The organism is Brevibacillus invocatus, assembly GCF_003710915.1.
Classification (GTDB): Bacteria; Bacillota; Bacilli; order Brevibacillales; family Brevibacillaceae; genus Brevibacillus; species Brevibacillus invocatus.
On record NZ_RHHR01000064.1, the window covers coordinates 1 to 45,801 of the forward strand.

The 45,801-nt window shown below is 44.8% G+C and carries 44 protein-coding genes and 3 pseudogenes; 22 read left to right on the forward strand and 25 right to left on the reverse strand.

From position 1 onward, the window contains the following. Positions 1–169 precede the first annotated feature (169 nt). The 6 genes from EDM52_RS23325 to EDM52_RS23350 all read left to right on the forward strand — a co-directional run bounded on the left by EDM52_RS23325 (position 170) and on the right by EDM52_RS23350 (position 5,861). Positions 170–1,123: an aminoglycoside adenylyltransferase domain-containing protein gene (locus EDM52_RS23325; RefSeq protein ID WP_122911299.1), complete on the forward strand. Its 954-nt coding sequence runs from the start codon at positions 170–172 to the stop codon at positions 1,121–1,123. Positions 1,124–1,255: 132 nt separating this feature from the next. After that, a complete protein-coding gene (locus EDM52_RS23330) occupies positions 1,256–2,446 on the forward strand; it encodes an ABC transporter substrate-binding protein (protein ID WP_122911300.1) in 1,191 nt (396 codons plus the stop codon). A gap of 95 nt (positions 2,447–2,541) precedes the next feature. Continuing rightward, on the forward strand, positions 2,542–3,408 hold the full coding sequence (locus EDM52_RS23335) for a branched-chain amino acid ABC transporter permease (protein ID WP_122911301.1): 867 nt from the start codon (positions 2,542–2,544) through the stop codon (positions 3,406–3,408). Between the two features lie 17 nt (positions 3,409–3,425). After that, on the forward strand, positions 3,426–4,382 hold the full coding sequence (locus EDM52_RS23340) for a branched-chain amino acid ABC transporter permease (protein ID WP_122911302.1): 957 nt from the start codon (positions 3,426–3,428) through the stop codon (positions 4,380–4,382). Next, positions 4,382–5,143 (forward strand): ABC transporter ATP-binding protein, encoded by a 762-nt coding sequence (locus tag EDM52_RS23345; RefSeq protein ID WP_122911303.1) that lies wholly within the window; start codon positions 4,382–4,384, stop codon positions 5,141–5,143. Before EDM52_RS23340 ends, EDM52_RS23345 begins: the two co-directional genes overlap by 1 nt. A 1-nt stretch (position 5,144) precedes the next feature. Beyond that, entirely contained in the window at positions 5,145–5,861 is a 717-nt protein-coding gene (locus EDM52_RS23350; RefSeq protein ID WP_122911304.1) for an ABC transporter ATP-binding protein, read from the forward strand. 332 nt (positions 5,862–6,193) lie between these two features. On the opposite strand, the gene EDM52_RS23355 is transcribed toward EDM52_RS23350, so the two are convergent. Together EDM52_RS23355 and EDM52_RS23360 are read right to left on the reverse strand one after the other, a co-directional pair. Next, entirely contained in the window at positions 6,194–9,220 is a 3,027-nt protein-coding gene (locus EDM52_RS23355; protein ID WP_245997349.1) for a hybrid sensor histidine kinase/response regulator, read from the reverse strand. Positions 9,221–9,502: 282 nt separating this feature from the next. Further along, positions 9,503–9,718: pseudogene (locus EDM52_RS23360) on the reverse strand (SDR family oxidoreductase); the annotation flags it as partial. A 57-nt stretch (positions 9,719–9,775) separates the two neighbouring features. On the opposite strand from EDM52_RS23360, the gene EDM52_RS23365 reads away from it, so the two are divergent. Then, positions 9,776–10,141, forward strand: coding sequence for a TetR/AcrR family transcriptional regulator (locus tag EDM52_RS23365; protein ID WP_183185327.1), 366 nt, complete (start codon positions 9,776–9,778; stop codon positions 10,139–10,141). A gap of 112 nt (positions 10,142–10,253) precedes the next feature. On the opposite strand, the gene EDM52_RS23370 is transcribed toward EDM52_RS23365, so the two are convergent. After that, a complete protein-coding gene (locus EDM52_RS23370) occupies positions 10,254–11,279 on the reverse strand; it encodes a YkvI family membrane protein (protein ID WP_122911306.1) in 1,026 nt (341 codons plus the stop codon). A gap of 118 nt (positions 11,280–11,397) precedes the next feature. Next, positions 11,398–12,882 carry a TRAP transporter large permease subunit gene (locus tag EDM52_RS23375; protein WP_338068344.1) on the reverse strand — a complete coding sequence of 495 codons (1,485 nt, stop codon included), beginning with the start codon at positions 12,880–12,882 and terminating at the stop codon, positions 11,398–11,400. A gap of 161 nt (positions 12,883–13,043) precedes the next feature. Here EDM52_RS23375 and EDM52_RS23380 point away from each other — a divergent pair, with 161 nt between their 5' ends. The 3 genes from EDM52_RS23380 (at position 13,044) to EDM52_RS23390 (ending at position 17,368) form a co-directional block, all read left to right on the forward strand. Further along, entirely contained in the window at positions 13,044–14,363 is a 1,320-nt protein-coding gene (locus tag EDM52_RS23380) for an AAA family ATPase (RefSeq protein ID WP_415783106.1), read from the forward strand. A gap of 12 nt (positions 14,364–14,375) precedes the next feature. After that, positions 14,376–16,088, forward strand: coding sequence for a vWA domain-containing protein (locus EDM52_RS23385; RefSeq protein WP_122911308.1), 1,713 nt, complete (start codon positions 14,376–14,378; stop codon positions 16,086–16,088). Positions 16,089–16,204: 116 nt separating this feature from the next. After that, positions 16,205–17,368: an MFS transporter gene (locus EDM52_RS23390; protein WP_122911309.1), complete on the forward strand. Its 1,164-nt coding sequence runs from the start codon at positions 16,205–16,207 to the stop codon at positions 17,366–17,368. 92 nt (positions 17,369–17,460) lie between these two features. Here the strand turns inward: EDM52_RS23390 and EDM52_RS23395 are convergent, their stop codons facing one another. Further along, complete coding sequence (locus EDM52_RS23395; protein ID WP_122911310.1) at positions 17,461–18,336, reverse strand: 5'-3' exonuclease; 876 nt, start codon at positions 18,334–18,336, stop codon at positions 17,461–17,463. Between the two features lie 243 nt (positions 18,337–18,579). On the opposite strand from EDM52_RS23395, the gene EDM52_RS23400 reads away from it, so the two are divergent. The 8 genes from EDM52_RS23400 to deoD all read left to right on the forward strand — a co-directional run bounded on the left by EDM52_RS23400 (position 18,580) and on the right by deoD (position 25,063). Then, the gene (locus EDM52_RS23400) at positions 18,580–18,777 is read left to right on the forward strand and encodes an alpha/beta-type small acid-soluble spore protein (protein ID WP_122911311.1); all 198 of its coding nucleotides are present in this window, start codon (positions 18,580–18,582) and stop codon (positions 18,775–18,777) included. A gap of 277 nt (positions 18,778–19,054) precedes the next feature. Continuing rightward, on the forward strand, positions 19,055–19,312 hold the full coding sequence (locus EDM52_RS23405; RefSeq protein ID WP_122911312.1) for a hypothetical protein: 258 nt from the start codon (positions 19,055–19,057) through the stop codon (positions 19,310–19,312). A gap of 89 nt (positions 19,313–19,401) precedes the next feature. Further along, positions 19,402–20,280, forward strand: coding sequence for a M23 family metallopeptidase (locus EDM52_RS23410; RefSeq protein ID WP_122911313.1), 879 nt, complete (start codon positions 19,402–19,404; stop codon positions 20,278–20,280). Positions 20,281–20,295: 15 nt separating this feature from the next. Further along, positions 20,296–21,111: a GTP pyrophosphokinase gene (locus EDM52_RS23415; RefSeq protein WP_122911314.1), complete on the forward strand. Its 816-nt coding sequence runs from the start codon at positions 20,296–20,298 to the stop codon at positions 21,109–21,111. A 72-nt stretch (positions 21,112–21,183) separates the two neighbouring features. Further along, complete coding sequence (locus EDM52_RS23420) at positions 21,184–22,431, forward strand: D-alanyl-D-alanine carboxypeptidase family protein (protein ID WP_122911315.1); 1,248 nt, start codon at positions 21,184–21,186, stop codon at positions 22,429–22,431. A gap of 148 nt (positions 22,432–22,579) precedes the next feature. Next, positions 22,580–23,500 (forward strand): glycosyltransferase family 2 protein, encoded by a 921-nt coding sequence (locus EDM52_RS25350; protein ID WP_245997352.1) that lies wholly within the window; start codon positions 22,580–22,582, stop codon positions 23,498–23,500. Positions 23,501–23,516: 16 nt separating this feature from the next. Next, entirely contained in the window at positions 23,517–24,176 is a 660-nt protein-coding gene (locus tag EDM52_RS23430; RefSeq protein ID WP_245997354.1) for a glycosyltransferase family A protein, read from the forward strand. A 179-nt stretch (positions 24,177–24,355) separates the two neighbouring features. Further along, the gene (gene deoD / locus EDM52_RS23435; protein ID WP_122911318.1) at positions 24,356–25,063 is read left to right on the forward strand and encodes a purine-nucleoside phosphorylase; all 708 of its coding nucleotides are present in this window, start codon (positions 24,356–24,358) and stop codon (positions 25,061–25,063) included. Here the strand turns inward: deoD and EDM52_RS25020 are convergent. After that, a pseudogene (locus EDM52_RS25020) lies at positions 25,017–25,280 on the reverse strand (DUF6220 domain-containing protein); the annotation flags it as partial. The gene deoD and the pseudogene EDM52_RS25020 overlap by 47 nt on opposite strands. Positions 25,281–26,017: 737 nt before the next feature. Here EDM52_RS25020 and EDM52_RS23440 point away from each other — a divergent pair. Next, positions 26,018–26,488, forward strand: a complete 471-nt coding sequence (locus EDM52_RS23440) for an NUDIX hydrolase (protein WP_122911319.1) — start codon at positions 26,018–26,020, stop codon at positions 26,486–26,488. A 760-nt stretch (positions 26,489–27,248) separates the two neighbouring features. On the opposite strand, the gene merA is transcribed toward EDM52_RS23440, so the two are convergent. From merA to merR1, 5 genes are read right to left on the reverse strand one after another with little or no spacing between them, the layout of a single operon-like run. Beyond that, positions 27,249–28,889: a mercury(II) reductase gene (gene merA / locus EDM52_RS23450; RefSeq protein WP_122911320.1), complete on the reverse strand. Its 1,641-nt coding sequence runs from the start codon at positions 28,887–28,889 to the stop codon at positions 27,249–27,251. Between the two features lie 15 nt (positions 28,890–28,904). Further along, positions 28,905–29,243 carry a mercury resistance system substrate-binding protein MerP gene (gene merP / locus EDM52_RS23455; RefSeq protein ID WP_122911321.1) on the reverse strand — a complete coding sequence of 113 codons (339 nt, stop codon included), beginning with the start codon at positions 29,241–29,243 and terminating at the stop codon, positions 28,905–28,907. A gap of 23 nt (positions 29,244–29,266) precedes the next feature. Beyond that, entirely contained in the window at positions 29,267–29,563 is a 297-nt protein-coding gene (gene merT / locus EDM52_RS23460) for a mercuric transport protein MerT (protein WP_122911322.1), read from the reverse strand. Continuing rightward, positions 29,560–29,829, reverse strand: coding sequence for a hypothetical protein (locus EDM52_RS23465; protein WP_122911323.1), 270 nt, complete (start codon positions 29,827–29,829; stop codon positions 29,560–29,562). Before EDM52_RS23465 ends, merT begins: the two co-directional genes overlap by 4 nt. A gap of 15 nt (positions 29,830–29,844) precedes the next feature. Continuing rightward, positions 29,845–30,243, reverse strand: a complete 399-nt coding sequence (merR1, locus tag EDM52_RS23470; RefSeq protein ID WP_122911324.1) for a mercury resistance transcriptional regulator MerR1 — start codon at positions 30,241–30,243, stop codon at positions 29,845–29,847. A 258-nt stretch (positions 30,244–30,501) separates the two neighbouring features. Here merR1 and EDM52_RS23475 point away from each other — a divergent pair, with 258 nt between their 5' ends. Together EDM52_RS23475 and EDM52_RS23480 are read left to right on the forward strand one after the other, a co-directional pair. Continuing rightward, a complete protein-coding gene (locus EDM52_RS23475; protein WP_122911325.1) occupies positions 30,502–31,050 on the forward strand; it encodes a recombinase family protein in 549 nt (182 codons plus the stop codon). 28 nt (positions 31,051–31,078) lie between these two features. Beyond that, complete coding sequence (locus EDM52_RS23480) at positions 31,079–34,033, forward strand: Tn3 family transposase (protein WP_122911326.1); 2,955 nt, start codon at positions 31,079–31,081, stop codon at positions 34,031–34,033. Positions 34,034–34,277: 244 nt separating this feature from the next. On the opposite strand, the gene EDM52_RS23485 is transcribed toward EDM52_RS23480, so the two are convergent. The 5 genes from EDM52_RS23485 to EDM52_RS24885 all read right to left on the reverse strand — a co-directional run bounded on the left by EDM52_RS23485 (position 34,278) and on the right by EDM52_RS24885 (position 38,364). Continuing rightward, positions 34,278–35,753 (reverse strand): NAD(P)-binding domain-containing protein, encoded by a 1,476-nt coding sequence (locus tag EDM52_RS23485; RefSeq protein ID WP_122911327.1) that lies wholly within the window; start codon positions 35,751–35,753, stop codon positions 34,278–34,280. A gap of 69 nt (positions 35,754–35,822) precedes the next feature. Beyond that, a complete protein-coding gene (locus tag EDM52_RS23490; RefSeq protein WP_122911328.1) occupies positions 35,823–36,281 on the reverse strand; it encodes a MarR family winged helix-turn-helix transcriptional regulator in 459 nt (152 codons plus the stop codon). Between the two features lie 170 nt (positions 36,282–36,451). Then, on the reverse strand, positions 36,452–37,516 hold the full coding sequence (locus EDM52_RS23495) for an NAD(P)-binding domain-containing protein (RefSeq protein WP_122911329.1): 1,065 nt from the start codon (positions 37,514–37,516) through the stop codon (positions 36,452–36,454). Positions 37,517–37,570: 54 nt separating this feature from the next. Further along, positions 37,571–38,020, reverse strand: coding sequence for a MarR family winged helix-turn-helix transcriptional regulator (locus tag EDM52_RS23500; protein ID WP_122911330.1), 450 nt, complete (start codon positions 38,018–38,020; stop codon positions 37,571–37,573). A 164-nt stretch (positions 38,021–38,184) separates the two neighbouring features. Further along, positions 38,185–38,364, reverse strand: coding sequence for a hypothetical protein (locus tag EDM52_RS24885; RefSeq protein WP_183185329.1), 180 nt, complete (start codon positions 38,362–38,364; stop codon positions 38,185–38,187). Positions 38,365–38,813: 449 nt separating this feature from the next. On the opposite strand from EDM52_RS24885, the gene EDM52_RS23505 reads away from it, so the two are divergent. Next, a complete protein-coding gene (locus tag EDM52_RS23505; RefSeq protein ID WP_122911331.1) occupies positions 38,814–39,518 on the forward strand; it encodes a toll/interleukin-1 receptor domain-containing protein in 705 nt (234 codons plus the stop codon). 104 nt (positions 39,519–39,622) lie between these two features. Here the strand turns inward: EDM52_RS23505 and EDM52_RS25505 are convergent, their stop codons facing one another. The 9 genes and pseudogenes from EDM52_RS25505 to EDM52_RS25025 form a co-directional block, all read right to left on the reverse strand. After that, positions 39,623–39,745 carry a hypothetical protein gene (locus EDM52_RS25505; RefSeq protein ID WP_276330144.1) on the reverse strand — a complete coding sequence of 41 codons (123 nt, stop codon included), beginning with the start codon at positions 39,743–39,745 and terminating at the stop codon, positions 39,623–39,625. Positions 39,746–40,166: 421 nt separating this feature from the next. Further along, positions 40,167–40,571 (reverse strand): protein-tyrosine phosphatase family protein, encoded by a 405-nt coding sequence (locus EDM52_RS25360; RefSeq protein ID WP_276330145.1) that lies wholly within the window; start codon positions 40,569–40,571, stop codon positions 40,167–40,169. Positions 40,572–40,622: 51 nt separating this feature from the next. Continuing rightward, a pseudogene (gene trxB, locus EDM52_RS23510) lies at positions 40,623–41,555 on the reverse strand (thioredoxin-disulfide reductase); the annotation flags it as partial. Between the two features lie 60 nt (positions 41,556–41,615). Continuing rightward, entirely contained in the window at positions 41,616–42,077 is a 462-nt protein-coding gene (locus EDM52_RS23515; RefSeq protein ID WP_415783107.1) for an ArsI/CadI family heavy metal resistance metalloenzyme, read from the reverse strand. Positions 42,078–42,094: 17 nt separating this feature from the next. Continuing rightward, positions 42,095–42,520 carry an arsenate reductase (thioredoxin) gene (gene arsC, locus EDM52_RS23520; protein ID WP_122911334.1) on the reverse strand — a complete coding sequence of 142 codons (426 nt, stop codon included), beginning with the start codon at positions 42,518–42,520 and terminating at the stop codon, positions 42,095–42,097. Between the two features lie 3 nt (positions 42,521–42,523). Beyond that, positions 42,524–43,579, reverse strand: coding sequence for an ACR3 family arsenite efflux transporter (gene arsB, locus EDM52_RS23525; protein ID WP_122911335.1), 1,056 nt, complete (start codon positions 43,577–43,579; stop codon positions 42,524–42,526). A gap of 18 nt (positions 43,580–43,597) precedes the next feature. Continuing rightward, positions 43,598–43,921, reverse strand: a complete 324-nt coding sequence (locus EDM52_RS23530; RefSeq protein WP_122911336.1) for an ArsR/SmtB family transcription factor — start codon at positions 43,919–43,921, stop codon at positions 43,598–43,600. A gap of 193 nt (positions 43,922–44,114) precedes the next feature. Next, positions 44,115–45,512, reverse strand: a complete 1,398-nt coding sequence (locus tag EDM52_RS23535; protein WP_122911337.1) for a hypothetical protein — start codon at positions 45,510–45,512, stop codon at positions 44,115–44,117. Positions 45,513–45,582: 70 nt separating this feature from the next. Further along, a partial coding sequence (locus tag EDM52_RS25025; RefSeq protein ID WP_221175574.1) for a hypothetical protein occupies positions 45,583–45,801 on the reverse strand: 219 nt, incomplete at its 5' end.

Sequence of the window (45,801 nt, forward strand, 5' to 3'; positions counted from 1 at the left end):
TGGGTAGCCTCCTACCCGATTTTTCATGTTTTGTTCTTCCACTGCGTGTGAATTGGATTATAATGGTAGGTGGCATCGTCGATAGGAAGCCTGCTTATCATCCGGATTTGCTTGAGACAGAAAATGTCGAGATCAAGGGCATTCACGCCAGAAAGGCAGCGTAGAAATAATGGAAACAAAAGGCACCATTTCGATCGAAGGATTCAACCTGGGCTTTTCCATGGAGGGAGAGGGAATACTCGAGCGGACACAATCCGATGCTGGAAGAACCAGAGACGTTTTTCAGGCATCTCGTCTATTGGATCAAGGAAGGATCAGAGTCATGAATCAAATACCAGTAGGCGTACAAAAGATTTTGCACGCTTATTTTGAATGGTTTGAAAGGGAACTGCCAAACTTGCTTGAAGCCTTTCACGTATATGGGTCCATTTCGATCGGAGCCTTCCAGGAGGGAGCAAGTGATATCGATTTTATTGCAGTGATAAAAAGAAAATGGACAGAAGAGGAGAGCATTCGGATAAAAAAACTTCATAAAAGCATTCATCGAGCATTTCCAAGTGCGAGTCTGGACGGTTTTTACATAACGAAGGAATCGATGGAAGGTTTAAAACAAAAAGCCCAGCCATGTTTTTCGTTTCGGGACGGAAACTATCAAGGAGAAGAGGTATTTCACCAGCATTCGATTGACGCTTACCAGCTGGTTACCTACGGAATAACAGTAAAAGGAAGCGACCCTCGTACGTATGGCCTGTCCATCGATTGGGAGCTGTTACATCAATTCCTGCGAGGCAATCTGGATTCCTATTGGGTGAATTGGGTACGTCGATGTGAAAGGTTTCCCTCGCTCCACTTTGTGGGAATGTATATGAGTCCAAAAATGATCGAGTGGGGAGTGCTGGGAATATCGAGATTGTTTTATTCTTTTCGCGAAAAGGACATTGCTTCAAAGCTAGGAGCGGGAGAATACGCTTGTAGTCATGCACCAGAAAAGTGGAACACCATCCTGAAAGAAGCGATGCGAGTACGAAGGGGAGAGTCTACATCCTATTACACCTCGCCTATCACAAGAAGAAATGATGCCTTGGGATATATGAAAGAAATGATACAAATATGTAAAAACTAGATGATTCTTGGGTTTGATTGCATTCTTACTTCAATTAAGCTCAATGAAAGATTGCGTTTTATGTAAGTATACCTTAGAATAACTTCATGTTTGAAATATTAAGAAAGATTAAAAGAAGTGGGAGGATTTTTCATGAAGGGGAATAGTATTTCCAAATCATTACTTTCCGTACTGTTGGGGACAAGCTTGCTAGTAGGCTGTTCCAGCGGAGCATCTAATCCGAGCAGTACCGGAGCAGCGCCAGAGACAAACAATGCTGCACCAACTGAGAGTGCTGGTGAATTCACGGCAAAAATTGGTGGCGTATTCATTTTGTCTGGTTCCAGCGCTGCTTATGGAGAGGCCCAGAAAAAGGGCTTGGATTTGGCTTTGGAAGAGCTTAATGAAACGAACAAGGGCAAATTGAAGATCGAAATCCAATATGAAGATACTGGCGGGAAAAAGGAAAGTGCGATCAACTCCGTGAACAAATTAATCAACCAAGATAATGTTGTCGCCATTATCGGACCAACCCTGTCTGGTGAAATGCTTGCAGCGGGTCCTGTTGCCAACGAAGCAGAAACTCCTATATTCGGGATTTCCAACACGGTAGAAGGCATCAATGATATTGGCGAATTCGTTTTCCGCAACTCTTTGCCAGAATCAATCGCGATTCCAACTGCTATGAAACAAGCGATCGAGAAAAAAGGCTCGAAAACAGCAGCGTTTATCTACGCTGAAAATGACGATTTCTCTGTGTCAGGTTTCCAAACCATGAAAAAGACTGCAGAAGAAATGGGTCTGCAAAACCTGGGTGAGACTACTTTCGCGATCGGCGACGTGGATTTCTCCGCCCAATTGACCAAAATCAAACAATTGAACCCTGATGTACTGTTGGTATCTGCTCTGTACAAAGAAGGTTCGATGGTAGTGAAAAAAGCAAGAGAACTGGGCATCAACTCCCTGATCGTAGGCGGAAATGGTTTTAATAATCCGAAAGTATTTGAAATTGCTGGACCTGCCGCTGAAGGACTGATCGTAGCGACTCCATTCAGCCCGGAGAAACAGGATGAGAAAGTTCAGAAGTTTGTAAAAGCGTTTGAAGCAAAATACGGCTCTAAACCAGACCAATTTGCTGCACAAGCTTATGACAGCCTGTACATCATGTCTCAATCCTTGCTCGCTGCAGGAACCGCTGATCGCAATGCTCTGCGCGACGAGCTGGCAAAACTGAAGGACTTTGAAGGTGTATCCGGAAAGCTTTCGTTCGATGAAGGACGTAACCCAATCGGCGACGCAGTTGTCGTTGAAGCGAAAGATGGAAAGTTCGTACCGTTTGAATAAGCAGAAAAATAACTCTTATTTCAAACTAGAGGGATTGCCTGAACGCTATCGGGCAATCCCTTTCCCAGCATTTTTATGAAAGTAGGTGAAGGAACGTGTTTTTGCAACAACTTGTTAACGGTTTGACCGTCGGCAGTACGTATTCGTTGATTGCCCTCGGTTATACGCTGATTTTCGGTGTACTGGGCATTATTAATATGGCACATGGTCAGGTGTTCATCTTTGGTTCTTTCGTCGGCCTGATCCTGATGACGAGCTTTGACATGCCAATCGCAGTGGCGTTTATCGCCTCCATCGTCGTTTCGGGGATTCTTGGACTTATTCTGGAGTTTACGGCGATGCGTCCATTGCGCAAGAAAAATGTTCCTCACTTGGCTTCACTGATCAGTACGATTGGATTTGCCACGCTGCTGGAAGAAGGAATGCACAAACTTTTCGGCGCGGATTCCCGTGCGTTTCCTGATACGGTGGGAAGCACGTCATTTCAGCTAGGGGCTGTTCAAATTCGTGCGGTAGATCTCATTATTCTGGGGATTTCCATTATTCTGATGGTGGTTCTGCACTTCTGGATCAACAAGACCAAGGTTGGTAAAGCAATTCGCGCGACAGCTGAAAATACGGAAACTGCGAGTGTGTTGGGAATTAACACCAACATGGTGATCGTAACGACTGTCGTACTTGCCTCCAGTCTGGGGGGAATTGCGGGCATGCTGATCGGGATGACCTATTCGGCATTGATTCCCACGATGGGGATGACGCTCGGCTTTAAAGGCTTGGCGGTATTGATCTTGGGTGGTGTCGGCAGCATTCCGGGTGCGATGATATGTGGTCTGATCCTGGGGGTCATTGAAGTCTTTACGGTGGCTTATGGTGCGTCTTCCTATCGTGACGCTGTAGCATTTGGTTTAATCATCCTCATTTTGCTGATTAGGCCGCAGGGCTTATTTGGCCGCAAAGCCTAGAAAGGAGTTGATTGAGGATGGATTTTTTGAATCCTTATAATTTACAGGTGATTACCTTTATCGTATTAAACTGCATTTTGGCGATCAGTATTTTCATTACGTTGGCCACTGGACAGCTCTCACTCGGTCATGCCGGGTTCATGAGCATTGGCGCGTATACATCGAGTATCTTGAGTAAAAATGCAGATATGCCGCTGTTTATTGCCATTTTGGCAGGTGCGCTGATGGCTGGGCTGATCGCGCTTTTGATCGGTGCTCCGACATTGAAATTACATGGACTTTACCTGGCAATCGCAACACTTGGATTTGGTGAAGTGGTTCGCGTCATCTTGTTGAACATGAAAATTACGAATGGAGCATTGGGAATTACCGGCTTGAAATCGCTGGGTACGTACTTGTACGACTGGGAAAAGATGCTCGGGATTACCGCACAATCGCTTGGAGTTACGGTTCCGGTCATCAAGTCGCTTTCAACCTTGGTGTTCATGCTCCTCCTCTTTCTCCTTATATTGTTCCTGACTCTACGCTTGAACTCGTCACGTCTGGGACGCGCATTTGAAGCGATCCGCGCGGATGAGACTGCAGCGAGAGCGATGGGAATTCAGGTGAACTATTACAAAATGCTGGCCTTTATCATCGGCTCTGTTTTGGCAGGCTTGTGTGGTGGATTGTTTGCCCACATCACGACAGCGATTACGCCGAATGACTTTAACTACCACAAGGTCGTGGAGATTCTCTCCTTCGCTGTAATCGGCGGAACAGAAGTAGTCTGGGGTGCCCTGTTCGGAGCGATTGCACTCACGACGTTGCCTGAGGTGCTGCGTGGTTTGGCCGAGTACAAAATGATTTTCTACGGTGCTATCATGGTTCTGGTCATGGCTGTTCGACCACGTGGACTGATCGGCTCCGATACCCTGCAGAAGCTGTTTCGTCGAAATAAGAAACACAATGATCAGCCGAAAGGGGTGGAATGATGTTGTTGCAGCTTTCACATGTCGGAAAAACCTTCGGTGGGATTAAGGCATTGAGTGATGTCAGCTTTACTGTATCAGAAGGCGAAATCGTCGGTCTGATCGGGCCAAACGGTGCTGGAAAAACGACGATTTTTAATATGGCAACCGGAATCTTTCCACCGACGAATGGAACGATTACCTTTGCCGGTCAACAGGTCAATGGCATGGCGCCTCACAAAATTACAGAATTGGGCATTGCCCGTACCTTTCAGAATATTCGCTTGTTCGGGCACATGTCCGCGCTGGATAACATCCGGGTCGGGTGTCACACTCGATCGAGTGCTGGATTCTGGTCATCCTTGCTGCATACACCACAGCAGCGCAAGGAAGAACAAGCAGTGATGGAAAAAGCAAGGCAGCTGCTCGACTTTGTAGGACTGACTCACGTTGCGGATGTACGCTCTGACACGCTCGCTTACGGACAGCAACGCCGCCTGGAAATTGCCAGAGCTCTAGCTGCAGAGCCAAAGCTTTTGATGCTGGACGAGCCTGCTGCCGGGATGATCGAGAGCGAAACAAAAGATTTGACCAACCTGATCGAAAACATTCGCTCGATGGGTATTACCATTCTTCTTGTAGAGCACGACATGGGATTGGTCATGAATTTGTGTGACAAGGTCGTGTGTATTAACTTCGGGGTCAAAATTGCGGACGGTAAGCCGCAGGAAGTACAAAACCACCCTGATGTGATCGAGGCGTACCTGGGTAAGGAGGACGAGTAATATGCTTAGCATTCGCGGGTTAAGCACTTCATATGGTCAGATCAAAGCCATCCGCAATCTCTCGCTTGATGTAGAAGAAGGTAAGATTGTAGCGTTGATCGGGGCGAATGGAGCAGGGAAGACGACAACCATGAAAACCATCGCTGGATTGCTCACACCTGACCAGGGTAAGATCACCTTCCAGGGACAAAGCGTCGACGGATGGAAGCCGCACAAGCTGGTACAGGCAGGTCTTTCGCTGGTACCGGAAGGCAGAGCCATCCTTGGACAAATGACCGTATTGGAAAACCTGGAAATGGGCGCCTATCAGCGCAATGATCAGGCAGGTATCAAGGACGATATGGAAAAAATGATGACCTGGTTCCCGATCTTGAGAGAACGGCTGTCCCAATTGGGCGGGACCATGTCAGGTGGCCAGCAGCAAATGCTGGCAATCGCGCGTGCACTGATGTCGAGACCCAAGCTGCTTCTTTTGGATGAGCCTTCGATGGGCTTGGCTCCTATCGTCGTCTCCGACATTTTCCGGGTGATCAAGCAGATCAATCAAGAAGGAACCACTGTCCTGATCGTCGAGCAAAACGTGAAGCAAGCGTTGAAAATCGCAGACTACGGATATGTTTTGGAAGCGGGACAGATCGTGTATGAAGGTTCAGGGGAATCCTTGCTTACAGATGAAAAGGTAAAAGAAGCTTACTTGGGTGGAAGAAAGCACGAGTAAGGGATCGCAAAAAAGCTCAAACACACCGTTTGGGCTTTTTTTGTACTATCGGAAAGTTTAAGTGCGCTAAAGCGCTAAAAAGATTAGCGGAAGATAGTATAAGTGCAACTAAGGCTCCGCCAAAAGCTTGGCGTAGCCAAGTTTTCTAATCGCTATGCAAACGGCGTTTCTGTCGATATAACCACTGATGTCTCTGAACGCATTGTGGGCTGTGGTCAGAAACGACTATTTTGATATACCGATTACAGACTGTAACAAGACTCAACGCGTTTGGTTACCCCATATCAAGCTGCTTTGCATGTAAAAAAGGTGGAGTCTACCTCCACCCTTTTTTAATGATGAGCGCCCAGGTTCTTTTTAGTAATCAAAAAGGATACTGTTGTGCCTTTGCCCAGCTTGCTCTCGATCGTAAGACCCGTTCCATAATGCTGTTTCAGGCGACGATCCGTATTCAACAAGCCTATACCAGAACGCTCCCCTGGCTGTTTGTCTAAAATATGCTTAAGCTGTTCCTCGTCAATCCCAACACCATTATCTGTAATGCACACTTCGACGTCCTGGCCACGATCTGTGATTCGGATACGGATCTGTCCACCCTCCACACGTTTTAAGATTCCGTGAATGACTGCGTTTTCCACCAGGGGCTGTATCGTAAGGGGAGGGATGTCCAGCTGTATGTGGTCATCCACTTCCCAAACGACCTCAAGTCGTTCATCAAAGCGTTCCTTTTGTATGTATAAATAAGCACGAACCAGCGTTAATTCATTTTCTAGCGGGGCTACTTTTGCGAAATTTTGAAAATCAATGCTTAGGCGCATATAATTGGACAGTTCCTCCATCAGGTCATCCATTCGGTCTATGTCCATTTTGCTCAATGCCGCGATGGAGTTAAACGTGTTCAGAAGGAAATGCGGCTTGATTTGAGCTTGCAGCCAGGCAGCTTCCAGGCGCAATCGCTCATTGACCGACTGCTTGAGATTGGTAAGAGATGACACTCTTGCCTTTAACTCCGTCGCATTCATGGGCTTCGTCACGTAGTCGTTGGCGCCTAACCGAAAACCCGCTTCTATATCCTCATCTCGGTTGCTAGCAGTCAACAGCAGTATTGGGAGCTCGGAGATAGAGAAGCGCTCCCGAATGCGAGAAGTCAATTCATAGCCAGACATGTGAGGCATCATCACATCTGTAATGATTAAATCCCACTCCCGCGAGTCGAGGAGAGATAAGGCATCGGTACCGCTGGTAGCAGTGAAGATCTCATAGGGTTCTGTCGCAAAAATACTCACCAACACTTTCAGGTTGACCGGATCGTCATCGACCGCCAAGACACATGTCCCGTCAGAGGAAGCTGTTGACTTTATTGCTGTATGCGAGTCATTGGACGAAGACGTGGCACTGACTTCCTCCAGACTCGTAGCTTCTTTCAACAGGTGATTATCCTCAACCTCCGGCAGGCTGGAAGGAGAGAGCGGTAATGTAAAAGTGAAAGCAGAGCCGTGATGTGGTTTAGAGCTGGCTACCAGAGTTCCTCCGTGCATTTCCACCAATTGCTTGCAGATGCTTAACCCAAGACCCAAGCCTCTTTCTACGGATGTGAATGGCTGATCTGCCTGTTCATACGGCTGGAAAACACGCTCCAGTACCTCATCATTCATGCCGATTCCCGAGTCAATCACGGAAATACTGACCCAATTGTTGTGAATCGATGCACGAATGGCTATTTCGCCAGAGTGTGAGTATTTTACCGCATTGTGTAGTAGGTTGAATAAAATTTGAATGATTCGATTTTCGTCAGCCAAGACCAGAGGAAAGTTTCTGGGAATCTGGTTGACGAACAGGATGGGTTTACCTTCCGTCATGTGTCGAAGCATGTCAATGACAGATGCCGTGACGATGTGAATAGATATCCGCTGAGACTGGAGAACAATCCGATTCGTCTTCAGTCGTGCCGAGTCCAGCAGATCATTAAGTAAATACGACATACGTCTGCCAACTGTAATGAGCATGTCCAAATCTTTGGCGCTTTTGGCTCCAAGAACATTTTTATCACGATCCAAAACTGATTGCGTGAGATTCAACATGCCATGAAGCGGATTGCGCAGTTCGTGTGCGACAGTAGCTAAAAAATCGTCTTTGTCCCTATCTGATTGTTGAAGCTTGGCTGTCAGCTTCTGAGATTCTTCCAGGATGTTAAAATATTGTTTAAACCAGTAAGATGCAAACAAGATCATGGCCAGAATGAGATCAAAAGGATACGAAAAAATATCTACATGCTGCCTTTCTATAATGAATAGCCAAACTAGACTATTCATGGAGGCGATGATGGCCAACAGCAAAAAGATATTGTTTTTGTCAATTTTCGAAGTCGTCCGGAACATGACAATAGGTGCCAGGAAGCAAGGGATAGCCATCATCACCAGGTAGATCGGATAAAGCTGCACACTGTAGCTCAGAGGCAGTGTCAGGATGGACAAGGCAGATATTCCGCTTATGATGGCATACACAAAGAAAACCTTCGTGCGAATAAAGGTGGGCAGCAGATGGCGAAAACATTGAAACAGAAAGTAGCCTCCGCCTACCACCGTCAAATGTACAATCTTGACACTCCACTCATAATTGAATGAGATCCATTCATACAGAAGTCGTTCGCCGTCCGTCAAAGTGGCCAGTATGACACAGATGATCATCATAGAAAAGTGGAAGATGCGAGTATCCCGCTTGACGACGAAAAACAGAATAAAACCGTAAACCGCATGAATGATATAGGCAACAACCGCCAGGCTCACCAGATTATTAGCAAAGCTCACATATTGATTCAAGGGTCCCACCAAACCAAAGTCTATCGAGTTAACGATACCGCCACTCCTGGTGTTGTCAAAGTTCGCTACATGAATGACAAGCTCAATTTCGCGCCCATTTTCCAGAGTATAGTAAACGGTAGCTGGTTTATCTAGTGGGGCATAGCGCTCTTTATCTTCAGCAGGCCGTCCAGTTTGTGATTGCAGCTCTCCATTTATATAGATTTCCGAGGAGGTAAGAATCCTTGGGACCCGAAACCCAAAAGAGTTCCCTTTTTCAGGATCGACCAGAATGCGCAAGCGGTACGAGCCGTACCCGAACACTTGAGGAGTATCTGGTTGAAGGGAGTGGTTCCACTTGCCTGGCACCGTAATCAAGCCTCTTTTGGCTTGAAGCGAAACATGATCCTCATTATTTTGCATCAGCAGCACATTCGGATAAAACTCCCATTCGCCGTCCAAGGATAGGGAATGATCATTGAACGCATCCCAGTCCCGTACATCCAGTACACCTTGGGCAGCAAATGGATGTTGCGGAGATGTATAGAAATGAAGCCACATGAAGCGAAAGGCAGTAAGAAATGCCAAAAATAGGGCAACGATGAGTATTATTTTCCTCTTAGTTATCATAACGAGCCTATTTCGACAAGGTTCCACAATATCCTTTTGAAAAAGGGAATGACTCTTCGCAATAGTGGATTTTTAATGAGGAGAGCTTTAGAAGAAAGCGTATACGAATTATGAGGTTCCCATCAGTAGTGAATGAACAGACATCCCACAAAAAAACCAAACTGCTTCAATCCTCGTCGGATATAAGCAGTTTGGTTTTTTATATAAGTGACCTTATTTTGCTGTTACACCGCCGTCAACCGGCAACTCGATACCTGTAATGTGGCTAGCTTCATCCGAGGCCAGGAACAAGATGGCATTCGCTACTTCTTCTGCCTTTCCAAGGTTTGGCAGCGCGATTTGTGACAGGAAATAATCCTTGTATAGTGCCATCGACGGAGCGCTCATCGGTGTCACGATATACCCCGGATGGACAGAGTTCACACGAACCATGACACCGAATGGAATTCGTGAACAGAAAAAAATAACCGCTATAGTAGTATCGTTTTGACTGCTGAAAAATTATTCCTGGAGAGCGGGCTCGATTGTGTACAAATGCAAGATATCGCGGATGCTGAGGGGATTGGCGTGGCAGCCTTGTTTCGATATTTTCCGAAAAAGGAACGACTGATTGTTGCGGTGGCTGTCAGCAGCTTGGAGAAAAACGTAGAGCATTTTAAACGCATTGCGAATGGGAAAGGCTCTTTTTATGAGCGCTTGGAACAGGTATTGGATTTTCTCATGGGGGATCATACGGAGCAGATCAGCAAGTCCGCCAAATTTCGAGAAGCATTTGAAAGCTATGCCTCCTTTGCCAAAAATCCGTTTGACGGTATCGAGGATTACATAGAGATCCAGAAAGTGATCGCCTAAAATTCAACAGCGCATGTAAAAGAAATGCTGCTTTCGTATTTGCGTCCATAGTATCCATTCCATAAAATAGATGCAGGCTGCTCCCTGGAAGGAGTCCCTGCATCTTTTCGATTTATCGAAGTCGGGAGGGACCTGGCCAGCTGAGTCGGAGGAGGGTAGCCAGACCTAAATAACCAAAGAGCGGATACAAAAACATCAGCAGCTCTGAATACCCAACGAGGCAGAGCAGTAACGCAGCGCCAAAAAGGAACAGGTATAGCCGTGATTCCTGAATCTCAAACAGCTCGCGTAGCTGCTGGCCAATACCGAACACGTTGGAGATCAGCGTGGTGAAAATTTCGGAAAACATCACGAAGACCAAAAACAATTGCAGCCAAGCATCCCATTTGTCCGTCACGAACAGGATAGGGACATCCAGCAAGCGAACCTGATTCCAGTTGGCGAGAAGGGAAGAGTGGACGATCAGCATCATGAAGCCAAGTCCGATACCGCCCAATACGGCGCCACGAATCAAGACAACGGGCTCTCGAACGGAGTAGCCAATGGGAATGAGGACCGATTGTGCCATTGCCAGGTTAAAGGAGACGTAGAGGATGGTTTTCCAAAGAAAATCGTAATCACCGGGTGGTTGAGTGGAAAGTGGAGAGGTGTCGTAGCCGTCGAGCAAAATGAGCAGCGAGAAGACCAGCATGGCGGGTACAACGATCGAGTTGACGACCATGAGCTGCTCCAGACCTTTGCGGAGAACGAAAAGCGCAAGTACGGCTGTCCCCACAATTCCTGCGAGGTAAGGGATCTGGAATTGTTCCTCCAGCACTGATCCTGCACCAGCAAGCATGACCGTGGTAACACCAAACAGGGTTAAAAAAACAAGGACATTCATGGCACGCCCCATGATGTTTCCAAAAAGGCGCTGGTTGAATGATTCATACGAAGGTGTCCGCATCTGATGGGCAAGCCACATCATTTTGTAGCCCAACCAGACAAACAGTACACTTGCCAGCAAGATCCCCAGGGTTCCTGCGTGACCGTACGCCGTAAAAAAGGCAACAATCTCTTGTCCACTTGCAAATCCCGCGCCTACAACTGTCCCGATGTAGGTAGCAGCGATTTGAATACTTTTACCCCATAATTTCATGACCAGGCCCGTTCCTTTCTGAAAGGATTGTACTAGAAAGTGTATGAGGCTTGGTCAAAAACAGAAGAAAAAAGTCGGATGAACTGTTGTACTCATCCGATTTTTCTTTCCAACCGTTCTACAGCAAGAACATGGCAAAGATAGTAGTGACCAGTAAGCCAATGACAACCGGATACAAATTTCTTCTCGCCAACTCAAACGGATCGACTCCGCAGATCGCGGCAGCAGGGATCAACGCCCAAGGAACAAGGGTTCCGCCGCCAACCCAGATTGCAGCGATTTGACCTAATGCTGTCAATGTAGCAACTCCAGAGCCTAGAGCTGTGGCAAACAACTGGGCAAGCGAGCCTGCAAGCGTGATGCCAGAGAAGCCGGAGCCGTCCAGACCAGTAATCACCCCGACCGCTGTCAAAGTCAGAGCGGCGACTTCCTTGCTCAGTGGAATGGTATGCGCCAGAGCTACGCCTAAGTCGTTGACGATTCCATGCGAGCCCTGGGGCAGCACTTCTCCAAGTACGGTGTTAAACCCGCTGTCTCCCATGTAAAAGAATGCGGCGATCGGGATGACGGGTCCAAATACTTTAAAGCCAAACTGAAATCCTTGGATCAAATGAGTGGTTACCTGCTCCAGCCCTTTTTGCTTGTGCGCGAGCATCGTTGCGGCGATCAAAATCAACAGAGCCGTTCCGCCTACAAGTGCAGTTGCTTCACCACCGCGCAAATCAAAGACAAACATCGCGACGACGTCCAGGACAAAGAGAATCGGAACCAACGCTGCCAACGTTCTTTTAATCCCCGGAGCAAGCGGTACTTTTGCGGAGGAAAAGACGGAGCTTGTGACAGGGTTGTGGGAGGCAGGTGCGATCATTCCGTTTTTCATGTCTTTTCGCAAATACCAGAAGGCAACCACAGTGGTTACCACGCCCATCACAATGACGAGCGGAATACTGGCAGCGATGACATCATTGACAGGAATGCCTGCCGCTTTTGCTGTCAGTGATGGAGCCCCTTGGATCACATAATCGCCCGATAATGCAATCCCGTGTCCGAACAGGTTCATGGAGACAGCTACCCCTATCGCCGGCAGACCAGCACGTATGGCAACCGGAAGCATGACAGCACCGATCAGGGCAACGGCAGGAGATGGCCAGAAGAACCAGGAGATGACCATCATGACGATACCGATTACCCAGTACGCGAGAGTCGCATTGCGAATCAGATGGGTCATTGGACGAATCATTGTTTCATTGACTCCCGTATCGGTCAAGACATGACTCATCGCTACGATAATACAGATGACCAGGATGGTAGGTAACAGTTCCGTGATGGCATAAATAAAGCTTCCGAAAATTCCTCCGACTGATGCAATCACAGAGCCGGTTGCTGTCAAGCCGAGGAAGGCGATGCCGATGATGCTGATCAAACTCGTATCGCGACGCAAAACCATCATGAGAATAATCCCGAGTACGAATAACACATAAACCCCATGAGTCCAGGCAAGTTCAATTCCCATCTGGTACCCTCCTTTGTCTGTTTTCCGTTGCGTATCTCTTTTGCCATCAGAATATGCGGAGAAACAGACGTGGGTGAGCGCACAGATCAGATATTCAAGTGGTGTTGAATCGGCAAAACTGGCATTTTCATCCTCAGTATGCGACTATAAAAAAAGCCTCTGCTGACGCTTTATCCTATGGAGCATTTTGTACGTAATCATGAACCAAAAGGGGGAACGGCGCAGTCGTCACATTTTTGCGAAGTGTCGACATGCCTACTGTGATGCATACACCAGCACCTACACCCATTCAACGTAAAATGGATCAGGCGATAGAACTCCTCGAACGCCGTTTTCTGGAGCGCAGTGAATTGATTCGTCTTCTCATGTTGGGCATGATGAGTGGAGAGAATGTATTGCTCGTCGGACCACCAGGCACGGCAAAATCTCAGCTCGCTCGCGGAATCGCCCAGCTGTTCGGCTCTGAGCACTGGTTTGAATATTTGTTGACTCGATTTACCACACCGGATGAAATCTTTGGACCTGTCTCCTTGCAGCAATTGAAGCAAGATCAATATGTACGAAAAACAAACGGTTATTTACCCAGTGCCCAATTTGTATTTCTCGATGAAATATTCAAAGCAAACAGCGCGATTCTCAACGCTTTGCTCTCCATCCTGAATGAACGCATCTACTTCAACGGGAGAGAAAAAGAGACGGTACCCATCCAGTTTTTGATTGCAGCATCCAATGAGCTCCCAGAAGAAGACGAGCAACTGACAGCGCTGTACGACCGCTTCCTAATCCGCTATGAAGTAGAATATCTAAAGCACGCCTCCAGCTATGAAAAAATGTTGACACTGCCAACGGCACCGCTGCCTGTCGTATTTTCACTCTATGATGTCCGCGATATTCAAGAGGCAGCTGCGAAAGTAGAGATCTCTGGTCCGCTGGTCTATTTCCTGTTTCAGTTGAAGCAGAATCTGGAGGAAAAGGAGTACCAATTGTCTGATCGCCGGTGGAAGAAAATCGCCAATGTATGGAAAACCTCCGCTGCCATTCATGGGCGTGAGCAAGTGACCATCTGGGATACGGTTTTCACGCCCCATTTGATGTGGGACGTTCCAGAGGATCTTCCCGTCATGCGCGAGCTTTTCGAGCAGCAATTTACAGAGATGTTGAAAGCCGAACTGGAAAATGAACTTCCTCTCCGCCATTTTTCACAGATAGCGGATAAATGGAAAGGGAGAGAGTCAGAGCTCCATGCGTTTCAGTTCAAAAAGGAAGTTGGGGCCAAGCTCGGCAAGGAAGCGCTGGAGCGGAACAGACATCTCCTTGAAGAAAGTCGCGAGCAGCTGACACATGCTGCTCAGGATTTGCGCAACAAACTCTTGGAATGGTTGAAGCGGGAAAAAGACCTGCAGGCGTATATCCTGGAGAAGAACAGACTCATTCATCACGTGGAGAAGTACACCGTCAAATTCGCTTATTTGCGGATTGAAGGTGAACGGATCTTGCAGCAATTGCAACGAACCTACCGCACGGTCTTTGATCAGGATATTCCCGGCACGGATTACGATTATACGCGCTAAGGAGTGAAGGGAATGATTGTTCGCACCAGTCAAGTTGATCGCTATCTGTTTGATCAATACCTCTCATCCTCCGTGACAGCCCAGGAATGGGTCGAGCAAGCGCATCTGTATGCTTCCTGGTTTGATCTTGAGCTTTTGGGTGATTTCTTCTTCGTTTTTTTCCTGCCCAAACCCGAAATCGATCAAACCGAGGAGGCAACACCGTTCCATAAATGGCTCGTTCAGACACTCATGAAGCAGTATTTTACGAAAATGATTCATCCCAGAACTGTCGGACAGGAGAGTGCAGCCTTTAAAACGGCTATTAAAGCATTGCTGTGGCTGACGGAGTCTTTTGCAGAAGAAGTAAAAAAGAGAGAGCAGGATCAAAAGCTCACTCCGATGATGGCTGGCTTGACCGACAGAAAGGGACAGGAAGGTCAAGAGCAGGCACAGGTGTCTGAGCTGTTGAACGAAAAGCAATTGGCACGCTTGCAGCTGGTTGGCTATACCTTGCAGCAGGGAAAGCGCATGGTCGAAGAAAAGCAGGACGCACGCGATACGAAGCCTCTCGTGGAGGCAGAGATTCGCGCCTTGCAAAATCGGATCGAAGAAATGCGTGAAGAAATGCGGGTACAGTTTACCCGTCGGACGAAGCTTCTGCAAAAAGTAAAAAAGCTGGAGGACGAACTGTCACAGCGCGAAAAGCAGTTCGAGCGCTTAAATCGACAGGAGCGGGAGGCCATCAACGCCTTTGAACAGGAGCTGGGTCAGTGGCTGGAAGCGGGATTGAAATCCTCTTTGTCTCAAGAAGACGTAGACAGCCTGCTCGTCGAGGATTTGATTGAGGCAAGCCAACAATTTGCGAACCGTCGCTGGGGACATGACTTGGGCAAGCTTCGGCGGCAAAGCTTTGAACAGTATTTGAAATGGGTGGAGAAGCTGAAGCGACACCCGGACCTGATCGGGTTTATGCTGGAGGTCGGACGAAACGTTCACCAGTTTCGAGTAAAGAGAAAAGAAATACGCAAGCGGCAGATCCCGGAGGAGTATTACGATCTTAGGCAATCAGCAGACATCGCACGGATGCTTCCCGGCGAGGCGGTGCTATTGGCTGATTCCGATTATGAGACATACTTTTTTCTCAAGTGGATGGATGAAAAGCTCATGACATACGATACCACAGGCTGGGTAGAAGAGCCGCCAAAAGGACCTGTCATCTGCATGCTGGATACTTCACATTCCATGCGAGGCAGCAAGCTTCGGTTGGCACAAATCTTTGTCATGACCTTTGCTGCCCTTACGATGCTGGAAAAACGCGACTTTGTGCTGATCTTGTTCGGCGCGAAGGGAGAGCTGCGTGAACAGCTCCTGTATCATAAAAGACCGGATTGGCCAGCGTTTTATGGACTCGCCCAAATGGCTTTCGGCGGAGGCACTCATTTTGATGCGCCCATCAAAAGAGGGATGGAGCTGCTGGATCAGCATAAAGCGTTTCGCGGCGCTGATTTTGTCATGGTAACAGACGGGATCGGCAGCATCTCTTCGTATGTACAGGAACGTTTGGCAGAAATGGGTAAGCAAAAACAGCTGCGCTTGCACAGCTTGATTATGGGTTCTGCGAGACAGCATCTGGTACAAACCTACGATATATTAGGTGTCTCCCATCAGGTTCGCTTTGCTACGACGTGGGAGACAAAGGACGAGGCAAACACGGGAATGTTGCTCGATGTTTTTCAAGCCTGACCTCAATATGGCTTCGTTTTCGTGCAGATGGGGATAGAGCAGTCCAGTGATCCATGTTACAATAGCCAGGTTGAATCAAAACCATCCTATGGAACACGTGAGGGATCAATACGGCTATGAGTGCACCCAATTTATTGCGAAGCTTTAATTTTTTGTATTTCTCCATGCTGGCGATGTTCGTTGCGTTTCTTCCCGTTTACCTGGATGAACAGGGTTTGAATCCAGCGCAAATCGGCTTTATCATCGGTACGGGTGGATTCGTGACGATCATCACTCAGCCGCTGTGGGGAATGATCAGTGACAAAACGAAAACAATCCGTAAAATGCTACTGATCCTTTTGCTCTTTTCAAGTCTTTTCGGCTATCTGCTGTATGACTCAAGCAGCTATCTTCCGCTTATCGCGTTTGCCATGCTGCTGTATTTTTTTCTGATGCCGATCGACCCTTTGACAGAAAGCTTGAATTTTTCCGTTTCGGAAAGGTACAAAGTCAGCTACGGCTCTATTCGTACTTTTGGTGCGTCTGGCTACGCCGTATTTTCTCTGGTCACCGGCTATGTCATGTCCTACTTCGGTGCCAACAGTCTGGCCATTCTTTTTGCAGCAATCGGACTTATCAGCTTTTTTATCAGCTGGAATATGCCTGATGCACCAGTGACGGGAAAACCGGTTACCTGGAGCAGCCTCAAGCAATTTTTGAGCAACAAAGAGACCTTGCTGTTTCTTTTGCTGGTCTTTATTTGTTCAGTCCCTACGCGTATGAATGATACGTTTCTCGGCGTATACATTCGGGAACTGGGAGGGAGCGCCGAGCTGGTCGGCCAAGCCTGGTTTTTAGCTGCAGGTAGTGAAATTCTTGTTTTTGCTTTAAGCTTTTGGTGGATGCGCAAAGGCAAGGAATTGATCTACATTTCCTTTGCAGCAGCGTTTTACTTTATTCGGTTTTTTGCTTCTGTTTGGATCTCGGATCCCCAGATGCTGGCCTACGTCCAAATCCTGCAGGTGCTGACCTTCCCGATCTTTTATTCGGCTGCTATCCAATATCTGTACCGGATTGTTCCTGCCGAATGGCGAGCTACAGGGCAGACTGTTCTGGCACTGCTGTTTTTTGGAATCTCGGGCATTCTGGCCTCTTACTTAGGCGGTGCGATCTATAACACGTTTGGTGGGCAGACGCTGTTCTTGTTTATATCCGCTATTTCCTTTATAGGAATGCTGTTCGGTCTCGTCCTACTTCGAAAGTACGGGAATAGAATGAGTGATCAAGAAGAAGCTGTGTAAGCAAGCTTTGCGCCGCAAACAAATGAAAGCCCCCTAGGGTATCCAGTCTTTGGATCTCTAGGGGGCTTTGTTTGTTTACAACAATCGGTTTCTTACAAGACACGACTTGCGAGTGTGCGTCCAAATTCCAGCTCATCAAATTTTTCCTTGACGACTGCAGAGTCATATTCCCATTTGGCTGCATCCAATGTGTAATCGATCGGTACATCGCGAATGATCGTAGCTAGCTTTTGGCTCAAATAGACCTGATCGCGGTGGTCTTCCAGCTTGCTGCGCATTTTCGGCGTGCAAGCGGTTAAGTTAATATACAGGTTGTCCAAATTTCCATGCTCCGTGATCAGCTTGGTGGCTGTTTTTTCTCCAATGCCCGGGCAGCCTGGAATACAGTCGGATGTATCCCCCATCAAGGCCTTCACGTCCACGACTTGCTCAGGGACGATACCGCGCAAGGCGAGCAGGCTTTGTGGGGTGTAGTGCTCGTGCTTGCCGCCATTTTTGAGGATTTTGACACTGACTGCATCCGAGACGAGCTGCAGACTGTCATAATCTCCGGAAGCAATGACGACCTGGTGTCCTTCTTGGGACAGCTGGGTACTCAGAGTTCCTAAGATATCATCCCCTTCAAAGCCTGGACATCCCAGATTCGGGACTGCAAATGCGTCTGTTACTTCCTTGACCAGGTCAAATTGGGGAATCAGCTCTTCGGGAGGGGCTTGTCGATTGGACTTGTATCCATCGTACCATTGACTGCGAACCAAGGATTCGCGTGAGGCGACATCCCAGCCCACGACCAGGTGGGTTGGGCGAACCAGGTCGGCGTAGTCCAGCATCATTTTTGTAAATCCGTATACAGCATTGGTATAGACGCCATCAGCGGTCTGGCGATAGCCGCCTGTCCAGGCTGAAGCGTAAAAAGCGCGAAATAAAAAGCTCATACCATCGATGAGCAGGATTTTGGATTGATTCACAAAGCGCGTCTCCTCTCGTGTCCAAGCTTACGCAAACATTATAACACAAAGGGTGAAGAGAGCTTTGTCAGATTTTACATGTCAAGTGAAGCGCATGGATCTTTCGTACTGAGGGATGATAGTACCACAAGAGGTGATCACCTCATCTCTTGTAAAACAAATCTCCTGGTCTCAACAGGTGAGAAGCGAAGCGGGCGGTTCAATTCCGTCACAGGAGAAAAAACGCGTTGGGAGGAATCAATCATGGCGAACAACAACGGAAGCAGCAACAACCTGGTAGTTCCTCAAGCGAACCAAGCTCTTGATCAACTTAAGTACGAGATTGCAGCGGAATTCGGTGTAAATCTCGGACCAGACACCACTTCCCGCCAAAACGGATCTGTTGGTGGAGAAATTACAAAACGTCTGGTAAGCTTTGCAGAACAACAACTGTCCCGCTAACAGGCGGAACAAGAATTACAGCTGCACCAGGTTTTCAGCGTAATGTCCGTATGATTGGCATTGCTTACAACCGAATACTTGGATGCACGAAAGGGGTTCCATATGGAGCCCCTTTTCTTTGATTTCCTCCAGTCATCCCTTTCATTGAGTGTTTCCTAGCACGCGCCCTTTTCAACCAACAGGGTGCAAACGCACAAGCACATTCGCGGACTAGTCATATGGTGTAACGAACAGATATCTATCCTGTTTGTACCTCGGAAAGGAGCGATGTCCGCGGATGAAACGTAAAGAAGTGAAACGCCTTCTACGTGAACACCCTGAATTTGAAGCGTGGCTGGAAGAAGACGCTTCTCGAGTCAGTACCATTAAAAGCAATCCAGGAGCGGCTGAAGATTTGTTTAAGCGCTGGTCGGACCGAAAAAAAGGGCGTGTAGATTTTCACACCATTTCGCAAAAGACGAAAAAGGCTAGCGAGATGCTGACAGGCGTTCAATCCATCATGGATATGATGGCGGATTATACGAAGAAACTGTAAATGGTGGGAGAAGGCTAGCTGTACAGCCTTCTTTTTCTTTTTCAATTCCCTTCCACTTTTGTTATACTGGAAAACGGGAGGGAGCGCACATGTTACAATCTATGGTCAATTTCATGTTGTTTGCTGCCATTGCACTGGGTTCAGGGACAAGCTCTCTGGCTCAAAACGTAGTGGACGAAGTAGGGATGCAGATCCACCAACAGCAGGTCCCAATTGCTGTGACGCCTGCTGAGACATATCCGGGAGACGTTATTTTTGTACGCAGCAAGCAAGCCAAGGAAGTTACGCTCTTTTCTTCGACGTATTCGTTGAAGCCCTCCCAGGGAGAGTACGTCCGGTTTATTCCCATTCCATTCAACGCAAAACCAGGGACGTATCAGGTAGAATCATCGGACAAACGACTTTCAACGCCATTGACAATCAAAGCGAAGACATTTGCTGTCGATTCCATCACCGTCAGCAACCAGATGAATAGCATGCGCCAAGACACAGCAAGAATCAATGCCGACCAGAAGAAGATCGATGCGGCGCGTTCACAATCTTCACCCGTTCCATACTTTAGTGAACCGTTTATACAACCGACTACAGGTCGCTTGACTACCCCCTTTGGCTATCAGAGGGTGGTGAACGGCGTTCCTGCAAACCGGCACTCCGCGATAGACATTGCAAACAAAACTGGGACGCCGATCATGGCCAGCAACGATGGCAAAATTGTGCTGTCTGAACCCATTTACTTAACAGGGAATACGATCATCATTGATCACGGTCTAAACGTTTTTTCCATCTATGCACACATGTCCGAGCTGAAAGCGGAAGTGGGACAGGAAGTAAAGCAGGGACAGGTGATCGGTCTGATGGGAAGCACCGGTTTTTCGACGGGACCCCATTTGCATTACGGTATGCTGATCGGGAATACGTATGTCAATCCGCAGCCGTTTTTTGACGCTTCGCCCTTCCTCTGGAAGTAACCAGGAGGTGCTTTTATGAAAGCAACCCATGTACCAAGCAAGGTACTCAATAATATGGTTCATTTTCTGGCTCCGTACGAGCAAGCCGTTGATGAACTCAAATTAAAACTAAAGGGAATCAAATACGGCTTTCAAAAAAGTGGCCGTTATTCCCCTATTGAATTTGTTGTTGGACGAGTCAAAAAAGTCGACAGCTTGATCAAAAAAGCAAAAGAAAAAGGAATCGATTTTCAAAATGAGCAATGGCCGAATCAAGTGGCGCAAGAAGTGAATGACATCGCCGGCCTGCGTGTCGTATGCCGATATGTAGATGATGTGCGAGAAGTTCTGCAGCTTTTGCAAGAGCGTGAGGATATTGTCATTCACGATATCAAGGACTACATTGCGACACCAAAGCCATCCGGCTATCGTAGCATCCACATGATTGTTTCCTATACGGTCTATCATGGGAGTGACAAAATTACGCTGTTTTGCGAAATACAAATCCGTACCCTGGGTATGAACTTTTGGGCTACCAATGAGCACGAGCTTCGCTATAAGTATGCGGGTAATATTCCGCAGGACGTTTTGAAGCAGCTGAACCAAGCTTCTGTCATCACCCATCAGCTCGACGTACTGATGAACAGTTTGCGTCAGGAGATTTTGACTCCTGCACCTGTGGATATGAGTCTTGAGGAGCGGTTGGAAGAGATTTTTTCGCTGTATGTGAAACAAGACATTGATGCTGCTGCAGCATTATACAAAGAGCATGTTCATGGTTTTGAAGAAGCATTCCGGGATAATCCGAATTTTAAAATGATCCACGATCTATTAGGCAAACGCTTGGGGTAAAGCATGATGAAAAACAAAATAGCAGGTGAGAACCGATAAAAAGTGACTCGTAAGGAAAGGATAAACACTATCATGCGACTTTTACTGGCGAACCTTCTTGTTGTGGTCATTCTTTTGTGCGGCCAAAGTTTACCGGTGGCTTATGCGGAGGGAGAATCCTCCTCTGCATCCCTCGCTCTGAGCGGGGAATCCGCTATTTTAATTGATGCAAAAACGGGACAAGTCCTTTATGAGAAAAACCCTCATGAAAAGCTGTTCCCTGCCAGTATCACCAAGATTGCAACTGGAATCTATGCGATCGAAAAAGGCAACCCGGATGATATCGTGACTGTCTCCAAAAATGCCCGATATGAACAGGGAACACGTGTGTACCTCGCTGAAGGCGAGCAGGTCACGTTGAAAAAATTAGAGTACGGTCTTTTGATGCACTCGGGCAATGATGCAGCGACTGCGATTGCAGAGCATATGAGCGGTAGCTCGGAAAAATTTGCTGAAGAGCTGAATCAGTTTTTACAAGAAACCATTGGAGTCAACGAAACGCATTTTACCAATGCGCATGGGCTGCACAATCCTGAACATTACACGACGGCTTCCGACATGTCCAAAATTGCTGCTTACGCGATGAAAAACCCAATCTTTCGCGAGATTGTGGGAACCAATCGCTTGCCTTGGGACGGTGCAGAATGGAAGTCTGAGCTGATCAATCACAATAAATTGATACGGGATTACGAAGGGGCAACCGGGATTAAAAACGGTTTTACAGATCAAGCCATGCATACGCTGGTGGGGTCTGCCAAACGCGGTGAAACCGAATTCATTGCAGTGACAATGAAAACCGGCTCCAGCAACTACGCCTACAAAGATGTTACCAAGCTTCTTGATTACGGCTTTGAACATTTTGAGACGAAGCAAGTGTCTGAAGCTGGCGCCATCTATACGAACACGGAAAACACGGAAAACGATTCACCTGTTCGTTACAAGACCACAAAAAACTTGTTTGCGACTATACCGATCGGGGAAGAACCCGAAATCCATGTCTCAGCAAATGGAAACTTGGAAGTGACAGCCGGATCACAATTCATTTCCTATCCACTCGAGCGAATAGCTCCACCCGTACAAGCAAAAGCAGCATTGTCTGCATCGAAAGCTGCTGAAGGTGAAGGATCATCAGGTCCCGGACCGTCTTCAACGGTCTATTACGGCCTGTTGTTTGTCTGGCTGGGTCTGAATATGTTTTTGATCAGCTATACGGTGGTTCGGTCACGCAGAAGGAGAAATATTCGACGACGGGATGATTGGCAACGCAGAGCTTACGAATGACGAAAAAAGGTACAAGGCGATGAACGAACCGTCGCTTTGTACCTTTTTTCTTGCCTGAAGAAATAAGAGATAGAAGCCGTGTCCATCAGGCGCGTCTTTGCGTACAGTAGAAAAAAGGATGACATGGTGCCGCGGGGAGGAGTGGAACATGAATCAAATCGATGTGTCCGTTATCATTCCAGCTCGCGATGATAGCAGATGGCTTCACGCAATCATTCAAGAGATTCGCAGCATGGCTCAATCAGCAGAAGTCATTGTCGTTTGTCATCAGCCATCCCCTGCTACCATGGAGCAAATCCAAAAATATGACGCAACACTGATCTATGCAGATAAAGCGATCACGTATGATGAGGGGCGAGGGATTGGAGCCCTGCATGCTTCTGGAAACGTCCTTTTATTTTTGGACGATCAAGTCGTTCGACCATACAAACAATTAGAGAAATTGCTCAAGCATATAGAAAAAGGTTCAGATATTGTACTGTCTCGTGATCTGAATCCAGCGTCTTCTGATCAAGTTCTTTCGCGAAAAATGACATACCATTTACTGAATCATATTGTACGAAGACAGGACCTTGGATCTGCTTCGTTGTATGAAGTCCCTTTTGCCATGACCCGAAAGGCAGTCGATCATGTAGACCCTATGCCCTTCATTCCGGCTGTCATACTTGTCGAGTCAATTTTGCAAAAGCTCACAGTACGTGCCATCCCCGCTATAGTCATGGAGAAGAGAAGAACAAACGCTGGACAGACGATGAACAGTTCATCGCAGAAAGTCCTGGATGAGCATGCACAGGCGATGAGTCTTTGGATGCAGCAGCGGGGGGAGCGAAACGGACTTTGGGATGGAGATCGTTATCGTCCTTTACTGCAGGTTTCAGGAAGTCTCCATCTGCGCTCCGTCTATCGTTCCCATGAGTGGGAGTTCCTGCAAGGGAGGGGTTGGGATGAAAAGAGGCGATCAAAGAAAGCAGCAAGCATCAAGAAAAACAGAAAACACGCACTGGTTAAAGGAAAACAAACAGCGCTTAAGCGTGATCATCGAGGTTCAACAAGACGAAAGAACCGTTAAGCAGGTGCTGGAGCAGGTGGCAAAGTTGTCGCCAAAAGAGATTATTCTTGTCGTGAACGGAAGCAGGGATTCCTCGATTGAAAGAATTCTCATGCATAAATCACCGATCATTACCTCCTATGTCTATGCATTTCCGCTAGGTCAGGATGTTTGGCGGTCGATTGGAGCCAGAGAAGCCAACGGAGATGTGTGGTTGTTTTTAAGTGCAAGCAGTGTCATTGCGGCAAGCGACTTGCAGCCCTTCGTAACGGCCTGCTATCAAGGCTTGGACATCTCCCTTCGCAAGACGGAGACAAGTGCATATTTGTCCACACGTAATGAGGAAGACATGGATACGGTGACATTAGCCAAAGCCTATCTGAATCACATGCTGGATCAAAGGGAAAAATTTACCTCCATGATCGATCTGCCGATTGCCATTACGCGTGAAGCGGCAATTCAAATCGGAATTCATCATTTACTCGTTCCACCATTGGCTCATGCCATCGCAGTAAACAAGAAGCTGAGGGTAGGGCAATCCCATCGGGTCAAAGAAGAAAAACGTCCTCTGAAGGACAATCGTTCTTCAGTGCGAAGAGAAGAGCGCATGAATATGCGTTTAGGGGATCATTTGGAAGCAGTCCACTATGTAAATCAAATGAAATCCGATCCCTCACCTTATAACGATCATTCCTAGCCGGTGTCCCTCTATGGGGCAGCGGTTTTTCTTTTAACAGACCTATGCGAAAGTACATGATCACTTGTAGATTCATTTTGCATTGTTCGGATTTTGTAGTACCATATTCTAGGGAGTATTCATTCGCCAATGGCATGAGGAAGCCAAGCTTTCTAACTAGTAAAGGAGTAGATTAAAAAATGAGTGTACATATCGGCGCCAAACCAGGTGAAATCGCAGAAACGATTCTGTTGCCAGGAGATCCTTTGCGAGCCCAATACATAGCGGAAACATTTTTAGAAGGGGCGACCTGCTACAACCATGTCCGTGGCATGCTTGGCTATACGGGTACGTATAAGGGAAAACGCGTCTCTGTACAAGGGACGGGAATGGGTGTCCCATCTATTTCTATTTACGTAAACGAACTCATGCAATCCTATGATGTGCAAAATTTGATTCGGGTAGGTACCTGCGGGGCCATTCAAGAGGATATCAAAGTACGTGACGTGATCCTGGCCATGAGTGCTTCGTCTGACTCCCAGACCAATCGTTTGCTGTTCAATCAAGTCGACTTTGCTCCAACGGCCAATTTTGACTTGCTGCACAAAGCCTTTCAAGTGGCTACCGAGCACAATCTATCGGTAAAAGTGGGCAATATTTTTACGAGCGACAGCTTTTATCGTGAAAGCATGGACTTGTACAAAAAACTGGCTAGCTATCAAGTGCTGGCTGTTGAGATGGAGTCATCCGCCTTGTATACCTTGGCCGCAAAATACAAACGCAATGCTCTTTCCGTTCTTACGGTAAGCGATCATATTCTGACCGGTGAAGAAACGACATCTGAAGAGCGTCAAACCACGTTTAACGAAATGATCGAGGTGGCATTGGAAGCTGCTTTGATAAAATAATAGCGTTCCAAAAAAAGTCGACCCCTGGATGCACGGCTGCAATAACTGGGATATGTGCTGTAGCATATTGGGCGAAGAGAAGCAGCATGAAAACGACACAGACCCATTTCAATCCATTTGGAAGCTTTCCGAGAAAAGCAAAAATCAGCATCAATAGTGGAACGAATTCAAAAAAATGCACAAAGTGGACATGATAGCGCCAAATAGCTGGGTCAGTAAAAAGAGCTGCACTCTGGCATTAGTAACGGAGATTATTGAGCAACATGGAAGAACGAGCAGCATGAAATCGAAGGGGGATCCATACACCTTTTCGTTTACAGTTGCGTAGTCGCCGGGGGAGCAGGAAGACTTCGAACCAAAAGGGGCTATGGAGTAGCGGACCGGGCAATAGGAAAAATGGCAAAGGTACAAAAACAAAGTCCATACATGACGAAACAGAGTGCCGCCCTTTGGCACTCTTTTCGTTTACTTCTTTTTCTTGCTTTCCAGGTAGTGAGCCAGATTGTTTAGTGTATCTTCGTAGGTTCTTCTTTTTTTAGATTGGTTCGAAGAAGTGGATTTCGAATTGGATTGCACCTTTGCCATTAAGGATGACCCCCGGACGTTTTTGAGTATAGTTATCTTAATTTTAGTATAGATGAAAAAACGTGCGTTGTAAACAGAATTTTTAAAATTATTTAAATAAGTTTATTTGTATTGTATTTTCCGATCTGTACCATGAGGATCAAAAGCTGATTAAAACTGTTACATCTGCAATTATTGATTGTTATTTAGCAGAGGTTCCTAGCTTGTATCATGATATGGCAAAGGTGCGCGAAATATGGCAGATGCGGAAAGAATCTTGAAGAAGCAGAGTTAAAGTGGGATTAAACAAGAAATGCGCAATTTGTAGATGCAAAGGAGTTTAGACTCCAGTATCGAATGTATGGGGAATGACACAGGAGGTTCTTTGGGATGAATGATTATATCAAGACAATGAGAAGTCTCATTGGTCAAGAAACATTAATAACGGTTGGATGTGGCGCGATGATCGAAGACACAGCTGGTCGTATTTTGCTGCAAAGAAAAAGAGATCTCGGCACATGGGGTCTACCTGGTGGGCTGATGGAAATTGGAGAAACCTTTGAGGAAACCGTAAAACGAGAGATTTTGGAGGAGACGAATCTGATCATTCTCCAGCCATTGCGGTTATTTGGTATCTATTCCGGAAAAGATGGTTTTGCCCAGTACGCAAATGGCGATAAGGTGTTCAGTATACAGATCATTTTTCATGTGACTGCCTACAAAGGCAATATTCAAGCCAATGAAGAATCTGCACAGCTTCAATTCGTGCATAAAACCGAGCTGCCGGCTAATATAAACCCGCATCAAGCACCATTTATTATGGATTGGGTAAATGGAATGCAAACGCCTGTCATCCGTTAGTTGAAAATGAGCGGTGGTTAAATTGTATCCATGACGTCAGGAAGAGTTTTTAACTTTGCCGATCATGAAGAAAATCACTTTGCTATCATGGAGAGATAATAAATCTTTTGACGTGCCACCATACAAGATGAGCAGCTGACTGAATAAGTCGGCTGCTGTTTGATTTTAGGGGATACACTCTTCTTGGAAAAGTTGAGTTTCCTTTGAGTCCGATAATATATATTATGTAAACTCAAAAAAAGACCAGGAATACCAATAACTCAAAGGTCTTGGTTCCGTGTCTGACGACACCAAACTACTGACGATAACGACAACAAAATACTTACTATAATCATTAGCGACACAAAAATACTTACTATATATACATTCGTCAGTAATAGTAAGTATTTTTGTGTCGTTTTTTATGACAACAAAGTACTTACCTGATTGAAGGTATATTGGGAGCTTGGGTTTTAAGCGTTCGGCAATATGGTAAGTACTTTTGTGTCGGTTTCAACGACAACAAAATACTTACTCGTTTGAAGTGGGCTCATCAATAAAGTTAAATATTCATTGATACATTCATGCTAAGAATTGTATATTATGTACATTTACTGATTAATAGCATAATGCGTTCCTGCAATTAATAATGAGCTGGAAGAAGATAAGTTTATACAGGGGTACCGCCAACATTTCGGAAATTTTGTACGCTAAGCGATTTTTTACATAGAAAAGCCGATTTCCGTTACGGTAAGGAAATCGGCTTGATTAACTAATTTAATTACCCGGCACAACAGGATAATTTAGAAACATCTTTATCAAACGTTAGGGCAGCCAGTTTCAATCCTTCTGCCATTGTCAAATATGGTGCAAGGGTTTCGCGAAGATCCTCTATAGTTAAACCGAATTTGACAGCTAATGTCGCTGCATAAATCACATCTCCCGCGTTTTCTGCCACTACATGAGCCCCTAACACTTTCAACGTTTTCGCGTCTGCCACCAGTTTAAACACGCCTGTTGTTTCCCGATTAACCAAGGCTCTTGGAACAGCATCTAACGGCAAGACGGATGTTTTCACTTCATAGCCTTTTTCTTTTGCCTGTTGCTCCGTTAAACCCACAGTTGCAATAGCTGGAGCTGTAAACGTAACTCCTGGAACCACTTCTAAATTCAGCTTTTTATTCAGTCCTCCGACGGCATTTCCTGCCGCAACTGCACCTTGATAAGCTGCCACATACACAAATTGAGGACCAAGCGTAACATCTCCTGCTGCGTAGATACGTGAATTCGTTGTTTTTGAATACTCATCGATGACAATTTCACCACGGGAGCCTACTTCAACGCCTGCTGCCTGTAAATTCAAAGTTGCCGTATTCGGTGTTCTTCCTGTGGCCACCAATAATTGATCTACTTCAATGATTCGCTTCTTGCCATTGATCTCGAGATGAACCTTTTTAATTTCTCCTTCTTGTTCAATTCGTTCAAAGGATGCTCCGGTGACTAAATTGACCCCTTGTTCTGTTAAGGTTTGTGCAATCGCTTCTGAGATTTCAGGATCATATTCCTTTAATAGACGCGGGCTTCTTTGCATCAATGTAACTTCAGAGCCTAGATGGTGGAATAGTTGTCCCAATTCCATGCCGATATATCCAGAACCGATGACAGCAAGACGCTTTGGAACCTTTTTTAATTCAAGCATCGTCGTGCTTGTTAAATAGTCTACCTCATCCAGTCCAGGAATGTTTGGCACAGCTGGGGAAGCACCTGTTGCGATTAAGAATCGTTTGGCAGATAACTTCATGCCATTCACTTCAACGGATTTTTCATCCGCGAATTTTGCTTCGCCTTTTATAAATTCAAAGCCATAGTCATCAATTAAATCCACATATTTGCTGTTTCGAAGATGCGTCACTAGCTCGTTTTTCTGCTTGATCAATGGTGCCAAATCCACATCGCCAGCTGACGTGTGCAATCCTACATAAGGATTGTTTTTTGCTAAATGATTGATTTCGCCAGCTCTTAACAGTGTTTTTGAAGGAACGCAGCCGATGTTCACGCATGTTCCACCCACTGTTCCGCGTTCGATAATTGCCACCTTCGCTCCGTATTTAACGGCTTCAATGGCAGATGAAAAGGCTGCCCCACCAGAACCAATAATGATGTAGTCATAATCGCCCTCATCACCAAGCTGCATCGATTCTTGTGGTAGTACTTCTTCTGCTTCTCCTGGCTGGTATTTGGCTTCAGCAATCGCCTTTTTCGCTTTTTCCACCTTCACGTCATTCGGAAGCTCAAATACAGCTTCTCCGCGACGAAAATCCACTTCAATCCCTTTAGCACCCATGTTTTCAAGAGCAATAGCTACATGCTCTTCACAACCCGTACAAGTCATTCCTTGAACATTTATTCGATATTTTTTCATGTTAAATCCCTCCCTTTACTCGACTCCAAGCCCGAAATCCGAAACAGCCGTCTTTATAGCCTGTAAATCCGTTTTCTTATCATCAAAAGAAACCGTTACTTCGCCCGTGCTTCCACTGACTTTAATGGTTGTTTTGCTAACGCCATCGACCTGTTCCAGGATATCTTCTACAACAGACGGAGGACAACAATCCATCCCCAAAACCGTGAATGTCCCTGTTTTAATTGTTTCAATGGTAGCTTTTTCTTCCTGCTTAGCATCCATAGTATTTTGTGCATCTTTTTCGTTACTACACGCACTAACCACCATCAAAAGAGATAATGCCATCATAATCCTCATTATTTGTACTCTCATATAAAGCGCCCCTTTTTCTGTAGTCAACTTTCAACTAGAAATAATAAAAGAAATACGCTGAAAACGAAAAACGTCGTGATCCATAAGCCAATGACAGAACTTTTCCTTTTGCCATTTTTCCGATAAACCATGTAAAAGGAGTAGGCAAGAAGGATGATGGTAACGATGGTAAACAATAACCGATATTTCAAAGAGTAGAAGGCCAATGCTCCTGCAAATCCAGTTAACCCAAGAGGAATGAAAATCAGTGGACCCAGGCAGCATGCAGCCATAACAAAAGCTGAAAAAACAGCGGCTAACTGCGACATTTTTTCCCTCATGATTTAAACCTCTCTATGCTGCAACAATCATGTTTTGTTGTTTCTTTCTTTGTTTCGTTTATTGTTCCTGGGTCTAGTTTTCTCCAGCCCTTGAATAGGGCGAAAACAAACAACAGACCCATCATAATGAAAATAACATTTTGAAATTCCGCGAAGTATGATCCCAGTGCTGTTCCTGCAAACAACGGAAGCAGTAAAAACAGATGGCATGGGCATGTAACTAATGCGACAAGAAACCAAGCTGAACTTTTTATTGTGTTTTTCATGGCTGTTTCACCTCTTTATTTCTTCATCAATGTTTCAATAATGGGGCATTCGTAAATGTCTTTGTTTTCAGGACATCTTTCTTTAAGGTCCATCAGCATTTTCTCAATTCTTTTGAGATCTTCAATTTTACGCTGGATGTCATCGATCTTAAGAACAGTGAAATCATACATATCACGGCACTTTACTTCATCGCGATCGACGACCCCTAGTAACTTGTCAATTTCATGTAAGGTAAAGCCTAGTTCCTGCATCCTTTTTATGAAATTTAATCGATCGACCGTTTGTTGTGAATACATTCGGTAGCCTTTTTCGGTACGATCAGGCTCTGGAATTAAGCCTAAACGTTCATAATATCTAATGGTCTCTTTGTTAACGTTACACTTCTCTGCGATTTCCCCTACTCGATAATGCAATTTACATCACCTCACTCATAATATAAACCCTGTACCATAGTACAGGGTCAAGGATAGTGTTAGCATTGAAAATGTATATAACCCTATTATCCCTAAAACGAACGTTTTTGGGACTTTGTGACGCATGTTTAAAAAGGATTCAAAATCTAATGTTATTCAGTTCCAAAACCCATTCCCTAAAACAAAGTTTATTTATCGTCGGTACCGACCCTTTATGGTACTATTATTGTATTACTTTTTCACTTGGAGGGGATATAAGTGATTTTCGGATATGCTCGTGTTAGTACAGAAGATCAAAATTTAGATATGCAGATAGATGCTCTCAATAAATATGGAGTTGAAAGAATTTTTCAAGAAAAAATGACTGGAACAAAAAAAGATCGTCCCCAACTCGATGAATTACTCAAGCTGTTACGGAAAGGAGACAAGGTTGTCGTTTATAAGTTGGATCGCATCTCACGTTCTACAAAGCATCTCATTGAATTAAGCGAACAGTTTAACGAGATGGCAGTTGATTTCGTCTCTTTAAGCGATAGTATAGATACATCAACGGCAATGGGAAAATTCTTCTTTCGAACGATGGCCAGTATTGCTGAACTAGAACGAGATATTATTAGCGAACGGACTAAATCAGGATTGCAAGCTGCTAGAGCTAGAGGAAAAAAAGGGGGTAGACCATCCAAGCAGACGGATAAAGTTGAAATGGCATTAAAAATGTATGACAGCAAGGATTACAGTATTGCACAGATTATAAGCGCAACTGGCTTAGGGAAAACAACGCTTTATCGATATATTAGCACAAGGTGATTCAAACTGATCAAAGGTGTTGATTATATTGAGCGCTAAAGAGCTACTTACACCAGAACAACGGAACGAGCTGCTTAACATCTCTAATATCACTGAGCATGATTTAGCAATGTACTATACTTTGACAGAGTATGATATCGAAATCATTAACCAGCATCGAAGGGATCATAACAGGCTAGGTTTTGCCATTCAATTATGTACGTTACGGAATCCAGGTTGTTCCCTAGTCGATTTACCAGAAGTTCCGGAGAGTTTATTAGAATATGTCGCTAAACAACTAGACATTGATCCGGGAACTTACTCCTTATACGCTAGACGTGATCCTACACGTCGTGAACACCTTGAGGAGTTGAGACAGGTTTATGGGTATCGAAATTTTGATGTACATGCCTATCGAATGGCAGCTCAGCTCCTCTTAAAACACGCTATGGAGAATGGGAATGCCATGTATCTCATACAAGCAGCTATTGGAATTATGCGTGAAAAGAAAATCATTCTCCCTGCTGTTACAACTATAGAGAGACTTGTATGGGAAACGCGGCAACGTGCAGAGAAACGAGTATTTTCATTTCTTACTCAAACACTTTCTAGTTGGCAAAAAACGAAGCTCGAGAAACTGATCGATCCTTTTGTAGAAAATAAGAAAACTCCTCTCGCATGGCTTAGAGAGGTTCCAGGACAATCATCTCCAGAAGCGTTTCTGAAAGTGATTGAACGAATAAAATATATTAGGGAACTTGAATTATCTGTTGATACTGCGAGTATCCATCCAAACCGTTTACTCCAATTCGCACGAATGGGAGCCAGATATGAACCGCATTCTTTTCGTAGATTTAATGATCAGAAGAGATACGCTATACTAGTTGCCTATCTGCTTACTCTTAGTCAAGATTTAGTTGACCAAGCAATTGAGATCCACGACCGGCAGATGATGATTTTACAATCAAAAGGCCGTAAGGCACAGGAAGAAATTCAAAAACAAAACGGAAAATCAGTAAACGAGAAAGTGATACATTATGCTGACATAGGTTCTGCTCTCATCAAAGCTAGGGAAGAAGGAATTAATCCATTTGAGGTATTAGAGAAAGTCATGCCCTGGGAAAAAATCGTTGAATCGATTGAAGAAGCAAAAAGATTAGTAAGACCTATGGATTATGACTACCTAGACTTGCTAAGTACCAGGTATTCCTACCTCAGAAAGTATACCCCCACATTACTTGATTCACTAGAATTTCGATCTACAAAAGCTGCTGAACCTTTATTGCGTTCCATTGATGTTTTACGTGACATCAACAAAAATGGTAAACGAAAAGTTCCAGAAGATGCTCCTCTCGATTTTGTTCCAAAGCGTTGGCAAAAACATGTGTATGATGATGATGGTACCATTAATCGGCAATATTATGAAATGGCAGCATTAACGGAATTGAAAAATCATATTCGCTCCGGTGATATATGGGTTGTCGGTAGTAGATTACATAAAGATTTTGAGGAGTATCTAATTTCCAAAGATGAATGGCTCCAAGCCAAGGAAGTTGGCACAAGGTTAGCTATCACTCTATCATCAGAAGAATACATAGCGGAACGGACAGAAGCCTTACATCATCGTCTTACATGGATTTCAAATAATCTAAACTCACTGGAGGGAATCAGTGCGGATAAAGAAAAGATCCGTGTGGATCGCCTGGAACGAGACACACCTGAAGAAGCACGATCCTTTAGTTTGTCTCTCTACGACATGTTACCCCGTATAAAATTGACGGATTTATTAATGGAAGTAGCAAGTTGGACAGAATTTGACGAACAATTTATCCATGGTTCAACGAATCGACCGCCAAAAGGAGAAGAAAAAGCTATACTAATGGCAGCTTTGATGGCAATGGGAACAAATATTGGACTTACAAAAATGGCAGATGCCACTCCTGATATTACATACCATCAATTAGCTAACGCTGCTCAATGGCGGTTATATGAAGATGCAATGACTCGAGCCCAAGCTAAGCTTGTAAATTTTCAGCATAGACTAACTCTTGCATCTTACTGGGGTGATGGCACAACATCATCATCGGATGGTATGCGCGTACCGATAGGTGTTTCATCTCTACACGCTGATTCCAACCCTCATTATGGCTCAGGTAAAGGAGCGACCATTTACCGATTTGTTGGCGATCAATATGCCAGTTTTTACACAAAGGTTATTAATACAAATGCCCGGGATGCTGTTCATGTGATTGATGGCCTTCTCCATCACGAATCCGATCTACGAATTGAAGAACACTATACAGATACAGCCGGTTACACCGATCAGGTATTCGGATTAAGTCATATCTTAGGCTTTCGTTTTGCACCAAGATTGCGAGACTTAGCAGATAGTAAACTCTACACGATCGATCAATCAAGTAATTATCCAAAAATAGAGGCTATGCTACGTGGTCGAATCAACACTAAAATTATTATGGATAATTACGATGATGTATTACAATTAGCCCATTCTATTCGTGAAGGGAAAGTCTCTGGGGCGCTTATCATGGGTAAGCTGGGATCGTATGCAAGACAGAATAAAGTAGCGACTGCATTACGAGAGATGGGGCGAATTGAAAAAACGATCTTTGTGTTAGATTATCTTTCCAATGAAGCCTTGCGTCGCCGAATACAAAGAGGTTTAAACAAAGGAGAAGCAATGAATGGATTGGCCAGAGCTTTGTTTTTTGGAAAACGTGGTGAATTACGAGAACGTGGACTACAGGATCAATTGCAACGAGCTAGTGCATTAAACATTTTGATTAATGCGATAAGTGTATGGAACACCGTTTATCTCACAGAGGCAGCAAATATACTGCAATCAAAAGGATTGTTACGAGAAGATCTTCTACAACATATATCACCTTTGGGATGGGAACATATTAATTTTCTAGGCGAGTACACATTCGACCTAAAAAGAATACCTGGTCATAACACATTACGGCCCCTCAATGTCAGTCAATAAATGATTACCCGATTTCCCTCCTGCTCAGGGAAATCGAAATTGTATGTTGCATACTTAAAAGACCGGACTATTCTTAGCGTACAGAATACCGGTCTTTTTCTTGCTAAAAGCTGCTTAGCGTACAAAATTTCCGAAATGTTGGCGGTACCCCTCTATGGTTTTCTACGAAAAGATCCCCCATCTGTAAGACAGGGGATTATTCCGTTATTGTAGTTGTAGCAATTTATACACGAATATGCCTGCATTATCCGCAGCAATTGGACGACTTTTGGGGTGCTGGTGCGCAACAGGTTTGTGCTTCTGTTGTCAAAACTTTAATTGACGCAGAACTCCCGACTACACTCGCCTTAGAAGCTGTAGATTCACAACATGAATCATCATTATGTGAAGTAGATTTCACCGGATCACTACCGCAACAAGAGCTGGATTTAATAGGCGGTGGTGCACAACAAGATGACACCTCTTGGGGATCCGCGGAAAAGCTTACACTGCAAACTCCTGTCTCAGGCAAACGAAGTTCTACTTTTTTGGCTGCTTCCCAATCACCCACAAGGCCAGCGATGACAGATCTCACTTGCTCGTATCCTGTAGCCAGAAGAAAAGTTGGGGCTCGCCCATAACTCTTCATCCCAACGATGTAAAAATCCTTTTCAGCTTGCCGGAGTTCTGCTTCGCCATGCGGTCTAACCGTTCCACAGCTATGAATATTTGGATCAATGAGCTCCGCAAGTCCTGGTACGCTTTCGATCGCGGGATCAACCTGGTAACGCAGTTCACGGATAAATTGGGTATCAGGTCGAGCCCCCGTATTCGTGATCACCTCATCGATGCCTTCGAGTTTGAATGGCTCCCCGTTCAACACCCCTCCGATCGTAAGGGCGTCATTTTTGCAGGAAACTTCCTGTATTTGAAGAGGTGTAAAAACGTGTATGCGCCCGTTCTCAACTAAGGATTTAATTGCAGTTCCTAACGCACCGCGTGCAGGTAATTGGTCTGCCTCGCCTCCACCATACGTTTCATAAATGTTTTTCTTCCGCAACGCCCAAAAAATTTCAGTGGATGGCACCTCCTCTTTCAAGCGATTCAAATCGAGGATGGTATTGATTGCAGAATGCCCACTTCCCACAACTAGAACCTTTTTCCCTGCATACCGATTACGCTGTTTCCCATATACGTCAGGAATTCCGTAGGTGATTCGACTAGAGGCATCTTGTTCACCCTTTGCTAGTATACCGCCTGAACCAACAGGATTGGGATTCTTCCAAGTTCCAGTGGCGTCAATGACAGCTTTCGCTTCGATAACATGTATCTCCCCATTTTGCTCGAACTGAATGACAAAAGGTACTTGGTCCCTTCCTTTTGTTTTCATCTTATCCATATCTCTTCTACCAACTGAGATTACTTTGCTGCTTAGATGAATGTAAGGAGCAATTTCAGGGATGGCTGCAAGTGGCTGCATATAATTTTCAACAAGTTCTCTACCTGTTGGGATGTCTTCTGGTTTTGGAGCTTTCCACTCATATTTTGAAAGGAGCGTGACCGCTGCTTTATCCATGTTATACTCCCAGGGTGAAAACATCCGGACGTGTCCCCACTCCAAAACACTTGCTCCTACCTGACCTCCTGCCTCCAACACAATAAAGGCCTCTCCTCTTTGAACGAGTTGTGCTGCTGCTAACCCGACTGGACCTCCTCCAATAATGGCTACCGGTAAGTTCATTTTTCATTAATCCCCTTTTTAAATAGTTGGTATTTGCAACTATATTCGTTAAGTAAACTCCTCTACTGGTTATAGAGGAGGCATACAACAATCTGCACTTTTTCTTATCGCTTCATTTATCAATTGAAGACTTTCCAATACCTGCTCATGCTTATCATCCGGAATTTGATCAAACACATTAGCGATGTACGTTTCCATGTATGACGCAATCTCCTTGTGTTGCTCTTCTCCTTTCTGCGTTAAGGAAAGAACAACATACCTTCTATCCTTTGGATCTGGCAATCGGTTTATCATTTCTGTTTCAACGAGATGATGAACTTGGCGACTCAAGGTACTAGTATCAATGGATAACAAATCTGCGAGTTCGTTTAAGGAAATGTTTGGCCTTTTCTGGAGCTCGTAGAGAATATGGCTTTGAACCACAGTGATGCCACAGCACTGTGCACCGTCCTTTTGTAAAACACCAAAACGCCTTACTAAAACCTGAAATACTTCTCTTACGTTCACGTATTGAGCGAGTGGTTTCATTATCATCACCTAAAACCATCTTACAATGCACTAATTGACAAATGCAACTATTGTCTTGTGGAAATTTCCATTTATCAAAGCCAATGAGTTACAACAATTATCTATTGCATCTTATGCACGCTTGATTAGAATGGTACTTCACTCCTTTTTCACGCTGTAAAAAAAGCCATCTAGTCACTTCTTTTCAGGTAAGTATAAAGCTTTTTCACAACATATTTCGCGTCTGGCCCCACCCCCCTTAAAGTAGCAGAAGCAAAGGAACGTTGTCCTTCTAAACCTACAAAATAGAGTCCAGGAACTTGGAGACTTACTCCACCTAGTTGCAAAGGTCTTCCTTCGGCGTTCAATGCCCCAATCGGTTCAAGAAACGATAATTCTGGACGATACCCAGTAGCAAAAATAACCGTATCAACAACTTCATGAGTACCGTCTGGCCAAATGATGCCCTCGGGGGAAAATGAGGTAAACATGTCTCGTTGATCTGGCATTCCTGCTTTTAACTTTGTCTTATAATCGCCTAAATCTGCCACAGCACTCGAAACCGGTGCTTGCTTACCAAATCGCCAAAAAGGAAAGGTATCGATTCCAATTGCTCTAATCCAATAATGTAGATCTAGTCCCCATACTTTTTGTTTAACAAATTGAACTGGTTGGAGTACCGCTAATGAGGTCTTGCAGTGATCGGCCAACTCTACCGCGATTTGGATGGCTGAATTTCCACGCCCCACTACAACAACTCTTTTACCCGTATACGGATCCGGATTTCGATACGTAGACGAATGGAGTATTTCCCCGAGAAAGCTTTCCCTCCCTTTGATTTCGGGTGTATAGGGGTTATGGAATGAGCCTGTGGCATTGATGAGTGCTTTTGTTTGATAAACGTGTCCTGTCTCGGTTTGAATGACAAAATAATTGCCGTTTCGTTCTACTCGTGTCACTCGCTGATTGGTACGGATAGGTAAATCGAATTTTTTCGCATAATCCTGCAAATAACGAATGACTTCAACACGAATCGGATAACGTCTCTTTTTTCCAGGCATCTTCATGCCAGGTAGTGAAGAAAGCTGAGCGGGTGAGAACAATTTTAGACTGTCATAATAATGGGGCCAGGATCCTGTAGCGTGATTGCTTCCTTCCAGTATCAAAAAAGATAGACCTTTCTTTTGTAAATAGTAACCGGAAGCAAGACCTGCCTGCCCTCCACCAATAACAATCACATCTAAACACTCTTTCATGGGCACCCTCATCCTTTAATTTATTTGTAAATTGCAAGTTTATAACGAGAGAAATTACTCCACGATGGGAGTACAGCACTGATTCGATTTTGCCATCGCTTCATTCAAAAACTTGATGGAGCGAATGACCGTTTCTCTTTCAAATTCATTCATCTGTGAAAAGATCTCGCTTAAATAAGCATTCATTTGCTCATCAATTGTTGTCGCTACGTACATTCCTTCTGTTGTCAGAGAGAGAATATATACTCTTCTATCCTCTGGGTCAGGAGTTTTTTTCACAAGATTTAACTTGATTAAAGATTGAATTTGACGGCTAAAGGTCGTAATATCTGTACCCAATGCGTCAGCCACCTGCTGAATTGAAGGCTTATGCTGCCGATCAATTTCATATAATATATGGCTTTGAACTAATGAAAGCTCTACCCCGCCTGCCGAACAACAGTTTTTATTTAGAAAACCAAAGCGACGGGTCATGATTTGAAATAAATCTCGAACTGCTTCCAAGTATCTCACCTCATGACATAGTTATACAATTAATATTTGATTTTTGCAACTTTTTTATCCGCATTTATTAATTCGGTGTAAGGCGTAAATTAAGTGTTAGACCGGAGGAGTTGATTCTGCGGGCCTTTAGAGGTTAAAAATCGTCAACATTTGAATAAAAAGTTTTAGACTGGACTCCCGAATAAGGAACGATAATTGAAGGAGCCCGAAAATAAAGAAGTAGACTGGCAGGCAACTGTAACTCCAAAGGTCAGCGTGTCCAGGCTTTGGCCCCAAACCAGCGCTTCCAGAAGAACAACTAGGAACACGAGCTGTAGCTTCGCCGTACAGTTGGCCATGTCCATCCGAAGTAAAGAGCGTATCAGTTGCGCTGCTCCTGCAGGTGTACGCGCCGTCGGTACGGTCGGGAACCAGGAGTTCTGTAGGCGTAGCTGTCCGTCATCAGCTGGTCAAGGCCATCCAAACAGAATACGTATAGCTACGGCGCTCCAGTAGCCGGCCGGTGACGTCGCCGGAATACCGATTCTGCCTATGCCGCCCCTTCCGTAAGTACAACCAGGTGCACGATCTGTAGCTTTTCATAGGAGTCGACCGCAGCCTCACAGTCTATAACTTTATTTTTCAGTCTAATTCTTTATTTTCTTTTGACAGATAATCAACGGGGTGTGTCGAACTTTCCTTGGTTCGACAGGAGAATTGGTAGAATTGGAAGGAAATATGGTGCTTTAGTATGATTTGGTAGAATATAGATGATATAATATGTTAGAAATACACATTCAAGGGAGGTAGAGACATGGCCAGATGCACGGCTCCAGTAAGGGGACATAGCTCAGCGAGTGCCGCAGAAAATTGCCCAGCGTGTCGGGGGCGTGGACGCTATAGTGGTGGTTACAGTGCCTACGGGACGCATTCGTCTCCGTCTTACACCCAGTCAAGTGGGGGCAGTCGAAGCGGCGGCGACGGTTCCGGCAGCCGCAGTGTAAAGGCGAAATGGTCGAGAGCAGGTTCTACAGTGTTTTACACGCCTGCAGAAGTTCGGGCACTTACACCAATCCGCAACAACGTCGAAAACCTGGCAAATGAGAAGCCTGACCTTCGGGACGTCTTCCTTTGCCATGCGTGGGACGACCGGAAGGGGGTCGCCAAGGATCTGCATGATCTGCTTGAGTCACGTGGTGTCTCTGTCTGGTTCAGCGAGAAGGACGCAGGCCTCGGCGTACCATTGCTTCGCTCCATCGACAAGGGCTTGGCGAACTCGCGAGTCGGGATTGTGCTGGTGACCCCTGCTCTGCTAAAACGCCTTAAATCAGAGGGCATCGCAGACAAAGAACTTTCAGCACTCCTCGCTCGTGAACGACTTGTTCCAATTGTGCACGATACCACGTATGAAGAGCTCCGCGATGTCAGTCCCTTGCTCGGTTCGCGAACCGGCCTAGACACTGCAGAAGAGCCAATGGCAGACGTCGCAGACAAGCTCGCAGATCTGGTCTCCCCCTAAGACTTACCATGGCTATTCCGATGTGGCTATATGGACGCTCTGCCGTTTGTCGGTTACATGGCGAACGCGGCTTTCCAAGGTCATTGAGTAGGTGATTTTGCGTTCTAAAAGCGACTCCATGCGACCCAGGAAAGCGACGTGACCAGACTTTGGCCCCAAACCAGCGCTTCCAGAAGAACAACTAGGAACACGAGCTGCAGCTTCGCCGTACAGTTGGCCATGTCCATCCGAAGTAAAGAGCGTATCAGTTACGCTGCTCCTGCAGGTGTTCGCGCTGTCGTTACGGTCGGGAACCAGGAGTTCTGTAGGCGTAGCTGTCCGTCATCAGCTGGTCAAGGCCATCCGAACAGACTACGTATCGCTACGGCGCTCCTGAAGCCGGCCGGTGATGTCGCCGGAATACCGATTCTGCCTATGCCGCCCCTTCCAGGGGCACGATCTGTAGCTTTTCCGCGGAGTCGACCGCAGCCTCACAGTCTATAACTTTATTTTCTCAGTCTACAACTATATTTTCCCGGTCTAATACTTTATTTTTCAGTCTAATTCTTTATTTTCTTTTGACATTCGGTAATAACTTAATGATTCAGACAAAGTAAAACGACCATGTTTTGTCATGGTCGTCTTTGAACGGTATTATTCTCTAATATCTTAGTCCCGATTACCTTCAGGAAATAATGTGAGTAATGCTTCTCTTTGCCCAGGTTTGATAGTGATTTCCGGTCGAATCTCTTTTGCCTTTTCCTCAGCTTCTTTCAACGAGTTGCTTAGTCCGAGGGTAAGAAGTGTGCCTGTAGCTACAACGCCTGTTCTACCACGACCACCATTACAATGTATGGCAACCTTCTTGCCATGCTTATATGCATGGATTACCTCTTCAATGGCGTGTTTAAAAAGGACATCTTGATTAGCGGACGAATTGTCTCCAAGTGGAATTTGGATCCATTGAACATGTGGGTTTGAAAAGGCAGGTTGCTCAGCATCTCCGCGTAGATCAACGACTACCTCTACTCCTTCATGTTCGATCATGCTCTCCACGTCATCAGCTGAACCCATGAAAATACGATCTTCTACCAAGGCGTGGTATTGTTTTGGAGCTTCGATACCCCAAACTTCAAGAGCATTATCCTCTAAAAATCTCTCACAATCCAGTGCTGCCATACACCCCGTACCTGCTGCCGTTATCGCTTGACGATAACGGTGATCCTGAACGTCACCACATGCAAAAACTCCTGGAATGTTTGTTTCTGTTGTACCAGGAGTGACGATGATATACCCTGTTTCATCCGTTTTGACTTGCCCTTGTAGGAAAGCAGTATTTGGACGATGACCAATTGCAACAAAAATGCCATCCGTCTCAATGATTTCTTCCGTAAGGGTGTCATTATGTTTTACCTTTAATCCTGTTACTCCCTTTTCCTCGGCGATTACTTCAATTGGCGTGCTATTCAAACACCACGTGATTTTAGGGTTATTTTGAGCCCGATCTTGCATGATTTTTGATGCGCGCAGCTCATTTCTTCGATGGACAATAATCACCTCTGTAGCGAATTTAGTGAGGAAATTCGCCTCTTCCATCGCAGAATCACCACCGCCTACGATAATGACCTTTTTCCCTCGAAAGAAAAAACCATCGCAGGTAGCGCAGGTGCTTACTCCACGTCCGATATTCTCCTTTTCACCTGGGATGCCTAGCAATTTAGCAGATGCACCCGTCGAGATGATCAGTGTTTCCGTTTGAATTTTATCAGATCCATTGATGGTTAATGTAAACGGTCGTTTTGATAAGTCAGCAGTCGTTACCCAACCAGTTTGGAAGGATGCGCCAAAACGCTCTGCTTGTTTCCGCATGTTCTGCATAAGCTCCTGCCCCATAATTCCTTCTGGGAACCCTGGAAAGTTCTCAACCTCTGTTGTAAGGGTTAATTGACCTCCGGGTTCATTTCCCTCGATAACGAGTGGGTTCATATTTGCACGTGCTAGATAGATTGCAGCTGTAAGGCCCGCAGGTCCTGTTCCAAGGACGACTACTTTTTCCATGAAATTACCTCCTTTACGGTTTCGTAAAAAACCCCTCTATAAGCGAGGGGTCATGTTCATTTACTTTTTCCAGGAACCAAATTGGACTTGAACGGGGGCACTAGGAGGTGCACAACACAAGGAGATATCACGTTGTTCACCTGCTGATTCAAACTCCGAATCTGCACTGGTATAGAATATCTCCCATGCGTTACCGTCTGGGTCATACACCCACACTTTGTCTTGTACAGCGTAGCAGCAAGTAGTACCCATTTCGTCAATAGTAAGCAATCCTGCTTCACGTAATCGATTGCCCATTTGAATGACGTCTTCCGTGTTGTCTACTTGGAATCCCAAGTGGTTAAGAACACCTTTCTTCTCAAACGGGCGTACATTCAAGGAAAAGTGAAGGGCTGGAGTATCTAACTCAAACTTTGCATAGTTTTCTTTCACTTTAGTCGGCTCCACTCCAAAGAAGTTCCGGTAAAATTCAAGTGATGCTTCTAAATCGGTACAATTTACAGCCACATGCATTCGTTTAATCATGATCTTGCCTCCCTTTATTTTCCTTCTGCAAGAAAAACTTCAATGCGTTTCTTTATGGAATCACGAACGGTACGAAAACTGGTCATGATTTCTCCTTCTGTACCGATTGCTTTCGCGGGATCATCAAATCCCCAGTGCCATTTCACGACGTTTTTATTAGAGATAACCGGACAATGTTCATCTGCGTGACCGCAAAGTGTAATGATATAATCCGCACAATTTAGTGTCTCTGGATCAATGACATCAGAAGAGTGGGTGCTAATATCAACACCGGCTTCTTTCATCACTTGTACTGCACGAGGATTAAGTCCATGTGCCTCTAGACCCGCACTTTTCACTTCGTAGCGTTCGCCTCCCAAGGCTTTCATAAATCCATCGGCCATTTGACTTCTGCAAGAATTGCCTGTGCAAAGAAAGTAGACGAGAGGTTTTTTATCCATGAGTTAGGCTCCTTTTTTGTTGAAGTATTTCTTTTGAAACCAAAGCGCGACGTTTACTAATGCAATCATGACGGGCACTTCTACTAAGGGACCGATGACAGCTGCAAATGCGGCTCCAGAGTGAATGCCAAAAACTCCTACGGCAACAGCGATTGCTAGCTCGAAGTTGTTACCTGATGCTGTAAATGCCAATGTGGATGTTACCTGATAATTTGCCCCTGCTTTTTTCCCCATCCAAAATGAGATGAGGAACATCACGACGAAATAAATGAGCAGTGGGATCGCGATCCGAACGACATCCAGTGGTAATGCGACGATGACTTCACCTTTCAGTGAGAACATCACGATAATGGTAAAGAGTAAGGCAATCAGTGTGATCGGGCTGATTTTCGGGATGAATACTTTTTCATACCACTCGCGTCCTTTGGATTTTACCAGCGTGTACCTTGTGAGCATCCCGGCAATAAAGGGAATTCCTAGGTAAATAAATACGCTTTTGGCCACTTCCGCAATGGTGATATCAACCACCATCCCTTGAAGTCCAAACCAACCTGGTAAGACGGTAATGAAGAAGTACGTGTATATGGAGTAAAACAATACTTGGAAGATCGAGTTAAACGCTACAAGCCCAGCTGCGTATTCGGTATCACCTTTACACAGGTCATTCCAAACAATGACCATCGCGATACAACGCGCCAGTCCGATCATAATGAGACCTACCATATATTCTGGGTATCCTTGCAAGAAGACGATGGCCAAAATGAACATTAAGATTGGACCGATTACCCAGTTTTGAATCAAGGAAAGCCCAAGAATTTTTCCATCCCGAAAAATGCGACCTAACTCCTCATAGCGTACTTTCGCAAGAGGTGGATACATCATGAGAATCAGACCAATGGCTATTGGGATGGATGTTGTACCTACCTGGAACTCATTTAACACCGTTACAAAGTTTGGAAAGAGATAACCACTCCCTACACCTACAGCCATCGCCACAAAAATCCAAAGCGTTAAGTAGCGATCAAGGAACGATAACCGTTTTCCTACCTTATCACTCACGTTAGTACCACTCCTTTCTTATTCGCAGGTTACAAGCAACCCTTTTTTCGCCAGTTCATCAAATTCTGACGAAAAATCAGGTAAATGATTTAAAGAAAAACCGATATCCTCAAGCTGTGCTCTGTTCAATGAATAAAAAACCCATTGACCTTTTCTTTCTTCTGTTACTAGGTCAGCATTTTTCAAGCGACTCATGTGCTTTGAAATTGACGGCTGAGAAATGCCAAAGATCGGTACCAGTTCACATACACAACAATCCCGCATATTTAATAAGGCAATGATCTTCAAGCGAGTTGGATCGCCAAGTGTTTTTAATGCATCTGCTAATTTATTGAACTCCATGATCAGCCCTCCTTCACCAATTATTCTAATATAGCCATATGGCTATATCAATATTTATGTACGTAAAGATTTTGTAAATCAACTACATGAATTAATAAAAACGTGCACAAGTAACAAAAGTGCACGTTTTCGTTCGAAATTTTATTATGTACAATCAAACTGTTACACGAGAAGTTAATTTTATTCTTTATCGTTAGAGGCTCAAATCAGTATATAGTTTATCACCCTGATTGAAGGGACATTCCATTCGATCAATGATTTCAGAGATGCTGGGCTGCATATGAGAACTCTTTAAAAACTCTATTTTTTTCATGGTGGAATTATCATTTACTTCTCTAATTATAATGTTTGGTATTGTCTCTATATGCCCTTGAGGATAGTCCACAAATATACACCTATTTGTGGAAGGTTGCCCCTCAATTAAAAATTCCTTGAAAAGTTGAAGTAGGCTTTCTCCATAATACGAGTTCAGTATCCAAAAAAAGAGGCCAGTGCTGTTGCAATCAAATGCTCTCTCTACCTTTGTTAAGAGTGATGATAAATTGGTTGATAACCAGACATTTTCAAGCGAGGAAGAATCTAATTGGTACCTGTACAATTTACTATTATCCACTTGCCAATACTGTTTGAAATTGTCAATCTTTTGCCTCCATAAAACATATGCATAAGCAAAGGGACATATAGTTTCGTCTGGAAACCCCCTAACTAGTCTGATTACACAAGATCTATGTTTACGAATGATATGTCTCCTGACACGTCTTACAATTGCTTTCTGTACTGATTTGGTTGACTTATCTATCTCATTTTCTAGATTGTAATTATACTCAACTTTACCAAATCGTCTTATTCCCAAGTAATCCTTCTTATTGTATACCACAAACTTATTATTCGGGTTGAGAGGAAGACACGGTGTTTCTTGTTTAACAATTTTACTTCGATAGATACTGCGGAGGTCAATATAATACTCTGAACGCTCACGAGTGCTTATCCAATGCTGTAAGTTTTTATCCGCAATTTCAGAATGATGATTTTTCCAGATGTCTAGATAATGTCTATCTTTTAAATCTGCATACCAATAACCACATTTGCAGCAAAATGGGTTTGACCAATTATTGTCGGTTAACGCGAAAGAATAGGAACATTTGCAATCTGGACATTCAAGACTTAGCGGATTCAAGTGGAATGGACATTTGGTGATAGTATGAAATTGATGGAATAAACTGTGAAACCCGTTTTGCATGCATTGTATACAAAAAGTAAGGTTATCTCGGAAATAATTGTTATTATCAAAATCAATATTGAGGTAAGGTTCAATTAATTTGTTGATTAGATTTTTGTTATGAGAATGGAGAGAAACTCCAAAAACGGCTTTACATTTGTCATCATCAATATTGACCAAATTCAGTAAATCACGATCGACCTTGCTCCAAGAACTTTTCTTTTGATTGTTGCACAACTTAGTTGTGAAGATAGTGAGAAGATCGCTGCTCTTGACAACATTAGAGTATTTAAACTTTTCGAATATTGACCACGATGATTCATATTGATTAATCCACTTCTGGTTCCATGTGAATGATTTACTCTTAAACAAAGAGCTTTCCTCCGTTTTGCAAAGGTCCTTTGTTCAAAAGTATGCCCATTGAATCTTCTTACTAAACAGACTATATGGAAAGCCAGGGGGATTTTGGGCCTTTTTCACTTAGTGGTAGTCTCATTCTTCTACTTTTAACTGTTTGGAAAGGACATATTATCTGGCCTTGGATACTTTGTCTACTCTCTTCGACTTCCCAATGAAATTCAAACACTTCTTCGATTTTCGTTGGAAGATATATAAAAATACCTTTGAGATAGTCGTATTTAAAAGCACAGCGGTGATATGT

Excerpts from the sequence above, each read along its gene's own strand:
- EDM52_RS23325 (WP_122911299.1), top strand. The coding sequence starts at position 170 with ATGGAAACAAAAGGCACCATTTCGATCGAAGGATTCAACCTGGGCTTT.
- EDM52_RS23330 (WP_122911300.1), top strand. The coding sequence starts at position 1,256 with ATGAAGGGGAATAGTATTTCCAAATCATTACTTTCCGTACTGTTGGGG.
- EDM52_RS23340 (WP_122911302.1), top strand. The coding sequence starts at position 3,426 with ATGGATTTTTTGAATCCTTATAATTTACAGGTGATTACCTTTATCGTA.
- EDM52_RS23345 (WP_122911303.1), top strand. The coding sequence starts at position 4,382 with ATGTTGTTGCAGCTTTCACATGTCGGAAAAACCTTCGGTGGGATTAAG.
- EDM52_RS23350 (WP_122911304.1), top strand. The coding sequence starts at position 5,145 with ATGCTTAGCATTCGCGGGTTAAGCACTTCATATGGTCAGATCAAAGCC.
- EDM52_RS23355 (WP_245997349.1), bottom strand. The coding sequence starts at position 9,220 with ATGTGGCTTCATTTCTATACATCTCCGCAACATCCATTTGCTGCCCAA.
- EDM52_RS23370 (WP_122911306.1), bottom strand. The coding sequence starts at position 11,279 with ATGAAATTATGGGGTAAAAGTATTCAAATCGCTGCTACCTACATCGGG.
- EDM52_RS23380 (WP_415783106.1), top strand. The coding sequence starts at position 13,044 with ATGCCTACTGTGATGCATACACCAGCACCTACACCCATTCAACGTAAA.
- EDM52_RS23385 (WP_122911308.1), top strand. The coding sequence starts at position 14,376 with ATGATTGTTCGCACCAGTCAAGTTGATCGCTATCTGTTTGATCAATAC.
- EDM52_RS23390 (WP_122911309.1), top strand. The coding sequence starts at position 16,205 with ATGAGTGCACCCAATTTATTGCGAAGCTTTAATTTTTTGTATTTCTCC.
- EDM52_RS23400 (WP_122911311.1), top strand. The coding sequence starts at position 18,580 with ATGGCGAACAACAACGGAAGCAGCAACAACCTGGTAGTTCCTCAAGCG.
- EDM52_RS23405 (WP_122911312.1), top strand. The coding sequence starts at position 19,055 with ATGAAACGTAAAGAAGTGAAACGCCTTCTACGTGAACACCCTGAATTT.
- EDM52_RS23410 (WP_122911313.1), top strand. The coding sequence starts at position 19,402 with ATGTTACAATCTATGGTCAATTTCATGTTGTTTGCTGCCATTGCACTG.
- EDM52_RS23415 (WP_122911314.1), top strand. The coding sequence starts at position 20,296 with ATGAAAGCAACCCATGTACCAAGCAAGGTACTCAATAATATGGTTCAT.
- EDM52_RS23420 (WP_122911315.1), top strand. The coding sequence starts at position 21,184 with ATGCGACTTTTACTGGCGAACCTTCTTGTTGTGGTCATTCTTTTGTGC.
- EDM52_RS25350 (WP_245997352.1), top strand. The coding sequence starts at position 22,580 with ATGAATCAAATCGATGTGTCCGTTATCATTCCAGCTCGCGATGATAGC.
- deoD (WP_122911318.1), top strand. The coding sequence starts at position 24,356 with ATGAGTGTACATATCGGCGCCAAACCAGGTGAAATCGCAGAAACGATT.
- EDM52_RS23440 (WP_122911319.1), top strand. The coding sequence starts at position 26,018 with ATGAATGATTATATCAAGACAATGAGAAGTCTCATTGGTCAAGAAACA.
- merA (WP_122911320.1), bottom strand. The coding sequence starts at position 28,889 with ATGAAAAAATATCGAATAAATGTTCAAGGAATGACTTGTACGGGTTGT.
- merP (WP_122911321.1), bottom strand. The coding sequence starts at position 29,243 with ATGAGAGTACAAATAATGAGGATTATGATGGCATTATCTCTTTTGATG.
- merT (WP_122911322.1), bottom strand. The coding sequence starts at position 29,563 with ATGAGGGAAAAAATGTCGCAGTTAGCCGCTGTTTTTTCAGCTTTTGTT.
- EDM52_RS23465 (WP_122911323.1), bottom strand. The coding sequence starts at position 29,829 with ATGAAAAACACAATAAAAAGTTCAGCTTGGTTTCTTGTCGCATTAGTT.
- EDM52_RS23485 (WP_122911327.1), bottom strand. The coding sequence starts at position 35,753 with ATGAACTTACCGGTAGCCATTATTGGAGGAGGTCCAGTCGGGTTAGCA.
- EDM52_RS23490 (WP_122911328.1), bottom strand. The coding sequence starts at position 36,281 with ATGAAACCACTCGCTCAATACGTGAACGTAAGAGAAGTATTTCAGGTT.
- EDM52_RS23495 (WP_122911329.1), bottom strand. The coding sequence starts at position 37,516 with ATGAAAGAGTGTTTAGATGTGATTGTTATTGGTGGAGGGCAGGCAGGT.
- EDM52_RS24885 (WP_183185329.1), bottom strand. The coding sequence starts at position 38,364 with ATGGACATGGCCAACTGTACGGCGAAGCTACAGCTCGTGTTCCTAGTT.
- EDM52_RS23505 (WP_122911331.1), top strand. The coding sequence starts at position 38,814 with ATGGCCAGATGCACGGCTCCAGTAAGGGGACATAGCTCAGCGAGTGCC.
- EDM52_RS25505 (WP_276330144.1), bottom strand. The coding sequence starts at position 39,745 with ATGGACATGGCCAACTGTACGGCGAAGCTGCAGCTCGTGTTCCTAGTT.
- EDM52_RS25360 (WP_276330145.1), bottom strand. The coding sequence starts at position 40,571 with ATGGGTTCAGCTGATGACGTGGAGAGCATGATCGAACATGAAGGAGTA.
- arsC (WP_122911334.1), bottom strand. The coding sequence starts at position 42,520 with ATGGATAAAAAACCTCTCGTCTACTTTCTTTGCACAGGCAATTCTTGC.
- EDM52_RS23530 (WP_122911336.1), bottom strand. The coding sequence starts at position 43,921 with ATGGAGTTCAATAAATTAGCAGATGCATTAAAAACACTTGGCGATCCA.